This window comes from Myxococcus sp. CA051A, from assembly GCF_013336705.1.
In the GTDB taxonomy this organism is placed as follows: Bacteria; Myxococcota; Myxococcia; order Myxococcales; family Myxococcaceae; genus Myxococcus; species Myxococcus llanfairpwllgwyngyllgogerychwyrndrobwllllantysiliogogogochensis.
This window is the reverse complement of sequence record NZ_JABUMS010000023.1, coordinates 1-57,671: the sequence shown is the minus strand read 5'-3', so window position 1 is coordinate 57,671 and position 57,671 is coordinate 1. Positions and strand designations below refer to the sequence as shown.

The 57,671-nt window shown below is 68.1% G+C and carries 40 protein-coding genes, 1 tRNA gene and 1 pseudogene (1 of these 42 running past the window's edge); 18 read left to right on the top strand and 24 right to left on the bottom strand.

Features of this window, described 5'->3' with window-relative positions; translation table 11 throughout:
* On the bottom strand, nt 1-1,066 hold the 5' end (the start) of the coding sequence (locus tag HUA74_RS40110) for a LamG domain-containing protein (protein ID WP_174458815.1). It extends 1,526 nt beyond the left edge of the window; 1,066 of the gene's 2,592 nt are visible here — the first part of the coding sequence; its start codon is at nt 1,064-1,066; its stop codon lies beyond the left edge, outside the window.
* A gap of 388 nt (nt 1,067-1,454) precedes the next feature.
* On the opposite strand from HUA74_RS40110, the gene HUA74_RS40105 reads away from it, so the two are divergent.
* From HUA74_RS40105 to HUA74_RS40085, 5 genes are read left to right on the top strand one after another with little or no spacing between them, the layout of a single operon-like run.
* On the top strand, nt 1,455-2,786 hold the full coding sequence (locus HUA74_RS40105; protein WP_174458814.1) for an OprO/OprP family phosphate-selective porin: 1,332 nt from the start codon (nt 1,455-1,457) through the stop codon (nt 2,784-2,786).
* 11 nt (nt 2,787-2,797) lie between these two features.
* Nucleotides 2,798-3,826 (top strand): sulfate ABC transporter substrate-binding protein, encoded by a 1,029-nt coding sequence (locus HUA74_RS40100; RefSeq protein ID WP_174458813.1) that lies wholly within the window; start codon nt 2,798-2,800, stop codon nt 3,824-3,826.
* Between the two features lie 3 nt (nt 3,827-3,829).
* Complete coding sequence (gene cysT / locus HUA74_RS40095) at nt 3,830-4,672, top strand: sulfate ABC transporter permease subunit CysT (RefSeq protein ID WP_174458812.1); 843 nt, start codon at nt 3,830-3,832, stop codon at nt 4,670-4,672.
* A gap of 5 nt (nt 4,673-4,677) precedes the next feature.
* Nucleotides 4,678-5,529, top strand: coding sequence for a sulfate ABC transporter permease subunit CysW (gene cysW / locus HUA74_RS40090; RefSeq protein ID WP_174458811.1), 852 nt, complete (start codon nt 4,678-4,680; stop codon nt 5,527-5,529).
* Nucleotides 5,526-6,599 carry a sulfate/molybdate ABC transporter ATP-binding protein gene (locus HUA74_RS40085; RefSeq protein WP_174458810.1) on the top strand — a complete coding sequence of 358 codons (1,074 nt, stop codon included), beginning with the start codon at nt 5,526-5,528 and terminating at the stop codon, nt 6,597-6,599. The genes cysW and HUA74_RS40085 overlap by 4 nt, the downstream gene beginning before the upstream one ends.
* Nucleotides 6,600-6,610: 11 nt before the next feature.
* On the opposite strand, the gene HUA74_RS40080 is transcribed toward HUA74_RS40085, so the two are convergent.
* Nucleotides 6,611-7,399 carry a diguanylate cyclase gene (locus tag HUA74_RS40080; protein ID WP_174458809.1) on the bottom strand — a complete coding sequence of 263 codons (789 nt, stop codon included), beginning with the start codon at nt 7,397-7,399 and terminating at the stop codon, nt 6,611-6,613.
* A gap of 189 nt (nt 7,400-7,588) precedes the next feature.
* On the opposite strand from HUA74_RS40080, the gene HUA74_RS40075 reads away from it, so the two are divergent.
* The 9 genes from HUA74_RS40075 to HUA74_RS40035 all read left to right on the top strand — a co-directional run bounded on the left by HUA74_RS40075 (nt 7,589) and on the right by HUA74_RS40035 (nt 21,558).
* Entirely contained in the window at nt 7,589-8,935 is a 1,347-nt protein-coding gene (locus tag HUA74_RS40075) for a family 16 glycosylhydrolase (protein WP_174458808.1), read from the top strand.
* Nucleotides 8,936-9,260: 325 nt separating this feature from the next.
* Nucleotides 9,261-12,572: an RCC1 repeat-containing protein gene (locus tag HUA74_RS40070; protein WP_174458807.1), complete on the top strand. Its 3,312-nt coding sequence runs from the start codon at nt 9,261-9,263 to the stop codon at nt 12,570-12,572.
* Between the two features lie 185 nt (nt 12,573-12,757).
* A complete protein-coding gene (locus tag HUA74_RS40065) occupies nt 12,758-15,682 on the top strand; it encodes an alpha/beta fold hydrolase (protein ID WP_174458806.1) in 2,925 nt (974 codons plus the stop codon).
* A gap of 20 nt (nt 15,683-15,702) precedes the next feature.
* Nucleotides 15,703-17,241 (top strand): class I adenylate-forming enzyme family protein, encoded by a 1,539-nt coding sequence (locus HUA74_RS40060; RefSeq protein ID WP_174458805.1) that lies wholly within the window; start codon nt 15,703-15,705, stop codon nt 17,239-17,241.
* Entirely contained in the window at nt 17,238-18,524 is a 1,287-nt protein-coding gene (locus HUA74_RS40055) for a type III PLP-dependent enzyme (RefSeq protein WP_174458804.1), read from the top strand. Before HUA74_RS40060 ends, HUA74_RS40055 begins: the two co-directional genes overlap by 4 nt.
* A complete protein-coding gene (locus HUA74_RS40050) occupies nt 18,521-18,781 on the top strand; it encodes a phosphopantetheine-binding protein (protein ID WP_121763088.1) in 261 nt (86 codons plus the stop codon). Before HUA74_RS40055 ends, HUA74_RS40050 begins: the two co-directional genes overlap by 4 nt.
* Nucleotides 18,778-20,772, top strand: coding sequence for an AarF/ABC1/UbiB kinase family protein (locus HUA74_RS40045; protein WP_174458803.1), 1,995 nt, complete (start codon nt 18,778-18,780; stop codon nt 20,770-20,772). Before HUA74_RS40050 ends, HUA74_RS40045 begins: the two co-directional genes overlap by 4 nt.
* 53 nt (nt 20,773-20,825) lie before the next feature.
* Nucleotides 20,826-21,095 (top strand): hypothetical protein, encoded by a 270-nt coding sequence (locus HUA74_RS40040; RefSeq protein ID WP_141647916.1) that lies wholly within the window; start codon nt 20,826-20,828, stop codon nt 21,093-21,095.
* A 31-nt stretch (nt 21,096-21,126) separates the two neighbouring features.
* Nucleotides 21,127-21,558, top strand: coding sequence for a hypothetical protein (locus tag HUA74_RS40035; protein ID WP_141647915.1), 432 nt, complete (start codon nt 21,127-21,129; stop codon nt 21,556-21,558).
* 13 nt (nt 21,559-21,571) lie between these two features.
* Here HUA74_RS40035 and HUA74_RS40030 read toward each other — a convergent pair whose 3' ends face one another.
* The 19 genes from HUA74_RS40030 to HUA74_RS39940 form a co-directional block, all read right to left on the bottom strand.
* Nucleotides 21,572-22,555, bottom strand: a complete 984-nt coding sequence (locus HUA74_RS40030; protein ID WP_141647914.1) for an alpha/beta fold hydrolase — start codon at nt 22,553-22,555, stop codon at nt 21,572-21,574.
* 57 nt (nt 22,556-22,612) lie between these two features.
* Nucleotides 22,613-23,581, bottom strand: a complete 969-nt coding sequence (locus HUA74_RS40025) for a nitronate monooxygenase family protein (protein WP_217441895.1) — start codon at nt 23,579-23,581, stop codon at nt 22,613-22,615.
* A 137-nt stretch (nt 23,582-23,718) separates the two neighbouring features.
* The gene (locus HUA74_RS40020; protein ID WP_174458801.1) at nt 23,719-24,270 is read right to left on the bottom strand and encodes a TlpA disulfide reductase family protein; all 552 of its coding nucleotides are present in this window, start codon (nt 24,268-24,270) and stop codon (nt 23,719-23,721) included.
* A 116-nt stretch (nt 24,271-24,386) separates the two neighbouring features.
* Nucleotides 24,387-24,776, bottom strand: coding sequence for an HPF/RaiA family ribosome-associated protein (locus HUA74_RS40015; protein WP_254614770.1), 390 nt, complete (start codon nt 24,774-24,776; stop codon nt 24,387-24,389).
* 121 nt (nt 24,777-24,897) lie between these two features.
* The gene (locus HUA74_RS40010) at nt 24,898-25,971 is read right to left on the bottom strand and encodes a hypothetical protein (protein ID WP_174458800.1); all 1,074 of its coding nucleotides are present in this window, start codon (nt 25,969-25,971) and stop codon (nt 24,898-24,900) included.
* A gap of 6 nt (nt 25,972-25,977) precedes the next feature.
* The gene (gene tssH, locus HUA74_RS40005; protein ID WP_174458799.1) at nt 25,978-28,635 is read right to left on the bottom strand and encodes a type VI secretion system ATPase TssH; all 2,658 of its coding nucleotides are present in this window, start codon (nt 28,633-28,635) and stop codon (nt 25,978-25,980) included.
* Between the two features lie 85 nt (nt 28,636-28,720).
* The gene (gene tssG / locus HUA74_RS40000) at nt 28,721-29,764 is read right to left on the bottom strand and encodes a type VI secretion system baseplate subunit TssG (protein ID WP_174458798.1); all 1,044 of its coding nucleotides are present in this window, start codon (nt 29,762-29,764) and stop codon (nt 28,721-28,723) included.
* Nucleotides 29,728-31,482 (bottom strand): type VI secretion system baseplate subunit TssF, encoded by a 1,755-nt coding sequence (tssF, locus tag HUA74_RS39995; RefSeq protein WP_174458797.1) that lies wholly within the window; start codon nt 31,480-31,482, stop codon nt 29,728-29,730. Before tssF ends, tssG begins: the two co-directional genes overlap by 37 nt.
* Nucleotides 31,483-31,510: 28 nt before the next feature.
* On the bottom strand, nt 31,511-31,906 hold the full coding sequence (gene tssE / locus HUA74_RS39990) for a type VI secretion system baseplate subunit TssE (protein ID WP_174458796.1): 396 nt from the start codon (nt 31,904-31,906) through the stop codon (nt 31,511-31,513).
* Nucleotides 31,907-31,980: 74 nt separating this feature from the next.
* On the bottom strand, nt 31,981-32,472 hold the full coding sequence (gene tssD, locus HUA74_RS39985) for a type VI secretion system tube protein TssD (RefSeq protein WP_141647907.1): 492 nt from the start codon (nt 32,470-32,472) through the stop codon (nt 31,981-31,983).
* 117 nt (nt 32,473-32,589) lie between these two features.
* Nucleotides 32,590-34,074, bottom strand: coding sequence for a type VI secretion system contractile sheath large subunit (gene tssC, locus HUA74_RS39980; RefSeq protein ID WP_141647906.1), 1,485 nt, complete (start codon nt 34,072-34,074; stop codon nt 32,590-32,592).
* A gap of 24 nt (nt 34,075-34,098) precedes the next feature.
* Nucleotides 34,099-34,593: a type VI secretion system contractile sheath small subunit gene (gene tssB, locus HUA74_RS39975; RefSeq protein WP_141647905.1), complete on the bottom strand. Its 495-nt coding sequence runs from the start codon at nt 34,591-34,593 to the stop codon at nt 34,099-34,101.
* A gap of 82 nt (nt 34,594-34,675) precedes the next feature.
* Nucleotides 34,676-36,535 (bottom strand): TssA family type VI secretion system protein, encoded by a 1,860-nt coding sequence (locus tag HUA74_RS39970; protein ID WP_174458795.1) that lies wholly within the window; start codon nt 36,533-36,535, stop codon nt 34,676-34,678.
* Between the two features lie 21 nt (nt 36,536-36,556).
* Nucleotides 36,557-37,492, bottom strand: coding sequence for a type VI secretion system-associated protein TagF (tagF, locus tag HUA74_RS39965; RefSeq protein WP_174458794.1), 936 nt, complete (start codon nt 37,490-37,492; stop codon nt 36,557-36,559).
* A complete protein-coding gene (gene tssM / locus HUA74_RS39960; protein ID WP_174458793.1) occupies nt 37,492-41,205 on the bottom strand; it encodes a type VI secretion system membrane subunit TssM in 3,714 nt (1,237 codons plus the stop codon). The genes tagF and tssM overlap by 1 nt, the downstream gene beginning before the upstream one ends.
* Nucleotides 41,202-41,933, bottom strand: coding sequence for a DotU family type IV/VI secretion system protein (locus tag HUA74_RS39955; protein ID WP_141648214.1), 732 nt, complete (start codon nt 41,931-41,933; stop codon nt 41,202-41,204). The genes tssM and HUA74_RS39955 overlap by 4 nt, the downstream gene beginning before the upstream one ends.
* A gap of 15 nt (nt 41,934-41,948) precedes the next feature.
* Complete coding sequence (gene tssK / locus HUA74_RS39950; RefSeq protein WP_141648215.1) at nt 41,949-43,316, bottom strand: type VI secretion system baseplate subunit TssK; 1,368 nt, start codon at nt 43,314-43,316, stop codon at nt 41,949-41,951.
* On the bottom strand, nt 43,313-43,873 hold the full coding sequence (tssJ, locus tag HUA74_RS39945) for a type VI secretion system lipoprotein TssJ (RefSeq protein WP_141648216.1): 561 nt from the start codon (nt 43,871-43,873) through the stop codon (nt 43,313-43,315). The genes tssK and tssJ overlap by 4 nt, the downstream gene beginning before the upstream one ends.
* A 200-nt stretch (nt 43,874-44,073) precedes the next feature.
* The gene (locus HUA74_RS39940; protein ID WP_174458792.1) at nt 44,074-46,338 is read right to left on the bottom strand and encodes a type VI secretion system Vgr family protein; all 2,265 of its coding nucleotides are present in this window, start codon (nt 46,336-46,338) and stop codon (nt 44,074-44,076) included.
* Between the two features lie 257 nt (nt 46,339-46,595).
* Here HUA74_RS39940 and HUA74_RS39935 point away from each other — a divergent pair, with 257 nt between their 5' ends.
* The 3 genes from HUA74_RS39935 (at nt 46,596) to HUA74_RS39925 (ending at nt 53,848) form a co-directional block, all read left to right on the top strand.
* The gene (locus HUA74_RS39935; RefSeq protein WP_174458791.1) at nt 46,596-48,491 is read left to right on the top strand and encodes an OmpA family protein; all 1,896 of its coding nucleotides are present in this window, start codon (nt 46,596-46,598) and stop codon (nt 48,489-48,491) included.
* Nucleotides 48,488-53,656: an Ig-like domain-containing protein gene (locus HUA74_RS39930; RefSeq protein ID WP_174458790.1), complete on the top strand. Its 5,169-nt coding sequence runs from the start codon at nt 48,488-48,490 to the stop codon at nt 53,654-53,656. Before HUA74_RS39935 ends, HUA74_RS39930 begins: the two co-directional genes overlap by 4 nt.
* Nucleotides 53,657-53,774: 118 nt before the next feature.
* Nucleotides 53,775-53,848 (top strand) — tRNA-Arg (locus HUA74_RS39925).
* Nucleotides 53,849-54,375: 527 nt separating this feature from the next.
* Here the strand turns inward: HUA74_RS39925 and HUA74_RS46970 are convergent.
* The 3 genes and pseudogenes from HUA74_RS46970 to HUA74_RS39910 form a co-directional block, all read right to left on the bottom strand.
* Nucleotides 54,376-54,426, bottom strand: a pseudogene (locus HUA74_RS46970) (hypothetical protein); the annotation flags it as partial.
* Nucleotides 54,427-54,825: 399 nt separating this feature from the next.
* Nucleotides 54,826-55,365 (bottom strand): hypothetical protein, encoded by a 540-nt coding sequence (locus HUA74_RS39915; protein WP_174458789.1) that lies wholly within the window; start codon nt 55,363-55,365, stop codon nt 54,826-54,828.
* A 970-nt stretch (nt 55,366-56,335) separates the two neighbouring features.
* Nucleotides 56,336-57,121 (bottom strand): DUF4328 domain-containing protein, encoded by a 786-nt coding sequence (locus tag HUA74_RS39910; protein WP_174458788.1) that lies wholly within the window; start codon nt 57,119-57,121, stop codon nt 56,336-56,338.
* A 164-nt stretch (nt 57,122-57,285) separates the two neighbouring features.
* On the opposite strand from HUA74_RS39910, the gene HUA74_RS39905 reads away from it, so the two are divergent.
* Nucleotides 57,286-57,582, top strand: a complete 297-nt coding sequence (locus tag HUA74_RS39905; protein ID WP_174458787.1) for a hypothetical protein — start codon at nt 57,286-57,288, stop codon at nt 57,580-57,582.
* Nucleotides 57,583-57,671 lie beyond the last annotated feature (89 nt).

Here is a 57,671-nt window from a genome sequence, read left to right as displayed (position 1 = left end):
CGTTGCTCGAGCCCGGTGGGAAGTTCTGTTCTGGCGCGCGCTCCTGTTCCAGGTTCCACATGGGCCCGGAATAGAAGAGGTGCGCGATGTCGCTGCGGTCCGTGTTGATGGCACCGTCGATGTGGTACGCCGTCCAGCCCGTGTCCGCGCCAATGAGGCTCACGGCTTCGCGGCGCGCGCCATCCGTGTAGACGACGCCCGTGTACGTGACGTTGCGCCCCTCGTGGTCCACCCAGGCGTAGGCGGCCCGGATGAGCGGGCCAGAGGTCGTCTCACCAAAGAGCTCCCCGGTGGAGGCCTTCAGCTTCTGCCATGCCAGCGGGTAGCGCTTCACGCCCGCGGTGGGGTCGCTGTACATCATCGACAGCGGGCGCGGATTGCTCCAGCCCGTGGCCGCGCAGGGCGTGGGGTTGTACGCATACATCAGGTGGTCGATGCCACCGTCGTTGGCGGGTCCGCCCTGATAGATGAGCAGGCGTCCGTCGGAGGTCATCGTCGGTTCAATGCCTCGGATGCTCGCGCCGGTGACGGTGGTCAGATAGTCCAGGTTGCCGGTGGTGAACGAGGAGATGTCCGCCTGCGGCGTGAAGGGCTGGGACACCCGGAGGTCCACCGGACGGCGACGGAAGCGGTTGGGCCCGTTGAACATCTGCGAGTCGAACAGGAGCGGCTGGTACACCGCGAGCCCTCCCGACAGGACATAGGGCTGGGCCGGGTTGGTGAAGCAGAACGCCAGCGCGTTCTCTCCGTTCCTCACCTGCGTGCTGAGTCCTGGAGAGAAGGCCGTGGAGAAGCTCGGCTTGCCCTGGGCGTCGTACGTCACCGCTTCAGGCCGGAACACTCGCGCCAGCCACGTCGTCGTCGTCGTCGCGTGGTCCTCGCGGATGTTGCCCACGAAGATTCGCCCGTCGATGGTGGATGAATGTCCGTTCGCTCCGAACGGCGTCCCGATGCGTGTGTTCACCAGGGAGGGGCGCTCCGCGGCAAGGGCTCCTGGAGCGGCCATCAGCACCGCGAGCAGTGACGCGAGTCGTGGAACCCACAGCGGACAGCGACGAGTGCGCATGAATGCCTCCAGACTTGGAGTTCAGATTATGCTTGAATTGCGGGCTGAGATACTCATTGCGCCAGGTAGGCCGGATGCGTGGCGTTTCCGTGGACGGAGGACGTCGCTCACGACGCTGGAAAGGGAAGGAGTCGGTGGGTTCGTCATGAGGGGGGCGCGTTGACAAGCCCGGAGGTGCCGGGCATCGTGGTGGCACTTCATGACCCGCCTGACGACCCACGCTTGTTGCTGCTGTCACGCACCAGCGGTGGGCGCCTGTCGACCCGTGGCCTGAAAAGCCTGGGTTGAGCTGGTTCGAAGAGCCCACCATCCGCGAGGAGGTGGGCTTTCGGCTTTCTGGCTCCGGAGTCCACCGTCCATCGCGCTCCTCTCGCTTTCGAGGTCCCGCATGGCAGGTCCCACACCTCATCGGTTCTCCTTCCTCGCTGGTGCGTTGACGTGGCTGCTCACCCCGCTGGCGGCGGCGCAGACACCTGTGCCGGAAGCACCTCCCGCCGCGCCGTCGTCGCCCCCCGCAACGCCGTCACCGACGCCCGGTGGAGTCGCCGTCAAGGCGACGTCCGAGGGCATCTCCGTCTCGTCCCCCGACAAGGCGGTCATGTTGAAGCTGCGCGGCTACATCCAGCTCGATGGCCGCTTCTTCGAGAGCAAGGCGGACCGGCCGGGCTCCACCACGTTGCTCATCCGGCGAGCGCGACCGTTGCTGGAGGGGACGCTCTTCAATCTGTTCGACTTCCGGCTGCTGACGGACTTCGCGGCCAACGCGCCGCCACTCTGGGATGCCTATCTGGAGTACCGACCTCGCAAGGAGGTGCGCGTGCGGGTGGGCAAGTTCCGCCCCCCGGTGGGACTCGAGCGCAACCAGTCCGGCATCAACACCCTCTTCGTCGAGCGCGCGTTGCCCACGGACCTGGTGCCCAACCGGGACGTGGGGGTGATGGTGCACGGTGACTTGTATGACGGCACGCTGAACTACGCGGTGGGGGCCTTCAACGGCACGGCGGACGGCGCCAGCGCGGACACCAACCTGGACGACAGCTTCGACCTGGCGGCGCGCCTGTTCGCGCATCCGTTCCGGGCCACGAAGCTCAAGCAGCTCTCCGGTCTGGGGCTGGGCATCGCCGCGTCGCGCGGCCTGCAGTTCGGCTCCGCCTCCACCACGGGCGAGGCACCCCTGCGCACCATGGGGCAGCAGACGTTCTTCATCTTCCGGACGGGCACGGGTGCGGGCGAGACGGTGATTGCCCATGGCGAGCACCTGCGGCTGTCGCCCCAGGGCTACCTCTACGTGGGGCCCGTGGGCGCGCTGGCCGAATACGTGTCGTCCACGCAGGAGGTCAACCTGGGACAGCAGCACGCGCGCCTGCGCTTCGAGTCGTGGCAGGCCAGCGCGTCGTACGTCGTCTTCGGCGGCAGGGCGGCCTACGACGGCGTCAAGCCCACGGACCCGGTGGGCGCGGAGGCCGGCGGCTGGGGCGCGGTGGAGCTGGGCGCGCGCTACGCGGCGCTCGACGTGGACCCCGACGCCTTCCCCATCTACGCGGACCCCACGCGTTCGGCGCGCAAGGCGCGAGGGTGGGGCGCCGTCGCGAACTGGTACCTCAACGGCAACGTCCGCGTGGCCACCTCATATGACCACACGAGCTTCGAAGGGGGCTCCGTGGACGGCGACCGCATCCCCGAAGACGTCGTCATGTCCCGCTTCCAGGTGAGCTGGTGAAAGGTCCCTCCATGCGCTTCTCTCTCCGGCTGTCCCTGCTCGTCGTGCTCGCCCTCACCGGGTGCTCGAAGTCCGGGGGCGAGTCCTCCGCTCCGAGCTCCGTCACGCTGCTCAACGTCTCGTATGACCCCACGCGGGAGCTGTACGCGGACGTCAACGCCGCCTTCGCGAAGCATTGGGAGGCGACGCACGGGCAGAAGGTCTCCATCAAGCAATCGCATGGCGGCTCCGGCAAGCAGGCGCGGGCCGTCATCGATGGGCTCGACGCGGACGTCGTCACGCTGGCGCTCGCGTACGACGTGGACATGCTCCACGACAAGGCGTCGCTCATCCCTGACGGGTGGCAGGCGCGGCTCGCGCACAACAGCGCGCCGTACACGTCCACCATCGTCTTCGTGGTGCGCAAGGGCAACCCCAAGGGCATCCGCGACTGGGACGACCTGATTCGCGAGGGGGTCTCCGTCATCACCCCCAATCCGAAGACCTCCGGGGGCGCGCGGTGGAACTACCTGGCGGCCTGGGGCCATGCCCTGCGAAAGCCTGGAGGCACGGAGGAGTCCGCGCGCGCCTTCGTGGGCGCGCTGTTCCGCAACGTGCCGGTGCTGGACTCGGGAGCCCGGGGCGCCACCACGACGTTCGCCGAGCGAGGTCTGGGTGACGTGCTCATCGCCTGGGAGAACGAGGCCTTCCTCTTGACGGACGAAGTGGGCAAGGAGCGCTTCGAAATCATCGTCCCGTCGGTGAGCATCCTCGCCGAGCCTCCCGTCGCCCTGGTGGACCGCAACGTGGACAAGCGCGGCACCCGCGTGGTGGCGGAGGCGTATCTCCAGTTCCTGTATTCGGAGGAGGGACAGCGGCTGGCGGCGAAGCACCACTACCGTCCTCGCTCGGAGGCGGTGGCGCTGAAGCACGGCGCCCGGTTCCCCAAGGTGACGCTGTTCACCATCGACGAGGTGTTCGGGGGCTGGCGCAAGGCGCAGGCCGCGCACTTCGACGACGGTGGCGTCTTCGACCGCATCTATGTCCCCCAGGCGCGCTGAGCCATGGCACCGCGCTCTCGCCGCCATGTCCTGCCCGGCTTCAGGCTGTCGCTGGGGTTGACCTGGGCCTATGTCGGGTTGCTCGTCCTCATTCCGCTGTCCAGCCTCTTCCTCAAGACGTTCTCCCTGACGTGGCCGCAGTTCTGGGAGACGGTGACGGCGCCTCGGGCGCTGGCGGCGTACAAGCTCAGCTTCAGCGCGTCGCTGGCGGCGGCGCTGGCCAACGTCGTCTTCGGGCTCCTGGTGGCCTGGGTGCTCGTGCGCTATCGCTTCCCGGGCCGCTCGCTGGTGGAGTCGCTGGTGGACCTGCCCTTCGCGCTTCCCACGGCGGTGGCGGGCCTGACGCTCACCACGCTGTTCTCCTCGAAGGGCTGGTACGGGCAGTACCTGGAGGCGTGGGGCCTCAAGGTGGCCTACACCTCCGTGGGCGTGGCCGTGGCGCTGACCTTCATTGGCCTGCCCTTCGTGGTGCGCACGGTGCAGCCCGTGCTGGAGGACATCGACGTGGACGTGGAGGAGGCCGCGGCCACGCTGGGGGCCACGCCGTGGCAGACCTTCACGCGCGTGTTGTTCCCGGCCATCGTCCCCGCGCTGCTCAGCGGCTTCACCCTGGCCTTCGCGCGGGCGCTGGGGGAGTACGGCTCCGTCGTCTTCATCTCCGGCAACATGCCGCTGCGCACGGAGATTGTTCCGCTGCTCATCGTCACCAAGCTGGAGCAGTACGACTACGCGGGGGCCACGGCCATCGCCGTCGTCATGTTGCTGGCGTCGTTCCTCCTGCTGCTCGCCGTCAACCTGCTCCAGCGCTGGAGCCATCGCCGGCTGGAAGCCCGGTCCGGAGCGTGACGGACATGTTCGCTCCCTCGATACACCTGCCGCGTCGCAAGACGCGGACCCTGGAAGGGTCCCCATGGGTCCGGTGGACGCTCGTCACCGTGGCGCTGGGGTTCCTGGCCGTCTTCCTGGTCGTCCCGCTGGTCGCCGTCTTCTCGTTCGCGTTCCAGAAGGGCTGGGAGGCCTACCTCGCGGCAATCACGGAGCCGGAGGCGCGCTCCGCCATCCTCCTGACGCTGACGGCGGCGGTCATCGCGGTGCCGCTCAACCTCGTCTTCGGCCTGGCGGCGGCGTGGCTCCTGGCGCGCTTCCGCTTCCGGGGACGCGCGCTGCTGCTGACGCTCATCGACCTGCCCTTCAGCGTGTCGCCCGTCATCGCCGGACTCATCTTCGTACTGCTCTTCGGGCGGCAGGGCTGGCTGGGGCCGTTGCTGTTCGAGCACGACATCCACGTCATCTTCGCCGTGCCGGGAATCGTCCTCGCCACGGTGTTCATCACCTTGCCCTTCGTCGTGCGGGAGGTGCTGCCGGTGATGCAGACGCAGGGCAGTGACGAGGAGGAGGCGGCGCTGACGCTGGGCGCGAGCGGCTGGCGCACCTTCCTGCGCGTCACGCTGCCGAAGGTGAAGTGGGGCGTGCTCTACGGCGTCATCCTCTGCAACGCGCGGGCGATGGGCGAGTTCGGGGCCGTCTCGGTGGTGTCCGGGCACGTGCGCGGTGTCACCACGACGCTGCCGCTGCACGCGGAGATTCTCTACAACGAATACGATTTCGCGGGGGCCTTCGCCGTGGCGTCGTTGCTCACGCTGCTCGCGCTCGTGACGCTGGTGCTGAAGAAGTACGTGGAGTGGAGGAGTGAGGCGTCATGAGCATCATCGTCAAGCAGCTCACCCGGCGTTTCTCTCCGGGCGGAAGTCCCGCCGTCTCGGACGTCTCGTTCCAGGCGCCCGCGGGCGCCATCACCTCCCTGCTGGGGCCGTCCGGCGCGGGAAAGTCCACGCTCCTTCGCCTCATCTGTGGGCTGGAGGTCCCCGACGTCGGTCGCGTCCTCATCGACGGGCTGGACTGTACGGCGCTGCCCGTGCAGAAGCGCAACGTGGGCGTCGTCTTCCAGAGCTACGCCCTGTTCCGGCACATGACGGTGCGGGAGAACATCGCCTTCGGACTCAACGTGCGGCGGCTTCCCCGAGACGAGGTGGAGGCGCGCGTGGACGAGATGCTGCGCCTGGTCCAGCTCGAGGCGCTGGGCTCGCGCCATCCGGGGCAGCTCTCCGGGGGACAGCGCCAGCGAGTGGCCTTCGCTCGAGCGCTGGCCATCCGTCCCCGGGTGTTGCTGCTGGACGAGCCCTTCGGCGCGCTCGACACGCGCGTGCGCGAGGAGCTGCGCGAGTGGCTCCATGAGTTGCATGAGCGCACGGGGCTGACGACGCTGCTGGTGACGCATGACCAACAGGAGGCCCTGGAAATCTCGCAGCACGTGGTGGTGATGAGCGAGGGACGCGTGGCGCAGGCGGGCTCACCGGAGGACATCTATGACCGGCCCGCGTCGCCCTTCGTCGCGTCGTTCATCGGCGGGGCGAGTGTCCTTCGTGGCCACGTCCTGGAGGGCAGGGCGGCGCTGGGTTCGCTCGCGCTGTCCGTACCCGCCGCCGCGCGGGAGGGCGAGGCGGTGCACGCCTTCGTGCGGCCTCACGACATCAAGCTGGCCCGCTCGGTCTCCGTGGAGGGAGCGGGTGAGCGCACGCCCTTCATGGGCAGGGTGGAGCGCTTCAAGCCCGTGGGCGGCTTCGTCAAGGTGCTGTTGCGCATGCCCTCCGGGGACGAGGTCACCGTCCAGGTGCCTCGCTCGGAGTTCGAGGCGCTCGGCGTCGTCGAGGGGGACGCGGTGCGCGCCGATGTGCTCACCGCGTCCGTCTTCGTGGGGGACTACGCCATCTGACGGACGCGCCTTCAGTGCGCTTCGATGACGGACGGCGCATGAGGGCTGTGCGCCGCCAGCGCTTCGGGAATCACCACCGGCTCGTGGGGCGCGACCTTCCAGGGAGGCAGCGCCTCACCCAGGCGCTGGGCGCGGATGCAGCGCCACAGCTCGTTCGCGTACGGCAGCACGATGGTGGCGCCGATGCCGAGCAGGATGTTGCGCAGGTAGCCCGCGGGGAGCCGCTGCTTCTTCAGCGCGAAGCGCCACCGTCCCTTGCGACCGCCGATGCCCCAGATGGCCAGGAACTGGTCCCAGTGCAGGCAGACGATGGAGGACACGGCCATGAAGGGCAGCACCTCCAGGAAGCTGTGCGTGTGCTGCTCGCGCGGCTCCACGTCCCGCTGGTGGTTGATGGCATAGGCCACGTCCGCGAAGGCCGTCGCCTCGTGCGCCAGCGAGTGTCCCAGCATGACGGAGAGGGTGAGCGGGTTGATCTCCATCAACAACCCCATCATCACCGGCACGCCCACCTCGGTCATCATCAGGCAGTGGATGAGTGACTCGCCCGCGCCGCTGGTGTGTTCGATATCCGTGCGCTTGTGCCACACCCAGTCCACCACGCCCGGCACCAGCCACGCCGGCAGCATGAAGTAGAGCAGCACCCGCCGCGTCGCCGACTCCACGTCCGTGGCTCCGGAGGGGATGCGCAGCCGGGGCCTGTGGAGGTAGCCGCGCGCGGCGCGGGCCAGCTTGAACCGCCAGCTCCGATGCCCCCAGGGCGTGGTGACTTCACGGAACATTGCCGTCGCGCTGCTCATGACTTCCCCCACTCCCGCATCTCTCGGGTGCCACTGGATGGATGTGTCAGAAGCTAGGCATTGCCCCCACTCACACCACCGAGCGTCGGCCGGTCAGGAGGGCGCCAGCAGGCCACGACGAACCTGCAAGGAAGTTGGAAATGCTGTTATTTCTCGAAATGGAGGTCTCACTCATTCCGGGAGGTACGCATGGCAGGACGGACCGAGACGTGGCTGGTGGCGGCGGGGCTGGTGCTGGGCGGCTGTGGAAGTGAGGTGGCGGTGGAGCCCGAGCCGGTGCCGCTGGCGAGCCAGGCGCAGAAGGAGCAGGCGTACGACCCGGGGGCGGGTTGGAACCTGGTGTGGCAGGACGACTTCGGCGGCACGGGTTTGAACGCGGCGAACTGGAACGTGCTGACGAGCAACCACGACCCCGTCACCAACAACTGCAACTTCGGCACGGGGGAGCTGGAGTTCCCCCGCGCGCAGAACGTCACGGTGAGCGGGGGCAAGCTCATCCTCACCGCCGAGCGGACGACGGATGGGCCGTATGACTCGCGCTGCGCGGGGTATGGGCCGCGCTCGTTCTATTCGGGGCGCATCCACACCAAGGGCAAGGTGGAGCGGCGCTACGGCAAGCTCGTCGCCAGCATCAAGGTGCCGTCCGGGTACGGCATGTGGCCGGCGTTCTGGACGCTGGGGGCGAACATCTCCAACGTCGGCTGGCCGGCGAGCGGCGAAATCGACATCCTGGAGTGGCACTCCAACGAGCCGTCGTGGATGAAGGTCGCCACGCACTCGTCCAACGGTGTGCAGCACTGGGGCTCGGGAGCCAACCGGGGCTACAGCCTGGCGGATGCCTTCCACATCTACGAGGTGGAGTGGGCCGCGGACCGCATGGTGTTCAAGCTGGACAACCAGGTCCGGGCGAACGCGGACTTCTTCCACAATGACCCGGCGTTCCAGCAGAGCCACTACATCCTGCTGAACCTGGCCCTGGGTGGGAACTGGTACAACAACACCTCGCCCGCCGCCGTCGACCTGCCGCTGGGGCAGCGCAAGACGATGGAGGTGGAGTGGGTGCGCTGGTACCAGGCGGGCAGCTCCAGTGGCGTCTCGCTGGCCAATCCGGGCTTCGAGGCGGACATGAGTGGCTGGTCGACCTGGAGCCCCAACGGCACCGAGGCGGCGGACTTCAGCGAGACGTACAATGGCGGCCACTCGGGCAGTTACCACCTGTCGCACTGGACCAACGCGACGCCCTTCGAGGTGTGGACCTTTCAGGCCGTGTCGGGGCTGGCGTCGGGCAACTACAAGGTCCGTGCGTGGGTTCGCAAGGGGGGCTCGTTCGAGCTGGCGCGCATCCAGGCGAAGACGTGCGGCTCCTGCGCACCGGCCTTCACGGAGCTGGGGACGTATGGCGCGTGGACGCTGGTGGAGTCTCCCGCCATCTCCGTCACCGGCGGCTACCTGGAGCTGGGGTTCCACACCCGGGCGACCACGGGCAACGGCGCCAACTTCATCCACATGGATGACGTGGAGCTGGTGCGCCTGTAGCCAATGACTGAGGGGTGGAGCGCGAGTCCGGCTCCACCCCTAAGTGCTACTGTGTGACGAAAGTATCAGACAGGTGAAGAGGTCCCCGTTGGGCTGATGCGGGGCAGGGGTGCGGCGTCCTGGGCCAGCGAGAGGACGCGGTCCCATGCCGTACCGGGTTCCGGGCACCCTCATCCAAGTACCGGGCGATGTTCCGAAAGACCCGCCTCGGTTTCCGGGATGGGTTTCCTTTTCCAGACTTATTCATGCTTAGTTTGAATAATTTGACTTCCGTGCGAGGCGCTCGCCTCACTGGAGTGTTCGCACGGTGCTGGGGAGGGAACCGATGAGACGTGAAGAGAAGATGTCGCGTGGCCCGGCGGCCTGGGCGTGTCTGTTGTTGTTGTGCGGGCCGTGGGCCCTGGGCTGTACGGAGCCTGTTTCACGGGAGCCTTCCTCGCCCGAAGTAGGGACGGTGAAGGCCGCCGAGGGGCTTCCGAGAAATCAAACCGTCTCGGCGGGTCGGCTCCACTCGCTGGTGCTGCGGCCGGATGGAACGGCGTGGAGCTGGGGCGCGAATACGTTCGGACAACTGGGAGATGGCACCACGCGGACCCATGGAACGCCCGTGCGGGTCTGGGGGCTGTCGTCGGTGAGCATCGTCTCCGCGGGAGACCTGCACTCGCTGGCGCTGAAGGCGGACGGCACGGTGTGGGCCTGGGGGAACAACGAGCGGGGACAGCTGGGGCTTGGTGACACCGCGATGCGCCTGTCGCCTGTGCGCGTCCCCGGGCTCACGGACGTGGTGCGGATTGTCGCGGGCTTCTCGCACTCGCTGGCGCTGAAGGCGGACGGCACGGTGTGGGCCTGGGGCAACAATGCGACCGGCCAGCTCGGTGACGGCACCACCACGCAGCGGCTTCTTCCCGTAGCTGTTCCCGGCCTGCTGGGCGTGTCCGAAATTGGCGCGGGCAACTCACACTCGCTGGCGCTCAAGGCGGACGGCACGGCGTGGACGTGGGGTGCGAACGCGGATGGGCAACTCGGTGACGGTGGCGTCACGCAGCGAGTCGTCCCGGGCCAGGTGCCGGGCCTGACGACGGTGGTGGCCATCGTGGGCGGCGGCTCGCACTCGATGGCGTTGAAGGTCGATGGAACGGTGTGGGCTTGGGGGCAGAACGCCTTCGGCCAGCTCGGCGATGGGACGACGACGGGGCGCCCCGCTCCCGTGCAGGCGCTGGGGATGTCGAACGTGACGGCGGTGGCGGGTGGGGGACAGCACTCGCTGGTGCTGAAGTCGGACGGCACGGTGTGGGGCTGGGGCGGCAATGCACGCGGTCAGTTGGGCGATGGCACGACGACGCAGCGTCCCTCTCCCGTGCCCGTGCAAGTCACCACGGGCGTGCTGGGCGTCGCGGCGGGCGGAGGACAGCACTCGGTCGCGATGAGGGCCGGGGGCGAGGTCTGGTCCTGGGGAAACAACGCGGACGGGCAGGTGGGGGATGGCACCCGGCTGCTCAGGACGGAGCCCACGCGAGCGGCCGCCATGTCCGTGCGCGTGGAGACCGCGGCTGGAACGAATCACTCGTTGGCGATGAATCCAGACGGCTCGGTGTGGGCCTGGGGCTCCAACAACTTCGGACAACTGGGTGACGGTTCGACGACGCATCGGGCCGCTCCGGTGCAGGTGGTGGGACTTGGCGTGGACGTCCTGGCGCTCGCGGCGGGGCGCGGTTTCTCCCTGGCCTTGAAGACCGATGGCACCGTCTGGACGTGGGGCGAAAACGCCAGCGGTCAGCTTGGGAATGGGACGACCACCGCGCGAAGTGTCCCCGAGCAGGTCGCGGGGTTGAACGATGTCGTGAGCGTCTCGGCGGGCGACAACCATGCGCTCGTCGTGAAAGCGGATGGGACGGTGTGGTCCTGGGGCTCCAATCAATCAGGGCAGTTGGGAGACGGCGGCACCACTTCTCGTGGAGTGCCCGCCCAGGTCCCCGGACTCACCGCCATGGTGGAGGTGGTGGGCGGCAACTCCCACTCCCTGGCGCTGAAGCGGGACGGAACGGTGTGGGCATGGGGTAGCAACGGGTTTGGACAGTTGGGGGATGGCACGACGACCCAGCGGCTTCTTCCCGTGGCCGTACCGGGCTTGACGGGCGTGGTGTCCCTCTCCTCGAAGTACCTCCACTCCATGGCCTTGCGAATGGATGGCACCGTCTGGGCATGGGGCTACAACTACACGGGGCAGCTCGGAGACGGCTCCACCACGCAGCGACTGGTGGCCACGCGGGTCCTCGGCCTCACGGATGTCTCCGCCATCCGAGCGGGAAGCTCCTATTCCGCGGCGCTGAAGTCGGATGGCACCGTGTGGACCTGGGGTTTCAATTCTTCGGGGCAGTTGGGGGATGGCACCACGAACCAACGCCTGGCGGCGGGACGTGTCGTGGGTCTGGTGAATGTGATGTCGCTCGCCGCGGGGGATGCTCACCTCCTCGCGGCCCGGGACGACAACACCTTGTGGGCCTGGGGCTCGGGCACCTCGGGGCAGGTGGGTGACGGCGTCTCCGCCATGTCGCTGGCGCCGACGAAGACCTTGTTCTCCGGGGCGCGAGCCACCAGCGCGAGCTTGTCCTACTCGCTGGCGGTACGGGGAGACGGCACGGTGTGGAGCTGGGGGACCAATTCGTCGAACGGTGTGCTGGGGGATGGCAGCACGGTGGTGCGGCGAACCCCCGTCTCCGCCAGCGGCCTTTCGAATGTGCTGAGCCTGGATGCCGGTCCCAATCATGCATTGGCGCTCCGCGCGGGCGGCATCGTCTGGGCCTGGGGCTACAACACGTCGGGACAACTGGGGCAGGGGCAGAACAGCGCGCCGGTGTTCCTGTCGCCCGCATGGGTGCCGACGCTGACCAACGCGGTGGCCGTCGCCGCCGGTGATTGGCACTCGTTCGCGCTTCGGGCGGACGGCACCGTCTGGGCCTGGGGCGAGAACTGGCAGGGCCAGCTCGGTGACGGCACTGCCACGAACACGCGGTACTCACCAGTGATGGTGGCCAACCTCTCCGGCGTCGTGGCCATCTCCGCCCGGCGCAATCACGCCCTCGCGCTCAAGGCAGACGGAACCGTCTGGAGCTGGGGCTTCAACACCCAGGGGCAGCTCGGAGACGGGACCCTCACGAGCCGTCAAGCTCCCGTGCCTGTGGGTGGCCTGTCGAATGTGCTCGCCATCGACACCGGGGATTCCTTCTCCGTGGCGTTGAAGTCAGACGGGACGGTGTGGACGTGGGGGCAGAACAGCGCGGGGCAGTTGGGGGATGGCGGCAATCTCAACCGCCTGGTGCCCACGCAGGTGCTCGGGTTGACCCGAGTCGCCTCCGTGACGGCGGGAGCCCAACATGTACTGGCTTTGATGGCGGATGGCACGGTGCGCTCGTGGGGCGCCAACAGCGCGGGGCAGCTCGGCGATGGGAGCAATGCCGCGCGGAACCTGCCGGTGGTCGTGCCGGGCCTCACGGGCGTGCTGTCTGTCATGGCGGGCGACCAGCACTCGCTGGCCATTCGCGATGACCGGACGCTGTGGGGCTGGGGCCTCAACCTCCATGGCCAGCTGGGCAACGGCGTTCTGCCGCACCGCACCTTGCCTGTGAACGTCTGGTAACGCATACATGAGGCGTGGGTCCCGGGGGCGTCGTCCCCTCCCGGGACTCTGTCGAGAATCGTATGGTTCAATCGCCTTGCGATGCAATCAATGTCATACGAGACAATCCGTAATCGTGTTGACAGGTCGCGATATGCCCCGCATAAGGTTGGCTGCATTTGCAGCCCTACCCAGCGGAGCGGCCCATGGGTGCGACATATGCGAATCCCCTGGAGTATGACGGACGAGAGCTTCGTCCCACCCGGCTTCTCCTCACCGGGGGCACGGGGTTCCTGGGAAGCCACTTCCTCCTCTGGCGACTGAGGGCAGGGGGACGGCTCTTCGTCCTGGTTCGTGGCACGTCGCCGGAGCATGCGCGCGAGAGACTCCTGGAATCTCTCGCGGAGGCCGCGGCCTCGTATGACGTCCCCGTTCCATTGGAGGCCGTCGAAAAGAATGTCGTCTGCCTCGTCGGCGACATCACCCTCCCGCTCTGTGGCCTCTCACCCGAGGACCTGGGGCGACTGGAAGAGGCGCGGCTGGAGGAGGTGTGGCATTCCGCGGCCAGCCTCGCGTATGAGAATCGCCACCGGGACAAAATCCATGCACACAATTGCATCGGGACGAGAAACATCCTGGAGGTCGCGCGGAAGGTAGGGGCCGAGAGGTTTGTCTATGTCTCCACCGCCTACACGGCGGGCACCCGGCGCGGAGTGATTCCCGAAGCGCTGCATCCGGAACCCACGGGCGGTGCCGCGGACTTCAACAACTACTACGAGGAGAGCAAGGCGCAGGCGGAGCGCGAGGTCTCTCGTGCCTGTGAGGAGTCCGGTCGCGCCTACAGCATCGTCCGTCCCTCGGTCATCATCGGCCCCAGCGCGAGCCGACGCAGTGGGGGGACGCGGTTCGGAATCTATGGCTTCGTGCGGGAGCTGTACCGGCTGCGCCGGGAGCTGGCGCAAGTCACGGACCCGCTGCGGCTGCTGGGGCACGAGGGCGCGGGCGTCAACATGGTGCCCGTGGACCACGTGGTGCTGGACATGCTCCGGCTGAGCGCCACCCGGTTCGAGGGCGGGCCGGTGCATCACCTGGTGGGGCCCGTGGAGCTTCCGGCCACGGGGATGGTGGACCGGATGTCCCATGCGCTCCGGCTGCCCATCCTCAGCTTCACCACGCACCGTGAGACGGAAGCGTCCCCGATTGAACAGCTGTTCGATTTGCGCGGCGCCTTCTACGCAAGCTACGGCCTGAACCCGAAGCGGTTCGCCCGCGCGCTCCCTCCGCACCCGCCGCTCTCCCTCGCGGACCTGGATGTCTACCTTTCGAGCTATCTCGCGGAGCTGGCGCGCGAGCGCGAAGGGCTGGTGTTCACCCCCGTGCAGGTTCGCGCCCCGGATGGGGCGGAGGTGTGTGCCTTCACCCGGGGGGACCCCGCGCGCCCGGTGCTGGTCCTCTGCAACGCCTACGCGATGCCCGAGGAGTTCCTGGCGCCGCTCGCGCAGCGGCTGGCCCAGAACTGGCGGGTGGTGACGTGGAACACCCGCTGGCTGCCCACGCCGACGCCGGACTTCAATCCCTCTCAGTGTGACTCCAGCGTCCATGTGGCGGACCTGGTCGCCGTGCTCGACCGGCTGGGAATCTCCCGGGTGGAGACGGTGGTGGGCTGGAGCAGTGGCGCGCAGGTGGCGCTGCGCGCGCTGGCCGAGCACCCCGAGCGCTTCGCGAGCGGCGTGCTGCTCAACGGGACGGTATCGCTGGCGGCGACCGCGGACCACCCGATGACGTCCTTCGAGAAGAACCTCCGCCAGCTCTTCCCCCAGATTGCCGCCAACCCCCGGGTGGCGGAGCGCTACTGCAAGCTGATTTTCGGAGGCAGCCCCGGAGCCGAGGCGTCGAACAGCGAGGACCGGAAGGTGGTGGCCAGCGTCCTCACCTCCACGGACCCCCACCTGCTCTACATGACCAGCGTGCCGTTCCGCACGCCGTCCAGTCTCTTCCGATACGCGAACATGGTCTGCGCGCTCTTCCGCGAGCGGGAGGACGCCTGGACGTCCTCCGTGAAGCAGCCCGTGCTCGTCTTCGGAGGTGGAGCGGATGCCATCTCGCACCCGGACCAGGTGGCGCTCCTGGCCTCCCGGCTCGTCGGCGCGAAGACAGTGCTCCAGCCGACCGCGGACCACTTCTCCCATTTCTATGACGAAGGGATGGCCACCATGATTGAGGACTTCGCCCAGCACGCGCCCTCCGGGGCGCTTCCCGTGGAGCCTTCCGGGGATGGTTTCGCGCGCACCCTGGAGCGGCTGATTCACCTCTCCAACGCGGACACCTCCAATCCCTTTCGGGAGCTCGTCTGGGAGAAGTCCCTCCCCGAGGACCAGCCCTGGATGAGCCCGGAGCTGCTCTCCGTCCATGGCACGCCCTGGGCCCAGAAGCTGACGCAGGAGCAGCTCCTGCGGCTCAGCAAGTGGGAGTGCATCAACTTCTTCAGCCTGAACGTGACGGGCATCCGCGAGCTGCTCACGGAGATGATCAGTCGCATCCACACCCCCGGCTACGAGGTGTCCTCCGAATACCTCCACCACCTGGTGCTCGAGGAGAATGAGCACATGTGGTACTTCTCGCGGTTCTGCCTGACGTACGGCGGAAAGATATACAAGGACCGCCGCATCCGTTACGACACCTTCCCCGAGACGGACATCAAGGAGTTCCTGGCCTTCGCCACGGTGCTGGTGTTCGAGGAGATTGTCGACGGCTACAACAGCCACATGGCGAAGGACATGCGTCTGCCGCCCTTCGTGCGTGAAATCAACCGGCTGCACCACTCGGATGAGACACGCCACATCAGCTACGGGCGGTTGAACATCGAGCGGCTCCACCAGGGGCTGCGGGCGAAGCACGGCGTAGAGCGACTGCGGGACGTGGAGCGCGCGCTCAAGCGCTTCATGCTCACGTCGATGCAGAAGCTCTACAACCCGGACATCTACAAGGACGTGGGGCTGCCCGAGCCGCTGAAGCTTCGCAACGAGCTGCTGGCCCATCCCGAGCGCGTGGCCTTCAACGAGCGCATCCTCTCGAAGACAACGAGGTTCATGGTGAAGAAGGAAATCTTCACCGACGACCGGCTGTCCTGACCTGTCTGGGAGAGACACGCATGTCACCCCATCACCTCTGCGGTTTGCTGGAAGAAGCCGAGCGCCATCATGGGGACCGGCTGTTCTTGTCCGACGACCGGGCCTCGCTCACCTATGCCCAGCTCGCCACGGCCACCCGGCGTCTGGGGGGCTGGCTTTCACGCCAGGGTTTCCGGCGGGGAGACAGGGCCGTCATCCTCACCCGCAACCGCGCGGAGGCGGCCCTGGCCGCGTTCGCGACGGCGCGGCTGGGCGGCATCTTCGCGGTGCTGCATGGCGCGATTCGCGAGCCGGGCCTGCGGAGGATTCTGGAGCAGGTGACGCCCACCGTGGCCTTCCTGGACGAGTCCACCGCGCACCTCGCGCCTGCCTTCGCCGACGTGCCCATCGTCTGGGTGGGGGAGGGCGCGGAGCCGGCCTCGGGAATGCGGCTGTCGCGCATCCTGGACAGCGAGCCCGCGGAGTGTCCGCCCTTCTCGGGTGTGGACGTGGATCCGGTCTGTCTCATCTACACGTCCGGCTCCACGGGAGCGCCGCGCGGCGTGACGCTCAGCCACGACAACATCCTCTTCGTGGTGGCCGCCATCCAGGAGCGGCTCCAGTACCGCGCCGAGGACGTGGTGGGCGTTTTCCTGCCGCTCTCGTTCGACTACGGCCTGTATCAGGTGTTCCTCGCCGCGCAGGTGGGGGCGGGCGTGTTCGTCGGGAGCGCGGAGCTGGCCGGGCCGGCGCTGGTCACCACGCTGGAGCGACAGCGGGTCACCGTGCTTCCCGGCGTGCCCACGTTGTTCGCCGCGTTGCTCAAGCTGCTCGGCCGGAGTGGGGCGGGCGCGCTCCGCTTGAGGGCGCTCACCAACACGGGCGCGCATCTGCCGGCCAGCCACGTGGAGCATCTCCGGCGTCAACTGCCGGGAGTCTCGGTGTTCCCCATGTATGGACTGACCGAGTGCAAGCGCGTCTCCATCCTCCTGCCCGAGGAGTTGGAGGCACACCCGGGCTCGGTGGGGCGCGCGCTGCCCGGCACGGAGGCGATGATTCTGGACGAGCAGGGCCATGTGCTTCCGCCAGGCGAAGTGGGGGAGCTGGTCATCCAGGGGCGCCACGTCGCGCTCGGGTACTGGCGGGCGCCGGAGGAGACCGCGCTGCGCTATCGCGTGCACCCGCGCGGGCTGGGCCGCGTGCTGTTCTCCGGTGACCTGTTCCGGATGGACGCGGAGGGCTTCCTCCAGTTCGTCGGGCGCCGGGACTTCCTCCTCAAGCGCCGGGGCTTCCGGATGCACCCGCTCGAAATCGAAGAGGTGGCCTGCGGGCTGCCCGGTGTCGCGGAGGCGGGCGTGGTGCAAGAGGCGCAGGTCGACCGGTTGCACCTCTTCGTCACCTCCCTCCCAGGCGCGCCGCCGCCGCGCGAGGCCGGGCTGCTCGATGCGCTCGCCAGTCGCCTGGAGCCCTACAAGGTTCCGGACCAGGTGCACTGGGTGCCAGAGCTGCCGAGGACGGCCAACGGCAAGCTGGACCGGGCGGCCCTCGCGAGTCTGCTGACGGCGGGAGGACAGCCATGAGCGCGCCGATGAGTCCGCACCTGGCGGCTCGGGCCGCGGCATGGTTGGAGATGTACGGCTCGCCCCTCTACGTCTACGACCTGGGGGACGTGGAGCGGCGCACGCGCGAGCTCATGTCCGTCCTGCCAGAGGGCAGCCGGGTGTTGTTCTCGCTCAAGGCCAACCCGCTTCCGGCGATGGCGGAGGCGCTCTGCCGGCTCGGCTGCGATGCGGAGGTGTCGTCGCCTGGAGAGCTGGCGGTGGCGGTGGCCGCGGGCTTCGCTCCGGAGCGGGTGCTCTACTCCGGCCCGGGCAAGAGCGCCGACGAGGTGCGTGGGGCGCTCGGCGCTGGCGTGACGCGCTTCTCCGCCGAGTCGTGGACGGACCTGGAGCGCATCGACCGGGCCGCGCGAGCCGCTCGGCTTCGGGCGCGAGTCCTCCTGCGCGTCAACCCGGATGCGCCTCCCGTGGCCCGGCTGGCGATGAGTGGCGTGAGCAGCCAGTTCGGTCTCGACGAGGCGGAGTGGCGCGAGGGCCGCGCACGCGTGGCCGCGCTCGGTGCCGTCGAGCTGATGGGGTTGCACATCTACCAGGGCACCCAGCTCGCGGATATTCCCGCGCTGCTCTCCGCGCTGCGGGTGGCGCTGGAGGTGGGGGAGTCGCTCTCCAGTGCGTTCGAGCTCCCCTTCCAGGTGATGGACCTGGGGGGCGGATTCCCCTGGCCCTTCGCCACGCCCGGTGTCGGACCGGAGCTGGCATCCCTGCAGGGGCCGCTCGCGCAACTGGCCGCGGAGCGACGGAGGACCGCGTCCGCTTCGCTGTGGTTCGAGTCGGGGCGTCGCCTCTGCGGCTCCTCGGGCACGCTCTGGTCGACGGTGATGGACGTGAAGCGCTCGAAGGGCAAGCAGTACGTCGTCCTCGACAGTGGCATCCACCACCTGGGCGGCATGTCGGGGCTGGGGCGGGTGCCGCTGGTCGGCATCGGCGTCGCGCGGGCGGGCGGGGAGGTGGAGCCCGGAGTGCTGGAGGAGGTCAATGTGGTGGGGCCGCTGTGTACGCCGCTGGATTGCTTCGCGCGCAATCTCAAGCTGCCGCCGCTCCGGGTGGGAGACAGGGTGTTCATCCCCAACGTCGGAGCCTATGGGGCGACCGCGAGCCTCACGGGGTTCCTGAGCCGACCGCCGCCGTTGGAGCTGGTCCACCGGGACGGGGAGGTCATCGCGGTGCACCGGCTGCGCTGGGGACACGAGCCCCACACGCGCTTGCCCATCCAGGGGTCGCTTTCGTCGGAGGAGACACGATGAATACGGACGAGGTCAGGACCAGGCTCATCGAGGTGCTTCGCGAGTTCCTTCCCCGCGTGGCGCCCGACGAACCGGTGGAGATGGCGCGCCCCTGCAACGAGATGGGGCTGGACTCGATGAACGCCATCAACCTGATGCTCGCGCTCGAGGGAGCGTTCGAGATTTCCTTCCCGGACGCGCTCCTCACCGCGGAGACCTTCCACTCCCCGGCGAGCCTGGAGACCATCGTCCATCAACTGCGCGGCGCCGCCCAGTGAGCTCGCTCCGCGCCGTCCCAGAGAAGGTGGAGCTGGCGCGGCCGGTGAAGGAGGCGGCCCCCTCCTCACCGGCGCGCGTCCCCATGGCGCGCGAGCAGCGGGTGTCCTCGGCGGTCGACCGCTGGCGCAAGCACGAGGCGCAGGACTCGAGAATCGAGGCGGCCAAGGCGTTGGGGCAGCAGCTCCGGGCGCGGTCCTGGGAGGCCCCGCCCACGCCCCACCAGCGCGAGGCGGAGCAGTACCGCGCCAGCATTGGCAAGACGTTGCTCCAATTGGGCGTCTGGATTTTCGGGGCCCTGTGGTTGCTGGTGAGAATCGGCGCGGACGTGCTCCGGAGGCGAGACTCCATCCAGTCGCGAGGCCAGCACCTGCGGCGCCTGATTGAGCGAGCGGGGGGGACGTGGATCAAGCTGGGCCAGCAGATGGCCATCCGCGTGGACCTGCTCCCGTATCCGGTGGCGCAGGAGCTGGAGAAGATGCTCGACGCCGCGCCGCCCATTCCCTTCTCCCAGGTGCGCGAAATCGTCGAGCGGTCCCTCCAGCGGCCGATAGCAGAGGTGTTCTCCGAGTTGAGCGCGGCGCCCGTGGGCTCCGGCTCCGTCGCCTGTGTCTACCGCGCGGTGTTGCATGGCGGGGAGGAGGTGGCGGTGAAGGTCCGCCGGCCCGGAGTCGGCTCGCTCTTCGCCGCGGACATGCGCGCGCTGGGGTGGATTCTCGGGCTCGCGGAGCTGTGGTTCGTTCCTCCCGGTTACTCGCGTCAGTTGCTCCACGAGCTGAGCACCATGCTCTACGAGGAGCTCGATTTCGTCCGGGAGGCCCGCTACACGGAGCTCTTCCAGGACCGGATGGACAAGCTGGGCCAGCGCTTCGTGCGCTCGCCGCGCGTTTATGGCGAGCTGTCCAACCACGAGGTGCTGGTCACCGAGTTCGTCTCCGGCATCTGGCTCAAGGACCTCATCTCCGCGGCCGAGCGCAAGGATGAGCCGGGGCTGTCGTCGCTCGCCACGCTGGGCATCGTGCCCCGCAAGGTGGCCCGCAGGCTGCTCAAGATTGCCCGCCTCTGCGCCCAGGAGGGGCTCTTCTTCCACGCGGACCTGCACCCGGCGAACGTGATGGTGCAACCGGACAGCCGGCTGGTGCTCATCGACTTTGGGTCCTGCGGCGCCTTCACGGCGAGGGAGCGTCGGGTGTGGCGCGAAATCGCGGACGCGCAGGCGAACGAGGACGTGGGGCGGATGGTGTCCGCGGTGCTCGCGCTGCTCGAACCCCTGCCCGCGGTGGACGTGGAGGAGTTCTCCCGCAAGCTGGAGGGCATCTTCTGGCAGGACCTCTATGCGAACAAGAGTCGCACCTCGCGCTGGTGGGAGCGCACCTCCGCCAACCTCTGGATAGGGTTCTTCAAGCTGGCCCAGGAGTACAGGGTCCCGATGAACCTCAACACCTTGCGGATGATTCGCTCCACCATGCTCTCCGACAGCCTGGCGGCCCGGTTGGAACCCCGCATAGACCATTATCGGGAGTACCGCCGGTACGAGGTGCAGCTCGGCCGACGGATGCGAGAGCGATTGAACCGGAAACTGGACAGTCTGTCCGAGGACCGCTCGTTCATTCGCTACGAACAGTTCTACGAAGCGGCTGTGGCCGGCTTCTATCGAGTCCAGCGCTTCCTCGACTCCTCGACCTATCGGTTCGCGGTGACGGAGCGGACCGTCTCTTTCGCCCTGTCGCAGGCGCTGCGGGCGGGGAGCTGGCTGTTGCTGGGGGCGCTGACGGTTCGCGTGGGGGCGGCGGTGGTGGGAATCACCCGGCGAGGGCAGGGTGCGGGCGAGGCGTTCGCCACGGAGGTGTTGTCTGGCCAGGCCTGGAGCCAGACGCTGCTCAGTCCCCTGTTCCTGGGCGCGGTGCTACTTGCCTTGGCGGTGACGCTGCGAGGCATCAGCTTCAGGCTCTCGGATAAGGACCGAGAAGCGGGCTCACGCACCGCGCTCTGACTGGCCCGCACGTGGGCGGCAGGGCCCGGACAACATGAAGGGAGAATACTGATATGACAATTGAATCCCCGAACGGCATCAGCTCCATTCCCGTCGTCATCGACATGGGCAAGCAGCGGAACAAGAAGCTCAAGGCCCTCAAGCGAGGCCGGGGCGCGCTGATGCTCGAGGTGGGTGAGGCCCTGAACGAAGTCCGGGACAGGCTGGGCGAAGAGGCCTTTGGCAAGCAGCTGGTCCCCGTCGTCCTCATCTACCGGAAGCAGGCCAAGAAGAAGAAGCGGGGTGGGCTGTCGCTGCCGTTCGTGCCCCCCTTCATGCCCTGAACCCACGCAGTGGACTCGAGGAGCGAAAGTCATGAGCATTCCAGGCAAGGAAGTGACCACCGAGACGGCCGTCAGGGTGGATGGCAACGGTGGACAGATGGTCGCGACCGAGGTGGTGATTGAACGCACCCGTTCGCAGGGCAAGAAGAAGAAGCGCAAGACGAGCAAGGGGTTGAAGAACCTGGACAAGGCGCACGACAACGCGAGTCGTGCGATGGAGCACCTGTCCGCGTCCGTCTCCGACGGGCTGAAGACCTATCGTCGGGAGCAGAAGGCCTCGGCCGAGAAGAAGAAGGACGGCGCCCTGCGAGACTTGATGAAGAACTCCGGCAAGGCGGCGAGCGATTCCTTGAAGACCTTGAGCAAGGTGCCTCTCGACCTCACCCGGACCATCGACAACAAGCGCAACCGCAAGCAGGTGCGGGCCGTCGCGAGGTTCATCGCCGGCCCGCTGGGTCGCTAGTGCGCTTACGGCCCTAGCCCTGCTGTGCGGGCTGGAGCCGTGTCGCGGGCTCGTGGGCCAGCCGGGGCGACGTCTGCTGGAGGAAGTCCCGGACGACGGCCACCGTCTGGATGGGGTCTTCCTCCATGGGCACATGCCCCAGTCCTTCCATCATCACCAGACGGGACTGGGGGATGCGCGACTGGAACTGCCGCGCGTACTTGGGGAGGATCCACTCGTCGCGGCTGCCCCAGAGGATGAGCGTGGGGACCTTTATCTCCGACAGCCGCGCCTCGAGTGACGGGTCCCCGTCCTTCTGGGCGAAGCGCTGCCGGGTGGCCTCGCGATTGCCCTCGCGCAGGAGCATGTCCACGTAGAGGTCCACGGTCTCCGGTGTCACCCGCCGGGGGTCGCCATACGTGCCCTTCACGGTGCGCTTCACCATGAAGCGCGGGGTCGTCCAGCGGACCACGCGGCTGAGCACGGGCGTCTCGTAGAGCCGCAGGGAGAACGGTATCGGCTCGTCGCGCCGCAGGCCGAAGGCGTCCACCAGGATGAGCCGCTCCACCTTCTCCGGATGGACCACGGTGTAGCGCCAGGCGAGGCCGCCCCCCATGGAGTTTCCGCCCAGCGTGAAGCGCTTGAGCCCCAGGGCCGACACGAAGGCGTCCAGCCAGGCGACCTCCTCCAGCGGACTGTAGCGATTCTGGGGGTCCGGCCCGGTGAGGCCCTGCCCCGGCAGGTCCATGGTGATGACCCGGTACTCGCGCGTCAGCGCGTCCATCCAGCCTTCCCAGGTGTGCAGCGATGCGTTGGAACCGTGGAGCAGCACGAGGACCGGGCCGGTGCCCTGGTCCCGGTAGTGCGTCCGCAGGCCGTCGACGTCGATGAACTTCGACGGCTTGCGTGCGCGTCGTGCCTCGATTTCGCCCGCGGGGCGGTCCCGTCGAACCGCCAACGCGAGGGCCGCGCCCCCCGCAAGACCCAGACCGATCGCCCACTTCGCCGCGCGATTCATGAAGCCTCCGAGCGCGCCCGGTCCTCGTCACGAGTCCCGTTCATGCGCGCGCGGAAGCTAGGTCCGTAGACTCAGCCGCAGAAGTACGTCACCGGCCTGTCTGTCCATCTGCTCAAGTATCTGCGCCGCGGTGGGAATGTCTCGAATCAAGCCCGCGGCCTGTCCGACGGGGGTGTGTGCGATGCTGTAATCGCCCGCGGCCAGCGCGGCCTGGAACTTCGCGCGCTCCTCGTCAACGACGGCCAGCAGCTCCTCCTCGCGACCGGACCAGCGCTCCGTCATCGTGTTCTGGAGGGCGCGGAAAGTGTAATCCGGTGGCCAGTGCAACCCGCGTAGGATATCGAACACGATGGAGCGGTCCGTCTGGTCTCCTGTCAAACGAACGGCCATCTCCTTGGAGGCGCTGTTCCCCAGCGACTCGCGGCTGGCCCACAGCCGGGAGCCCACCAGCGCGCCGTCCGCGCCCAGCGCGAGCGCCGCCGCCAGCCCCCGCCCATCGGCGATGCCTCCGGCCGCGAGCAGGAGCGTGTCCGGTGAGCGCGCGGCGAGGATGTCGGCGACCTCGGGGACCAGGGTGATGGTGGCCCGGTTGGTCATGCCATGGCCGCCCGCCTCGCTGCTCTGCGCGACGATGATGTCCGCACCCGCCTCCAGGGCGAGGTCCAACTGGGCGAGTCGCTGAATCTGGCAAATCAGCGCCGCACCCGACGCCTTGATTTTCGCGGCGTAGGGACGGGGATCTCCAAAAGACAGCATGAAGGCGCGCGGCTTGTGGGAGAGCGCCGCATCGAGGACCTGGGGATTCTTGTCGAGCGACCAGGTGATGAGGCCGCCGCCCACGACAGCGTCACCGGCGAGGGCATGTTCCCTGGCAATCCAATCGGCGTCGCCGTAGCCCCCGCCAATCAGGCCCATCGCACCGGCACGACTGACGGCTCCCGCCAGGAGCCCGCCGGCCACCAGGGCCATGGGCGCGCAGACGATGGGATACTTCAGCTCGAAGCGTTCGGTGAAACGAGTCTTCATGACGAGGCACCGGGGGTCGGGGACACTGGCGCTCATAGGCCAATGTTGACGAGGCCGACAAAGGCCCCACGGTGCCGGTTGTTTATTGGCTGATACGTCGATGCCTCACGCGAAATGTCTCGCCGGGCTCGACAGGGCTACAGCATCCACCGCCAGGACAGCCCCGCCAGGGTGGTGTAGCCCACCACGGAGCGCTCGATGCGCCCTTCGGGCGAGAGGAAGAACACCGTGGGGAACATGTTCACCCGCCATGCCTGCTGAAGCGAGTCGTCGCCGAGCAGTACCGGGTAGTCCACCGCGTGCTCTCGGGTGAAGCGTCGCACGGCCTCTTCGTCTTCGTACGCCAGCGCCACGGACACCACGTGCGCCGAGTCTCCCGCGAGCCGCCGCAGTTGCGAGAGGTTGGAGGACTCCGCGCCGCACACGCCGCACCAGGGCGCCCAGAAGGCGAGCACCACGGGTTTGCCGCGCAGCGACTGAAGCGACACCGTCTCGCCTTCGAGCGTGCGCAGCGTGAAGTCCGGCGCTGGAGCGCCCGAGCCTGGAAGGTGTCGCGTCTGCCAGGCGGCCACCGCCACGAAGACGAGCGCGAGCAACACCAGGTCCACGCCCCACCGCACCCACCAGCGCTGACGCGCTCGCGCCCAGGCGGCACGCACGTTGGCCAGTGCTCCGGACCTGCTTTGCATCCAAGACCTCCACACACACCGTGCCGCGCGAGCGCCAGGGCTCACGCGGCACCGAATCATCCTGCCACCGTCAGGGCCCCTCCGGGTGGAAGGACCCTGACGCGGCTCAGCTCACGTCAGGAGGGACTTGGCAGCTCCTCGGGTTCCCAGGGCGCGGTCCTCACGCTCTCCCCATCGCTCCGGTGGGTGCGTCCCAGGGACTTGCCCACCGCGTGGCCCGCGCGCTCCAGGGCCCGGTCCACCGCCCCGGCGAAGCTCGCGTCCACGGCCTCCGCCGCGAGCTGCCCGCCCTGTTCGAGCTGGACCGTCACCTTGGCCACCTTGTCCACGCCGCCGCGTGGGCCGTTGATGTCCTCCAAGCGCACCATGACCTCACGGACCCTGTCGGACAGTCTCCCCATCGCGAAGCGCGCGCGGCGCTCCACGTGGTGACGCAGGGTGTCGGTGAGGGTGAAGTGTCGGGCTCGGATTTCGATTCGCATCCTCGGCTCCTTCTGGCCCACCATGGGCCTATCTCCTATCTGCAGGCCCGGGAGTTTCGGCGCCAATAGGAAAAGCCCCGGAGGACCCTCGAAAAAACGAAGGGTTCCGGGGCGGAATGAGGACGCGCGACGCGCTGTTCGCTCTTTACGGGCCGCCGCTCTTCGCCGCGGCCGGAGGCGTCTTCGCGGGCGGAGCCACGGGCTTGCTCGCGTCCCCGGGGGGCGTCGTCGCGGGCGCGGCTTCCGCCGTCGCCGGCTTGTTCTTCGGCGGCATGGGCACCAGCGGCTTCTCCGGCTCGATCTTCGCGCCGATGCGCACCTGCTGCTCCACCATGCGAGACCACAGCGACGCCTTGGTGCTCACCAGCGCGTTGTCCGCGAGCACCAGCGTCCGGGTGTCCTGGGCCCGGCGGTAGATGCGCGGCCCCACGTCCGGCTGCGCCGGGTCCGAGTCGCTCACCTGCACCTGCTCCTGCACGCCGATGCCCGCCTCGCTGAAGGACAGCGATGACGTCAGCTCGAACTTGCGGGTGAGGTTGTTGGGCAGCTTGAAGGTCAGCTCGCGCGACAGCGGGAACCACGCCGCGCCCAGACATGTGCGCTCCGGGTTGGACACCGACTCCGTGAAGAAGCGGTTGCGCCGCAGCGGCATGATGCGCGCGTGCCGGCGGCACACGTCCGTGCCGTCCGTGGTGCAGGCGTCGCCCTCCGCGACGAGGACATCCGTGCCACCCACGCGCTCCAGCCGCAGCTTCGCGTTCTTCGGCATGGAGCGCAGCGAGCCCAGCGCCTCCACGCGGAAGCCCAGCTCCGTCGTCTCCACCAGCGCCACCGGCCCCAGGGCCTCGCCGTTGGTGAAGCGCCGCGTAATCACCCACGCCAGCCGCTGGCCGGCCTGGAGTGTCTCCAGCACCAGGTCCTCTTCGGTGAGCTTCTGCGACGGCGGAAGGGGCAGGGCGTCGGGGCCGGCCTCCACGCACTCGTCGGCGGTCGGGTCCTGCCACCACACGGGCGCGCCCGCGCAGTCCACCGCGGGGTGCGGAGCCGTGCCGGCGTCCTTGTCATAGCCGTGCAGAAGCAGGGCGAACCAGGTGTCCGGCGTGGGGAACGAGCGTGCGTTGGGGCCCGCCTCGGCGAAGCACATCGCCGGCTTGGGCACGCTGGCGCAGCCGGCCAGAAGGGACAGCGCGACACCGCAGACCTGAAGCGTTCGTTTCATGGGTTCTCAGGCCTCGGCGAACCGGAGGTCCCAGTCGCCTTCCGCGGTGAGGGCCACGTGCAGCTTGGGGGGCACCGCGCCGCCCACCAGGTGCTGCAACAATTCGCGGGAGAGCACGGGCATCAGCGAGCCCTGGAGGATCTGCTCCATGTTGCGCGCTCCCATCTCCGACTCCGTGCACCGGCGCGCCAGCTCGTCCAGCAGCTCCGGCGCCAGCGTCGTCTCCACGTCGTGGGCCTCGCGCAGCCGGCCCACCAGCTTGTTCAGCTTCATCTCGGCGATCTGCCGCATGACGTCGCGCTGCACCGGACCGAAGGGCACCACCGTCATGCGCGCCAGCAGCGCGGGCTTGAAGTGCTGGCTCAGCGTGGGGCGGATGGCCGTGAGCACCTGCTCCGACGAGGGCTCCAGCCCGTCCTCGAACATCTTCATCACCCGGTCCGAGCCCAGGTTGCTGGTGAGGATGATGACGGTGTTCTTGAAGTCCACCGCGCGGCCCTCTCCGTCCGTCAGCATCCCCTTGTCGAACACCTGGTAGAAGAGGTTCATCACCTCCAGGTCGGCCTTCTCGCACTCGTCCAGCAGCACGACGGAGTAGGGCCGCTGCCGCACCGCTTCCGTGAGCAGGCCGCCCTCGCCGTAGCCCACGTAGCCCGGCGGCGAGCCGATGAGCCGGCTCACCGTGTGCTTCTCCTGGAACTCGCTCATGTTGAGCGTCGTCATGAAGCGCTCGCCGCCGTAGAGCGACTCGGCCAGCGCCAGCGCCGTCTCCGTCTTGCCCACGCCGCTGGGCCCCACGAAGAGCATCACGCCAATCGGCGCGTCCGGGTTGCGGATGCCCGCCTGGGAGATGCGGATGATTTCGCCCACCTTCTTGAGCGCCGCTTCTTGTCCACGCACGCGGGTGCGCAGCCGGTCCTCCAGGTTCAGCACGGCCTCCAACATGTCACCGCGCATCTTCCCCACCGGCACGCCCGTCCAACCCGCGACGACGCGCGCGACGATGTCCGCGTCCACGTCCGAGTGCACCAGCGGGAACTCGCCGCGCGCCGCCGCGAGCGACTTCGCCGCCGCGTCCACCGCTTCCTTGAGCGCCGCGGGCTCGGCACCCGGGGCAGGCTCTCGCAGCGCCTTGCGAGCGTTCATCAGCGCGACGACGGCCGCGCGCTCCGTCTCCCAACGCGCGTGCAGCGAGGCCCGCGAGTCCTGGGTGGCGCGCAGCTTCGCCTCCGCTTCGGCCAGTGCCTCCTGCGCGTCCTCCCCACCTTCACCGTCGGCCAAGTCCCGCTTGAGCGCGTCGCGCTCGCGCTCCAGGCCGGAGATCTCCTGCTCCAGCGCCACCAGCTCCTCGGGCCGCGTGGATAGCTCGATCTTCACGCGGGCAGCCGACGTGTCGAGCAGGTCCACCGCCTTGTCCGGGAGCTGCCGGCCGGAGATGTACCGGCTGGACAGTCGCACGGCCGCGGTGACGGCCTCGTCGCGGATGGTGACGCCGTGGGACGCCTCATACGTGGGGCGCAGGCCGCGCAGCATCAGCTCCGCGTCCGCCTCGCTGGGCTCGTCCACCTTCACCGGCTGGAAGCGCCGCTCCAGCGCCGCGTCCTTCTCGAAGTACTTCTTGTACTCGGCCCACGTCGTCGCGGCGATGGTGCGCAACTCGCCTCGCGCCAGCGCGGGCTTGAGCAGGTTGGCCGCGTCGCTGCCGCCCTGCGAGCCACCCGCGCCGATGATGGTGTGCGCCTCGTCGATGAAGAGGATGATGGGCGTGGGGGACGCCTTCACCTCGGCGATGACGGCCTTGAGCCGGTTCTCGAACTCGCCGCGCACACCCGCGCCAGCCTGGAGCAGGCCCAGGTCCAGGCCAAGCAGGTCCACGTTGCGCAGCGCCTCCGGCACCTCGCCCCGCACAATCGCCCAGGCCATGCCCTCCACGAGCGCCGTCTTGCCCACGCCCGGCTCGCCCACCAGGATGGGGTTGTTCTTCCGGCGGCGGGAGAGGATGTCGACCATCTGCCGGATTTCGCGGTGGCGGCCGAAGATGGGGTCGATCTTCCCCTCGCGCACCCGCCCGGTGAAGGACGTCGCGAAGCGCTTGAGCGCCTCGTCACCCCGGCCTCCTGGCGCACCCGCCGCGCCGCCACCCGAGCCGCTCGCCGCGCCGTCCTCCGTGGTGACCTCCACGTTCTCCGGCGAGGGCTGCAGCAGCACGTCCAGCGAGCCCAGCAGCTCGTCGCGGGAGATGGCGTCCAGCTCGGGGAAGATTTCCGCGGTGTAGCGCGAGCGGCGGGTGATGAACTGGACGAACAGGTGCCCCGAGCGCAGCCGCGTCGCGCCGTGCTCCACCGAGGCCAGGAGCCACGCCTCCTCGAACCACTGGAAGAGCGTCTCGGAGAAGACGGGCCGCCCCGCGTTGCCGGCGCGCAGGCCCTGCAGGGCGCGCTCCATGCTGGTGGCCAGGTGCCGCTTGTCCACCCCGAAGTGGTGGAGCAGGCGCGCCACGTCCGAGTCCTCGGGCTCCAGCATCTGCGCCAGCATGTGCTCGGGGACGATTTCGTAGAACCGTCCCGCGCTCGCGCGAGCAACCGCCGCTTCCAACAGGCGGGTGGAGGTGGGCGTCAGGCGACGGACAAGCGCTTTCGGATCGACGCGAATGGGAGCCCCCAAGCTGTGACAACGGTGGTCGACGGTATACCGGGCGGCTGTTACGCCGTAAATCCCCGCACCCCGGGGCCGCCCATCCCGGAGCGTCTCATCTCACGACGGGAACACTCAGGTGTGTCTGCTGGCTGGAGCCCAGCCAGGTGTCGCGGCCGAGCTGGCTCGGCTCCTTGCGAGACAGCCGGAACTGCTGACGCACCCCTTCGGTGAGACCCAGCTCCAGATCATACTCCAGCGGGTCCCGGACGAAGAGCGACACCACCTCCCGCACCAGCGGTAGCAGGTCTCCATCCGGCATCAGCCGCTTGTAGGCGCGCGGCGGCAGCGGGCTGATGTGCAGCTGAATCTTCCCCGTCCGGTCGAACGCCTTGCCCCCCAGCAGCATGTTGCGGCCGAGCTGATGGTTGGCCCGCCCCAACTGCACCCGCGCGTCGATGTCCACCCAGCGGCCCACGAACTGCCGCACCGACACCTTCGCGCCCTCCAGGTCCTCGTTCAGCACGTCCTGGAGCGCCACCTCCAACTGCTCCGCCGTGCGGGAGCGGCTGGCGAGCAGCGGGGCGATGCGCAGGAGGCGCCAGGTCGGCAGGCCTCCCTTGCGGGGCTGCTCGTACGTGTCGAAGCCGCCCAGGGCGAGCAGCCGCCGGGACCACTGGTCCGTGAAGGACGTGTCCGTCTCGCTGGTGATGCGGTACTTCGACTCGATTCGATACAGCAGGGACAGGAGCCGGTGGTGGAACAGGTCCAGGAACTCGCGTCGCACGGGCGCGTCCGGGTCCTCCTGCGCGACTTCCTCGGCGATGTAGTGGGGCAGGGGGCTCACCGCGCCCGTCAGTCCCAGAAAGCGCGTCACCACCTCGAACAAGGGGCGGCGTGAGGACGGGTCCTCCGGCCGCACCGGCACGTAGCGCAGCGTCACCTCGCTGACGTCGCCGGAAGGGAACCCGAGCGATGGGTCATGCCGGAAGCGGATCATCTCCTCGTTGACGGGCCCGGGCCCGCCCACGCGCACCGCGTCCTTGGTCAGCCGCTCCAGGTAGGCCACCAGCGGGAAGAAGCCCACCCGGGGCGCCGCCTCGGCCAGCTTCCGGGCCTCTTCTACAAGAGCGTCTGAGAGCCGTTCCTCGGAAGCCACATGTACTCCGTCTGCGAGGGGTGGAGGCGGATGCTCAGCTCGTTGAAGGAGTTGATGGTGACGTGGGACGCGAGCAGTTCCTCCAGCACGCAGCCGAAGAGGAACGAGTCCCCCACGCCCATGAAGTTCTCCTCGTCCAGGTCCACCCGGGTGCGGTGGCCTCGCAGCGGCGCGCCCTCCAGGAAGCGCGTGACGGGTTTGGTCTCCACCGCGCGGATGGCGTTGATGCGCAGGCGGCTGGCGCGCGCGGCCAGGTTGTCGGTGAGCGAGTGGAAGTTGTACAGGTCCATCAGCCGCCGCAGCGCCGCCGCGTCCGCGAGCGAGTGCTGGTTGATGGCCAGATGGGACAACAGCCGCCAGTGCAGCTCCGCGCCCAGCGGCGCGCGCGCGGGCCGGCTCACCGGGGAGATGTTCTTGAACTTCGCCTGGGTGGGGCTGGCGGACGTGGACTCCGTCAAGTCACCCACTTGGAGGCGCGACGGCAACGTGCGGTTGGTGCACGTCAGGTCGATGGAGAGCGCCTCCTCGGCCCCGAGCACCGGCGCCACGTCGCGCGGGGTCTCCAGGGTGATGTACATGTCGATGCCTTCATCCAACGGCGAGTGCATGCGCCGCAGCCGGTAGAAGGACTGCTCCGCGTCGCCGCCCGCCGTATGGCTGAACTCGAAGAAGGGCCGGTAGCCGCGCCGCTCGTTGCGGCCCGACTGGAGGCCCGTCACCGAATCCACGGAGTACACCTCCGCGTGGTTGGGTGGCAGGTCCGCGGCGCGCAGCAGGTGTTCGCGGTCCAGCGCGTGGTGGAGGACGGGGTTGGCCGGGGCGCTGAAGAGGTTGACCACCGGAGCGCAGTGCAGCCGGAACATCTCCCGGTGGATGCGCGCGTCCAGGGGCGGTGGCCGCTCCAGGTGGAAGGCGATTTCGAACCGGTCCTCACGGACGCTCATCGCCGCCGCGTCCAGGTTCTTCACGTCGAAGAACAGGAACTTCTCCGGCAGCGTCAGGTACTCCTGCAACAGCCGGTAGCCCTCGCTCGCGCGCGGCCACGGCAGCAGGCGGAAGTCGCGCTGGAAGCCCACCGCCTGGAGGGAGCCCGCGGGCAGCTTGATTCCGTCGCCCTGTGAGGACGCGCCGCGCACCCGCACCTGTCCGCAGTAGCGCAAGAGGCACAGCAGCACCACGGCGGAGGCGGACAGCTCTCCGTGGATGAACAGGCGCAGGCCCTGCTGGCGGAAGACCTCGGCGCGGCCCTGCTCCGTCGTCTGGAACGACAGCCGCAGCACGGGGGAGGTAATCGACGAGCGGTCCAGCATCGCGTCGGTGAGCTGCACCGGCAGCAGGTCCACGTCCGTCGTGGTGCGGAAGACGCAGCGGGTGCCGTCGATGGGCTGCGAGGCGACCTCCGCCCCGGCGGCCAGCTTCGAGCGGCCGCGCAGCGCGCGCAGGTGCGGGGAGAACTCGACGATGGACGCGGCGGGCAGGGGGCGCAGGTAGTGCGGCAGCAAGAGCTCCGTCAGCCCATGCACCAGCTCCGGCACGTCGTCGTCCACGCGCTCGCGGATGCGCGCCGTCAGGAAGGCGAAGCCCTCCAGCAGCCGCTCCACGTCCGGGTCCGCGCCGCGCTCCACCAGCAGGCCCGCCAGCGACGGGTTGGCCAGCCCGAAGGCCCGCCCCATCTCCCGCAGGTACGTCAGCTCGCTCAGGTAGTACTTGCTGAACATCCTCGCCCTCCGCCCAACACCCCGCGGTTCACCACAGGTCCACGCGCCCGCCCGGGTTCATCTGCGTGTGGAAGCGCACCGTGCCTTTTCGGTTGCGCGTCGCCAGCTGCGCGGTGATGTCGAACCGCAGCGCCGTCGGATCATCCGGGTCCGGCGAGTGGTTCACCACCACGCTCTTCAGTCTCGGCTCGAAGTCCTGGATGGCCGTGCGGATGGACTGCGCCATTCGCGGCACCGCCGATGGGTACGTGTGGACGATGTCGTTCAAGTCCAGGATGCCGAAGGCCGGTGAGGCCACGGACTCACCCTTGCGCGTGTTGAGCAACGCGCGAAGGTGCTCCGCGATGGACTCCACCACGTCGCCGGGTGGGGCGAGCGCGCCATTGCCTTCGGCGATACGTGACAACAAACCTCGGGAGCCCATGCGTGTCTTTTATTGAGGCCACCCCCGGCCGCCCGTGTCGACTGCGCCACGGACGACCGGTGGAGGAGCACGCATCAGCGCTGGGTGTCCCAGGTGTCCTCGTGCGTCTGGCCGCCGTTGCTGTACGTCCAGTTGATGGTGTGGAAGACGATGTTCAGCTCCTCGAGCGGAGGGCTGTTGGAGCTGGTCGGCACGAACGCATCCGGCACGAACTGCTTGATGCTGTTGATGCGCGCCTTCTTGATGGACGTCGTGTAGAACTGCTCGGTCGTCCCGTCGCCAGAGGGGTTCGGGCGGAAGAACTTGAACGTCGCCTCGATGACGGTGTTCTCGCACAGCGCCTTCATCAGCAGCGGCGAGGCCTTGTCGATGCGCTTGCGGATGGTGATGCCCTCGTACTGACGGCGACCCACGGCCAGGCCCGAGCCCGCCTCACGAGCGGTGAACACCTTCTGCTCGTAATAGATGGCCTCGATGGCGCCCTCGCGGCCGAGGCTCGTCTGGGTGCTCTCACCCGCGATATCCTGCCCGTTTGCCTTCAGGTACACGAAAACTGATTCAGCCATGGAACCAACCTCTTTGCTGTGCGCGCGAAGGCGCGCGGGTGGCCCAGGCTCATTTCGAGCCTGGGAGTGGAGCCCACAGAATAGCTGATCTCAACGACACACGGTGAAGCGGGTCCATCACTCCTTGTCCAACTTACCCACCAAGGACAGGGTGAACGACGCACCCATGTACTTGAAGTGGGGGCGCACCTGCAGGCTGCAGCGGTACCAGCCGGGCTGACCTTCCACGTCCTCGACGACGACGCGCGCGGCCTTCAGCGGGCGGCGCGAGCGCACGGCGGGCGCCGGGTCGTCCATGTCGGAGATGTACTGGCTGAGCCAGTGATTCAGCTCACGCTCCAGGTCGGCCTTCTCCTTCCAGCTGCCAATCTGTTCGCGCTGCAGCACTTTGATGTAGTGCGCGAGGCGCGTCATGATGAACATGTATGGCAGCTGCGTACCCAGACGGTAGTTCGTCTCCGCGGCCTTGCCCTCCGGGGTGTTGCCGAAGAACTTGGGCTTCTGGGTGGAGTTGGCGCTGAAGAACGCCGCGTTGTCGGAGTCCTTGCGGAACACCAGGCCGATGAAGCCTTCCTCGGACAGCTCGTACTCGCGCCGCTCGGTGAGCATGACCTCGGTGGGAATCTTGGTCTGGATTTCCCCCATGGCCTCGTACTGGTGCAGGGGCAGGTTCTCCACCGCGCCGCCGGACTGGGGACCGATGATGTTCGGGCTCCAGCGGAACTTGGCGAAGGAGTCCGCCACGCGCGACGTCAGCGCGACGGAGGCATGGCCCCACAGGTACTTCTCGTGGCTGCCGACGACGTCCTCGGTGAAGTTGAAAGCCTTCACCGGCACCGTCTTCTCGCCATAAGGCAGACGCAGCAGGAAGCGCGGCAGGGCCAGGCCCACATAGCGCGCGTCCTCGCTCTCGCGGAACGAGTGCCAGCGCGCGTACTGCGGACCCTCGAACAGGGACTTGAGGTCCTTGAGGTCCGGCAGCTTCAGGAAGGTAGGCTCACCGAAGGTCTCCGGCGCGGTGTTGGCGATGAACGGCGCGTGGGCCATGGCGGCCACCGACGCGCACTTGCGCAGAAGCTCCATGTCCTGCGGGCCCACGCCGAAGTCGTAGTTGGCGGAGATGATGCCGTAGGGCTTGCCACCGAAGACGCCGTACTCGTTGGAGTACACGAGCTTGTACAGACCGCTCTTCACGACCTCGGGCGCGTCCTCGAAGTCCTTCTGCAAGTCTTCCTTGGAGACGTTGAGCATCTCCACGCGGGTGTTCTCGCGGAAGTCCACGCGGTCCACCAGGAACTTCAGCGAACGCCAGGACGACTCCAGCTTCTGGAACTCGGAGGCGTGGAGGATTTCATTCACCTGCGACGACAGGCGCTTGTCGATTTCGGCGATCATCGCGTCGACGAGCGCCTTGTCCACACGCTCCTCGGAGCGGTTGGGCGCGAGCATCTCCGTGATGAAGGCTTGCACGCCGCGCTTGGCGACGTCGTAACCCTCGTCCTTGGGCTTGAGCTTCGCCTCGGAGAGGATTTCGTCGAGCAGGGACAGCGAGGCATCGGCGCCGGCAACCGGCGACTTCTGGGTCAGGGTCTCGGTAGGCATGGTGTCTCTGTTCCCCGTAAACGGTTACTTGGACTTTTCCTCGAGCCCCAGTTCCTTGATGAGCGCCTTGCGGCCCTCTTCGTCGGCCAGGAGTGCCTGAAGCTTCTTGCGGAACGCGGGAAGGTTGCCCAGGGGCCCCTTGAGCGCGTTGAGCGCGCTGCGCAGCTCCAGGAGCTTCTTGAGCTCGGGCACCTGATTGACGACGCTCTCGGGCGTGAAGTCCGACAGGTTCTTGAATTGGAGCGAGACATTCATGGTCGCGCCCGCGTCGCTGGACAGCTTGTCCGCGGCGGTGAGGGTGACCTTGAGGTTCTGCTGGGCCATCACCTCGTTGAAGTTGCCCTTGTCCACGTTGATGGGCGCGCGCTGCTCCAGAGGCCTGTCATCCGCCTGGCCCGTGAAGTCCCCCATCATCAGGACCTTCAGGGGCAGCTCCACCTGCTCCTGCGCATTGCCGGTGGCGGGCTTGTAGACGATGTTGACGCGCTCGGTAGGGGCGACGGAACTCTCTTTGCTCATCTGCGGCTCTCTCCTTGAGACCTACGTAGAAATGCGCGGGCGTCGCATGGGGGAGGCTTCGCCGCGGAACAACCTGGGAACGTCAGGGGCCGACGACGCGGAGCGCGGCGGAAGAATCCAGCCGTGCGAGACGACGATAGCGGTTTCGAACTTTTGCTGCCAACCGTCCCCCCTCCTTTTCCTCGACGGTGCGGGTGGCGAGCCATCCCTCGAGACAGGCCGCCGCCAGCGTGGGCTCCCACTGGTCCAACGCATGAGAGGAAACCTCCTCGTCGAGCGCGTCGAAAAGCGCGCGCGCCAGCGGAAGTTGTCCTGCCTGGGCACACAGGCGCGCCAGGGTCAGGCGGGCGACGAAGCGCGCGCGGCCCGTGCCCGCGGCGGCGACATCCGCCTGGAGCCCCGCGACGAGCTCCTGCACGCGGCCCTCGGCCAGCAGCGCCTGGGTTTCCTCCTCGCCCAGGGGCTGCGCGCCGGCGGACTCCGCGTCGAGTGACGGCGGCGGCAGGCGAATGGCTGTCGTCGGGGCGCGGACCGGGGACGACGCGGTCGTGCGGGGGGCCGCCTGGAGGACCTCGGCGCGCAGCCAGGCGCGCGTGGCCTCGTCGGTGAGGGGAGAGCCGTCGGCGGCGAGCAGGTCCTCCACGCCCGGCATGCGGCGCAGTTGCACACGCAACTCCCGCACCAGCGCGGCGTGGGCCGTGGTGTGTGTTTCACCCAGCCCCTTGAGCGCGGCCGCGCTGAAGCGGTGCGGGCTCAGGGCGAAGCGGTGTTGGGCGACGGCGGACTCGGCCTCGTCGAGCAGCTCGCTCCAGCGCTGGTTGGCTTCCAGGGTCTCCAGCTTGGAGCGCAGCGAGTCCGGTGGCGGCTGAAGCGTCGTGCGGCCGTTGGCACCGGTGCCAGGCGGCCGCGCCAGGTGCAGCCACACGCCGTTGCGCAGCAGACGGTAGGAGACGGGGTCCGCGCTGCTCGCGTGACGCAGCGCGCTCGCGGCGCCCAGGAGCGCGGCGCCGACGTTGCGCAGGAAGTCGGTGACGGCCTCGGTGCTGGAGAGGTCCGGCTGCGCGGGCAGCGTGGGGAGCGGAGGCACGACGACGGTGCTGGGCGCGGCGACTTTCGGGGGCGCGGGGCGCGGGGGCGCGGAAGGCTGGGCGCCGACCTGAGGGGGCGCGGGGCGCGACGGTGCCGACGGCTGCGCGGCCTTCGGGGACGCGGGCGGCTCGGTCCTCGGGGCCGTGTGAGTGTTCACGGCCGACGCGGCGTCGGCGTGCGCGGGGCTCGAGGACGACTCCGGGCCCGTCACGGGAGCTGCTGTCGGCGCGCTGTCCACGGGCTCGGCCAAAGCGGCGTCCTGCTGTTGGGGCGCCTCGGGCAGGGGCTCGGGCAGGCCGGCGCGCAGCCGGGCGATGGCGTCCTGAATCGGACCGAAGGCGGGGGTCTGGTCGGCGAAGCGCTCACGCGACAGGGTGGACAGTCGCTTGATGGCGAAGGCCAGCGCATCGAGGGACTCGGCGCTCACGCTGGCCTGGTCGATGGTGGGCAGCAGCCTGCCCAGGCGTTCCACGAACCAGCCCACGGCGTTGGCGCGCGCGCGCAGCCGCTTCACCTCCGGAAAGAGGTCGGGCCAGAAGCGCTCCGTCACCTCCGCGAGCAGGGCCGCGCCGGTGGCGGCGCCGTCCATGCCCCGGGTGACGTAGAGGCCGTAGGCCAGATACGAGGCGAGCCAGAGGTCCTTGGTGGTGCCCTTGAGCAGCTCGTCGGCGCCGCGAACGACTTCGTCCCAGCGCACGGCGTTGCTGGCGGGGGACTCCAGCTTCGCCACCTCGGCGGTGATGGCCTCGTAGGCGGGGTCGTGCTTCGCCTGCGTTCCGGCGGGCGCGGTGCCGGGCACGGGCTCGACCCAGGGACGGGCGCGCTCACGGAGCTCTTCGAGGGTGGGAGGCATGGTGTGAGGCTTCGTGTGCCCTCAGCGCGACAAGGCGCGCAGGAGCTGGTCGAGGGTGGTGGTGGGGGAGTCGATGACCTGGCGCGCGGAGGCCGTCAGGCCCTTGCGCGCGTTGTCGATGGCGGCGGGACGTTCGGTGCGCAGCGGCCACACCTGGGCGCCGGGGCGGCCGGGCTGGGCGAGCGCGAGGAAGACGGAGGGCGACGCGGAGCCCAGGCTCAAGAGCAGCCGGGGCTTGTCTCCCTCGGACCAGAAGAAGGACGGCGGCTGGTGGGGCCAGCGCAACAGGCGCGAGGACAGCTCCAACCACGCCACCGGGCCCACGCGCGCCGTCAAAGGGCAGTCCAGCACCACGCCCGCGGCGGACTGCTCGCGTCCGCGCTCACCGATGCACGCGGTGAGGAAGGTGTGCAGCGCGTAGTACTGCCCTCCGGCGGGCGAGCCCTCTGTCACGGGTCCCAGCAGGTCGGCGAGGTGGTGCTCCGAAAGGACGCTGTCGCGCAGGCGCTCCGCCACGCTGAAGTCACCCGGGCCCGGCACGGGCAGCGCAGTGGCGCGCTCGGTGAGTCGCGGCACGTCCAGCTCCGCCGCCGCGTGGGCCAGGGCCCCGGCCGCGCGAAGGAAGGGCTGGTAGGCCTCTGGTGTCAGCGCGAAGCGGAGCGCGGTGCTGGCCGAGGGCACCTCGGTGAACACGGCCAGCGGAAAGGCGCGGCCCACGCTGTCCACGCTGGGCGCCATCAGCCCCACCAGCGCCTGCTTCTGGCCTGGGGCGGTGAAGACGAAGTGCGCGGGCTCCGAGGGCAGGTCCATCCGCGCCTTGCGCGCACGCTCCACGCCCGCCTCCATCCACCCGTAGAGGTGGAGGGCCAGCGGCGTGGAGGCGTTGAACCGGATGAACTCCGCCTGGCGTGGCGTCTTTCCCAGCAGGCCGATGCGAGGAGGTTGCTGCACCGCCATCAGGGGGCTCCGCCCGCGGCCACGGCCTCCGGCTCGCAGCCCTTGCCGTTGAGCGCGATGCCCATCGGGACCTTCATGCCGGAGTCCCGGAAGATGCCCATCAGCTTGGACGTGTTGCCCGCCAGCCCGAAGAAGGGGTTGGTCGTGCGCTCCGGCCGGAAGTCGATGGAGACCTGCGCGCCATTCATCTCCTCGATCTCCCACGTCGCGGTGAAGTAGCGCCCGTCCGGGCTGGGTTCGATCTTCTTCACGCGCTCGAGCAGGCGGAACAGGCCCCAGTCGCCCTCGGCCTCCAGCGTGGACTCCGTGGCGCCATCCACGCTCTGCACGAGGATGCGCGCGCCGAGCTTGCCGGCCTGGCCGGGCCAGATCATCGGCTTCCACAGGGTATCGGGACCGTTGCGGTACACCTCGTCCGTGCCGTCGAGCGTGAAGACGATGGACGAAATCTGCGACGCGGCGCCATCCATGGAGACGCCGGGACGGATGCGCACCTGGAAGCGCACCAGCGGGTCCACCATGCCCACCGACTCGCCGCCCGGGAACAGGGTCGCCGCCAGGGCCTGCGTCTTCTCCAGGAAGGTGAGCAGCTCCGGCCGGTAGTTCCCGCTGGCGGACGAGGTGAAGTCCCACTTGCGGCCCGTGGGGACGAGCTGCTCGCTGAGCTGCTCCTTGATGAACTTGCGCAGCTGTCCGTTGTCGGGCCGCAGGAACTCCGCGACTTCGGGCAGCGGTGCATCCTTCTGCGAGCTGGCCGTGAACGGATACATGTCCTTGAAGGCCCGGTTGAACGGCACGGCCACCTGTTCGCACCACAGCTTGCTCTTCTGCTGGGCCTGGCCCTGGGTGAGGACCTGGAGGGTGTCCTTGAAGGGCGGCATCAGCAGTTGATGGAAGATGGCGATGTTGTCCGTCTGCTTGCGGATGAGCATCTCCACGTAGCTGCGCGCGGCGTTGCTCTTCTTGGCCAGCTCCGCGCCTTCTCCTGGCTTGTCCTTCGCCGCCAGCATCGCCGAGTGGACGGTGACGAGCTGCTCCTCGTACTCGACGAGCGCCGTCAGCGTCTCCTCGCCGTCGTCCGTCTTGTAGCGCTCCGTGGCGAACCGGATGATGGAGGCAAACTCGCGCGCCACGTCCCGGGGAAGAATCTCCTCTTCGCCGGAGGGCGCGAGCGGGTTGAGCTTCTCCCGGTTCTTCTCGGTGACGGCGTCGTCACCGGAGCCGAAGATCTTCTGCACGGACGCCGTCAGTTTGTTCGTGCTCGTGGCTTCGACCTTGGGGGGGCGTCGCTCAAGCTGGACGTTGTTGACGATGGAGTTGAACAGCCGGCTGTACGGCTTGGGGGTGCCGCGCGTCAGGTTGGTGAGCAGGTCATCCAACTGGACGTCGTCCTTGGGCTCGACCACCTTGATGGCGTTCAGGAAGTCCTTCCACTCCTGGATGTAGGCGGAGAGGTAGTTTGAGTGCAGTACGCGCCGTAACCCCTCCACGTCGCTGCCGACGTCCCGGTCCAGCACCCACGCATCCTGGTCCGAGAACGACTGTTCGAGCTGCTGCTTCACCTCGTTCTCGTAGGCGTTGCGGGTGAAGGCGCCGCGCACCACCATGTTGGCGCTGAACTGCGGCACCGAGCCCATCAATTGCTCCAGCGTGACGTCTCCGTACTGCGCACGCGTGGTCTCCACGATGCGCGCCAGCTCCAACTTCTCCAGGGGCACCCGGATGAGCGCGCGTCGGGCGCCCACGATGAGGGCGTGCTCCCGGGGGAAGGCGATGCGCTCTTCGCGCGCGGGCTTCTGCTCGTCGGGGAGGGCCTGCTCGGCGCCCAGCATCTTGATGAAGGTGGTGGCGTGGGTGGCGACCGTTCCCTCATCCAGCGCGCTGCCGCGCACGCGCCCCCAGTGCTCGACGATTTGTTGCACGAGCCACCGGCGCTGCGTCTCGTCCAGCTCCGGTTCCTTGGGGTCCCGGGGCGTCGTCACCAACAGGTACATCTTCAGGTCGTCGACGTACTGCTTGAACTCGGACGAGCGCCGCGCGTGCTCCTTGGGGTCCCGGAGCGTGAGCATGTCCGGGCTGCGGGCGAAGCCCTCCAGGCGCTGCTGGATGAGCTCGAACTGCTTGCCCAGCAGCACCCGCCGCAAGGCGGTGTTGTAGAACTCGCGCGCCTGCGGCAGCAGCTTGTGGCCCTGATAGAGGCCGAAGCGCATCCACACCGGAGCGCCTTCTTCCTCGTGCCGTGTCAGCTCCTCCAGGCGCTTGCTGAGCGGTAGCAGGTCCTCGACCCGGCGCACGTCGTCGCGCGGGTCCAGGTTCACGTCGGTGATGGCCTTGGTCACCGCCTCCGCCAGGAAGCGGTTCTGGAAATAGGAGAGGGTGGGCATGGACAACAGCAGCGCCGTGGCCGCCATCGCCGCTCCCGCCAGCACCATGCTCTGCCGGCGCACCCTCGCTTCCTCCAGCGAGCTGCGCACCGCCACCTGCTGGTCCTGGAACATCACCTTCGTGAAGACGTCCCAGAGGAAGTAGCTGCGGCCCTCGGCGGACGCGCCCTCCGTCTGCGGCCGTCCGTTGGTGGTGCCGAACATCTCACCCGCGGACGGGGACACCTTGTCCACCGCGCGCACGTCCTGCGTGCCGCTGTTGAAGTACAGGCCGCGGAAGACGGGCGTGTCCTGGAACACGTTCTCCAGGAAGAGCGGCTGGAGGAACTCGGCCAGATTCTTCCGGAGCGCATCGAAGCGCTGCGGGAACCCGTAGATGTTCTCGCGCGTCTCCAGCCGGCGCTCCTGGCCCAGCCGCCTGAGCGAGCGCTGCTCCAGCACGGAGAGCATCTCGTCGAAGCGCTCGCGGAACAGGTCCGTGCTGGCGTCCTTCTGGTGCTCCAGCGGCACGGTGAAGCCCCAGACCTGTCCGCGCTCCACGCGGGACAAGTCGGAGAACATCTCCACGAAGCCCGGCAGCAAATCGCACTTGGTGACCATCACGTAGACGGGCACCAGCATCTTCAGCCGGCCGGTGATTTCGTCCAGGCGCTCGCGGATGGTCTGCCCCATCTCGCCCACGGCCTGCGGGTCCGCCGTCATCAGCTCGCTGACGCTGATGGCGACGATGAGGCCGTTGATGGGGCGGCTGGGGCGGTGCTTCACCACCGTGTCCAGGAAGGCCATCCACTCCGGACGGTCCTCCTCGGCGCTGGTGTAGCGGCCCGCCGTGTCGAGGATGACGGCCTCGTTGGTGAGCCACCAGTCGCAGTTTCGAGTGCCACCCACGCCGCGCACGCCACCGCGCGCGGACAGGTAGGGGAACTTCAGGCCGGAGTTGCGCAGCGCGGTGCTCTTGCCCGCGCCCGGAGGGCCGACGATGAGGTACCAGGGCAGCACCGCCAGCGCGTCCTTGCCGCCGCGCGCCAGCTTGGACGCCTTGAGCGCGCCCACCGCCTTGGTGAACTCGTCCTGCATCGCCTTGATTTCGGGCTGCAGGTCCGGCCGCACCGTGGCGGCCTGCTCCTCACCTTGGGCCGCGAGCGCGCCCTCCAGCTTCTTGGCGGCGCGGCGCGCGCGGATGCGTTTGACCACCCACACCACGCCCATGGCCAAGAGGCCCGCGAGCGCGGCGACGATGGCGGCCTGGGGCGGGCTGAGCTCCAGGTAGGTCATCAGCGCGAACATGGGCGCGCCGATACCCAGCAGCGGTAGCAGGTAGGCCATCATTGCGTGCCTCCCGGGTTGGCGCCCGCTTGCGGCGGAGCCAGGGTGCCGGCGACGTTCTTGGCGGCGTGCAGCTCGATGCGGCCCTTGAGCTCGTCCACCTTGTCCTTCAGGAAGAACTGCAGCACGCCGTAGAAGAGCACCGCCACCGCCAGCGAGCCCGCGGACAGGGCCAGCATGGGGGTCTTGCGACGCTTGGAGAGCAGCGAGTCGGTGGGACGGTCACCGTGGGGTGACAGCACGTCGAAGTCGAACGGACGCGCGCGCTCCAGGTCCTTCTTCACCGTGTCGATGAGCGTCATCAGCTCCAGCTCGCCGCCGCGGATGCGGTAGCGCCCCTGGAAGCCGAAGAGCATGCACAGGTAGTAGACCTGGAGGACCTCGGCGCGGTGCGGATCCTTTCGCACCAGGTCCAGCCTGGCGAAGAAGCCGTCGCCCGCGATGTTCTCGTTGAAGTAGTGCAGCTGCAGCGGGTTGGTCATCCAGAACTGCCGGTACTCCTCCGGCCGGCTGAGGACGACCTCGTCGATGAGCGCCACCATGGCGTAGGCCATGTCCTGGGCGTCCTGGTGGCTGAAGCCGAGCACGGCGGCGCGCCGCAAGAGCTCGTCCACCACTCCGCGCAGGCGGTGATAGAGCGTCTCGGGCGGAGGAATGGCCGCCGCCTCCGAGCCGCGCAGGTGGATGGCGGCGTCGAAACAGTCCTTCGTGGCTTCCGTCACTCGGTCCATGGGAATCCCTGCGCGTCAGCGATTGGCGGTGGGGACCGCGAGCAGCTCCACGGTCGTTCGGGCCGCGTCGAACGGCTGTGGCAGATAGAGCGCGAGGTTGTGGTCCCTCATCACGTTCTTCCAGTAGCCGTCATTCATCGAGAGGCTGAAGTACACGGTGCCCGGCTGCACCGGGACTTCCGGCGGCGGGCGGTACGTGACGGCCAGCGGCACCCCGGGCGCGGCGGCGCGGACGAGGCCCGGGATGTCATCCCAGCAGGCCACCTTGGTGAGCTTGGGGAACTGCTCGGCGACGACGCGCTCGGGCAAATCGCTCCTCACCGCCAGCAGGAAGGCGCCGCAGCGCTCCAGCCGTTCGTCCTCCAGCTTCCCCCGGAACATGCCGTCCGAGCCCGCGGAGAGGTCCACCGTCAGGCACTGCTCCAGCGCCACCGAGCGCATCAGCTCCGACAGGCGGCGGAACAGCTCCTCGAACGTCGCCCTCAGGTTCGTGAACTGGAAGGACGGCAGCGTCGTGGGGTCCGCGCTGGAGGAGAAGGTGCACAGCTGGCCGGCGCACTGCACCAGCGTGAGGTACAAATCCCGGGGCCGCAGGTTGCCCGCGTCCAGCGCGTGCTGGAGGAAGGGGATGGTGCCGTTGAGGGCGTTGAGCTCCAGGAAGAGCGTCACGTCGCCCGCGGTGAACTCCAGCGCGGACGCATCCCGGTGCCGGCGGCGCGAGGCGAGCTGGCGCTGCTTGGAGACCATCAGCCGCAAGAGCGTGCGCAGCTCGCCCATGACGTAGGGCGCCGCGTCGATGCGAAGGCAGGGCGGGACGTAGGCGTCCACCACGGCCAGGCTGCCGGACTTGTCCCGCGTCAGCTCGAACAGCTTGATGGCCTCGAAGTCGTCGCGCGGCTCGGTGCCGAACAAGAGCCGCACGTTGCGCTGGCCGAAGCCCACCTGGGAGATGGACGTGGACGCCGTCAGGTCGCTGATGGGCCGCGTGACGGGCGTGTAACGCGGGCTGCCACCGATGCGCTCCCCGCTGCCGTAGCTCTCCACGCCGCTGCGCTCGCGCGGCACGCCCAGGTACACGTCCAGGGTGCGCTGCGCGGGAGGGAAGTAGCCCTCGGCGGGGCGCGCGGAGGGGGCCTCGGCGTCTCCGGACTCGAAGGACACCGTCAACCCGTCTGGCAGCACGCCGACGAAGTTCGACAACTGCACCTGGCCGGCGCGAAGCGCCTCCTGGTCCAGCTCCATGGCCACCACGCCCCACGGATAGGGTTCCAGGGCCCCCAGCCGGTTCTCCAAGAGCTGCTCGTGATAGAGGTCTTGTTGCTGGAGGTGGTGGGGGCTCATGAACATGCCCTCGGACCACACGACGCGCTGCGCGGACTTCATGCGCCTCTCCGGGGCGACTCTTGGTCGCCGGATTCGGGGTTGTTGTGTCGCTCCGGCGCCACGCTGAGGGGCCGGAACATCAAGTCGATCTGATAGCCCTGGAGCCGGTAGCGGAAGACCTCGTCGTCCTCCTGCGGCGGCCCCTGGTCTCCGGCGGGACGCTCCACGCAGCGCGACTCCTGCACCACGGGCAAGGTCGCCACCGCGCGCCAGGAGTAACCCAGTGGCTGCCGGAACAGGCCCATGGCGAGCACGAAGCGCGCCTTCGGGTCCCGCTGTATCCAGCGCTTCTCCTGCGTACCGGGCGCCACCACCACCTCGGCCACCTGCAGCAGGTCATCCTTCAGCAGCACCTCGGGCTTGCCCCACAAGTCTCGGAAGCCCGCGCGCTCCAGCTTCACGCTGTCCTTGAGCTGGACGATCTGCACCACGGTGGGCAACGAGCGGCCCTTGGAGTCCGGGTTGAGCTGCTCGGCCGCGTCCACCACCACCTGGAACGGTGGCGGCGTCTCACAGGAGAAGGGCACGCGCTTCGCGCAGCCCGCTCCCACGCTCATGCCCAGCGCCTGCGCGGCGACCACACCCCACCGAAGGCACCGGCCGGCCACCCCCGCCGCACCGGCGCCAGTGTGTCCTAGCGCCAAATTCACATTCCTTTTTGAGGGCCCGGCCCCGTCGTCGGTTCCGCGCGAAGCGTAAAGTGCCAGACACAGTGGACCTGTTTCAAGCCACCCCCCCGGGGTCTGCCTGGACCGGCCTAGTTTTCGGAGATCTTGGAGCCCTTGATGATGACGTCGCCGCTGCCGGTGACTTCAATCTTCGCGCCCTTGATGACGACGTCCCCGTTCTTCTTCACCTGCAACGTGGCGGAGCCGACCTTGAGGGTGAACTGCTCCTCGGCGACCAGGGCGATTTCCTTGGCCTGCAGAACGTAGGCGTCCTTGGTGACGTGATTGGATTTGCCACCGACGCTGACCATGAGGTCCTTGTCCACCTTCAGCGTTCGGGACTTGCCAATCTCTTCCGACAGGTCCCCGCCCACCTGCGTGGAGCGGGCGCCCTTGACGGACTCGGACTTCTTCGCGCCAACGACTTCCACCTTGGCGCCGCCCACCTGCTCGGATTTGACGCCGCCCACCAGCTCGTTGAACGCGGCGCCCACGCTGATGGCGAGCGCTCCGCCCACGGTGAGCATCTTCCCCAGGCCCACCGTCTCCGCCGACGCCAGGCTGACCGACAGGCTCTGGCTGCTGCTGACGCCAATGGACTGGTCACCCTTGACGGACTCGGTGTGATTGCCTGCCACCGTGGTGGAGCGGTTTCCGGTGACGGCCAGGGACTGGTTGCCGCTGATGGTGCTGTCATCGTCCTTCTTCACCTCGAGGGACTGGTTGCCCTCGATGACGCGGGCGCGGTCCTTCTTCACCAGCAACGTCTCGTTGCCGCGGACCTCCTGCGTCTTGTCGTTCTCCACGACGACGTTGAAGTCCTTCTGCGCGTGCAGATACACGAGCTCCGAGCCCGCCGCGTCCTCGAAGCGCAGCTCGTTGGAGCCGTCACCGCCAGGGCTGGAGCTGGAGCGCAGGGTGCTCTGCGTCTTGCTGCCGGGCAGGTCGATGGGCGGCGGATTCTGCCCGTTGTAGACGCTGCCGGTGACGAGCGGGCGGTCCGGGTCTCCTTCCAGGAACTCCACCACCACTTCGTGGCCGATGCGCGGCAGGTACAGCGCGCCCCAGCCCGGACCCGCCCAGGCCTGGCTGACGCGAATCCAGCAGGAGCTCTTGTCGTTGGCCTTGCCCTCGCGGTCCCAGTGGAACTGGACCTTGATGCGGCCATGCTCGTCGGTGTGGATCTCCTCGCCCGCGGGGCCCACGACGCGCGCGGTCTGCGCGCCGGGGATGACGGGGCGGGGCGTCACGCGAGACGGCCGGAAGGGCACGTCCGCGGGCTGGCAGAGGAACTCGTTGCGGTAGCCCTCGCGCGAGCGCAGCGTGGACTGGTCGATGCTCACCGCCTCCGACTGGTGGCCGGTGTGTCGCACGGAGATGGGCAGGTACTTGCGGTTGACGGCGGTGTCGGGGTGCTCGGCCAACTCGAAGACGTGGCCGGGACAGATTCGGCGGCTGTAGCTGGCGCCCGTCACCGTCTGGGTGCGCGCGCGCAATTCCTCCAGGCGCACCTGGGCCAGGTTGCGGCCGGGGCCCGGCTCCTCGTAGCGGCCGGGATAGTCGTAGATCTCCAGCGCCGTCTCGCCGTCGTCCGCCTCCGCCTCCGCGCCCAGCATCTGGGCCGGCCGCAGGAAGTTGTAGTCGCGCAGCGCGACGACGCCGGGCTGGACCTCGGTGCGCGCCACCAGCTCGTGCACGTACTCCTGCGAGGCGATCATGTGCGAGCGCTCGCGGAAGACGAGCTTGGACTCACCCTGCATGGAGGGATTGGCCGACGAGCCGTCTCCCAGGACCATCATGTGTGAGCTCTCGGCGTGCTCGAAGAAGTAGAAGATGCCTTCCTCCTCGAGGAGCCGCGAGACGAAGTCCAGGTCCGACTCGCGGTACTGCACGCAATAGTCGCGCACCGGGTAGGTTCCAGTGAGGGCCAGGCGGTGTTCGACCTTGGCCTCGTCCAGGACCTTGTGGACGATCTGCGGAACGGTCAGCTCCTGGAAGATGCGGCTCTTGCGGCGGTGGCGCAGCGTCCACAGGCGCGGCACGACGGTGACGCGGTAGCGACGGCGCTCGGGGCCGCTGCCTTCGTCCCAGCGGGTCATCCGCGCGACGACGCCCTGGAAGAAGCGGGCGGTGCCGTCTCCGAGCATCACCGTCAGCCGCGCGTCCTTGCCCAGCAGCAGCTTCTCCTCCACCTCGAGGTCGGGCCGGACGGCGAGGGCGACTTCGACGGTGTAGGGCTGGGAGAGCGTCTCCTCGGCCTCGAAGCCGAGCACCGCCAGCTCCGCGGCCGTGAACGAACCTGCCTCGAATTCGAACTCGGCCTGGTTCGCGAGCAACGCGGCGTTCGCGATCATCAGAGTGCCCCCGGCGCCAGACCCCGCGCGAGCCGCGGGGAGGTGAGTGATGCGCCAGCATGCCACGAATTGACCGGGCGGGAATCCCTGGTCTGAGATTTCAGTGACAGCGTTGTCTCGGCCCTCGCGCGCCGGGCGACCCGATGGGTGCGGGCTGGCCAGAGGAGGGGGGCATCTGGTGTAGAGTGAACGCGGGGGGCCGGCTTGAAACGTGGGACGGCTCCGGGTTACCCACACGCCATTCATCCGGGAGAATCATGAGACGAAGCAGGCTGCTGCGAGGCGTGCTCGCGTTTGCGTTCGCGCTGGCGTCCGCGAGCGCCGGGGCCCAGGACGACGTGCCCCCCGTCCCCAATGCGTCGCCCCTGAGGGGGTTCGACCTGGAGCGGCTGGAGCTGAATCCTGGCGCGGAAGGCGCGCTGCTCGTGGGCCTGGGTGAGCTGCTTCCAGCGGGTGACTTCCGAGCCACGGTCGCGATGCAGTACGCCCACGAGCCGCTGGTGTACATGAACACCGGGAAGAAGCTCGCCGTCGTGGGCAGCCGCGCGACGGCGCACCTGGCCGCGGCCTATGCGCCCTTGAGTTGGTTGCAGGTGGGGTTGCAGGTGCCGCTGGTGGCGTTTCAGGGTGGCAACAGCACCGGGTTGGCGGGTGCGGGCATCCCGGAGCCGCGTGCGCAGACGCTCTCCACGCCGTCACTGAGCGGTCGGGTGGGACTCCTGACGCAGGAGTCGTCGGGCGTGCTGGACCTCGCGGCGGAGCTGGGGGTGGGTGTTCCCCTGGGCAGCGCGGAGGGGTTTTCGCGGGATGATGGCTCGGTGCGGCTGTCGCCCCGGCTGATGCTGGGGCGGCACTTCGGGCGCATCCGCGCGGGCTTGGAGGTCGGCTACGTCCAGCGGGAGAAGATGCTGCTGACCGAGCGCGTGGGCGACCTGGAGGACGAGGTGGGGCACGAGGTGCGCGTGGGCGCGGCGCTCTCCACGACGGGCAAGCGGCTGCGCTGGGAGCTGAACGTGCGCGCGATGCTGCCCCTGACGGACCAGCCCGGCGCGGTGGAGCTCCTGCCGGGGGCGCGCTACCTGGCGAGTCCGTCGCTGGAGCTCTTCGCCCTGGCGGGCATGGGTGTGGGCTCGGCCCCGGGGACGCCGCTGTTCCGGCTGATGGTGGGCGGTGCGTTCGGCAAGGTGGTGCCGACGCGCGGGCCCGGTGAGTCATCGGTGCGCTGCGAGCCGGGGTTGGTGAAGACGCTGACGGACCCCATCCAGGAGTGCCCCGGCTCCGACGAGGACGGGGACGGCATCATCAACAGCGTGGACCGCTGTCCGCTGGTGGCCGGAGACGCGGCGCGCGGAGGCTGCTCGGCGAAGGACTCGGATGGAGACGGCATCGAGGACACGCTCGACGAGTGCCCGGACCTGAACGGCCCTCCCGCGCGCAATGGCTGCCCCATGGATGACAAGGACAAGGACGAGGTCGAGGACAGCAAGGACCGATGCCCGGAGCACGCGGGGCCGGCGGACAACGAGGGCTGCCCGGTGGTCGACTTCGACAAGGACGGCATCGTGAACGACAACGACGAGTGTCCCAACGAGCCGGGGCCGCCGGAGCGCAAGGGCTGCCCGGAGATGGACTCGGACAAGGACGGCGTGCCCAACAGGTTGGACAGCTGCGTGAAGGACGTGGGCGCGGCGAACAACCTGGGCTGCCCCGCGAACGTGCCGCCGCTGGTGGAGATCAAACCGGGCCACCTGGAGCTGTTCGAGCGGATCTACTTCGAGGCCTCGGGCGTGGTCATCCAGAGTCGCTCGCTCGAGCAGCTCAACTGGGTGGCGCGCATCGTGAGGGAGCACCCGGAGCTGCCCATGGTGGTGGTGGGTGGGCACACGGACCTGCGCTCGCCCCTGGATGCCAGCCGGCGACTGTCGCAGGCCCGCGCGGATGCGGTGCGCCAGTACCTCATCAGCAAAGGGGCTCCGGCGGACCGGTTGATGGCCGTGGGCTTCGGGAAGACCAAGCCGAAGGTGTTCCCCGAAAACACGTATCAGGACCGCGAAGAGAACCGTCGCATCGAGTTCAAGTTCATCGACCCACAGGAGTCGCGAGGAGCGCTCCCCGCCGATGGGGCCGCGAAGCCAGGAGACGTGCGCCAATGAGGACGCTGCTGATGCGAGCGCTGTTGTGGGGCGTGCTGTTGCTGTGCGGCACCGCGAGCGCGGAACGGGACCGGTTCGGGCTGGGCGGTGGAGGCACGGCGAGGGTCTTCTCCACGGCGGGCTCTTCGCACAAGATCAACAGTCATACGAAGCTCAACGCCAATGCCAACGCGGGGACGGACACGCTGGTGCTGCTCGGGGCGCTCCCGGAGCTCGCCAACACCAACCTGGTGATGGTCATCCAGACCACCGGGTTGAGCCCCGCGCCCGCGCCGGGCACGAGCACGCCAGTGGACTTGGCGGTCGGTACGACGCCCACGGTGGGACATTGGGAGTTCGCGCAGGTCAAGACAGGGGGCCCCACGTCGACCTCGCTGACGCTCACCGCGCCCCTGCTGCACAGCTACAAGAGCGCGGGCGCGCAGGTGGTCACCGTGCCTCGCTACGGAGCGGTCACCGTCAACGCGAACGTCACCGTCACTGCGGACAAGTGGAACGGGAGCTCGGGCGGCGTGCTGGCGTTCCTGGCCAATGGACCGCTCATCAACAACGGAACGATTCAAGCAACAGGGCTCGGCCTTCAGGGCGCCACCTTCGCCGGTGATGCGAATGGCGGTTGCGCGGGCTCGGACCCGGGCAATACGGGACGCCGGGGCGAGGACGTGGTTCCCGCACCGGGGGACTCGCGCGACAACTCCACGAATGGTGGAGGCGGGGGCTCCTGTCGCGGAGGCGGAGGCGGAGGCGGAGGCGGAGGCGGGCCCGGCGGCGTGGGGGGACGGAACGAGGGCGACAATCCGGGGGGAGCTGGTGGCGCGGCGCTCAGTGGTTCGTCCTTGAGCTTCCTCACGTTTGGTGGCGGCGGAGGCAGTGGGCATGCCCAGAGCGCCCTGATGACGGGGGCAGGTGGGCAAGGCGGTGGCATCATCTTCATCCGAGCCACTTCGCTCTCGGGGACTGGAAGCATCCTGGCCTCTGGGGAGAGTGCCGTGGCGACCACGGGACTGGATGTCGGCCATGGCGGCGGAGCCGGTGGCACCCTGCACCTGCGCTTCGCGGGCAGCGCGGCGTGTAACCCGAACACGGTGCGTGCCGCGGGTGGCAATGGCGCTGTCGGCGTGGCCGGGCCCGGAGGTGGAGGTGGCGGAGGGCGTGTGTTCTTCCAGGCTTCAGGAGGGCCTTCCTGTCTCCCCACCACTCCCTCGGGCATGGCGGGAACCCAGGGCACGGCCCCTGGGGCCACCACCGACGGCGCGATGCCCAATGACGCGACCACCGCTCTGAATCATGGAGGCACCGTCACCCTCGTGGACACGGCCTTCACCACGCCCGCCGCTCCGGGGCTCACCCCGCTGCCGCCGCCTGCTCGGACGAACAATCCCTTGCTGAGGGGAACGACGGAGCAGGGCCTGTCGGAGGTCATCCTCTACGAAGTCACCAACACGACCCCGAACCTCACGTACACGTATTGGGGGAGGACGGCATCGGACAGCCTCAAGGACTTCGTCTACTCGTTCGTGCCCCCGAGCAGCACCCCTGGCACGGCCTATCGCGTCGCGGCGCAAGCCGGGTTCCTCGGTGCCTACAGCGCCATCGGCACGGAGTTCAACTTCACCTTCGACAACGTCCCTCCGACGACGACGCTCACGCCCAATGGGGTTCCTCCGATCTCCAGCGCCACGGTCGCGAACTTCACCTTCACCTCGACGGAGACGTCCGACTATCGCTGTGCGCTGGACAGTACGCCGCCGCTGGGGGATGCGGCCTTCGGTCCATGCCCGGCCTCGTATTCGTCCGGCGCGCTCGGCAACGGGGACCACCGGCTGACGGTCTACGCCATCGATGAAGCGGGCAATCAGGACCCGAACCCGAAGAGCTACACCTGGAAGGTGGACACCTCCGTCCCCAACACCGCCATCACGGGGGGGCCCGTTGCCAGTCCCCCAGGCGCGCCGACGAGCTCGAAGACCGCGGTCTTCACCTTCACGGGTGGGGTCACGTATCAGTGCTCGCTGGACGTTGGCCCGGCCACGGCCTGCGGTCCGACCCAGACCTATACGAACCTGGACGAAGGTGCCCACACGCTGGAGGTGACGGCCTACAGCGCGGCGGGGACGCCGGACCCGAGCCCCGCGTCGCGCGCGTGGCGCGTGGACACCCTCGCTCCCGACACATCCTTCACCGCGGTGCCCGCGGCCGACAGCAACTCGTCGAGCGCGCTCTTCGACTATCAGAGCCCGGATGACTCCACGGCGACGTTCCAGTGCTCCGTCGACGGCCTCAACTTCACCTCAACGCCATGTCCTGGGACGGGAACAGGCAGTCGCACGTTCACCGGGCTGACGTCCGGCCCCCAGCAGTTCCACGTGCGCGCGATCGATGCCGCGGGCAACGTGGACCCGTGGCCCATCAGTCACGCATGGCGGGTGGACCTCGCGGCTCCCTCGTCCATCCAGGTGACGTCCCCGAGCGCGGGCGCGGTGCGCGAGCTCACGCCGACAATCGCCGGGACGACGGAGGCGGGAGCACGCGTGGTGGTCACCGTGCGGTTGACGAGTTCGGGCACCACACTGCAGACCTTGAGCACGGTGGCCAGCAGCCCCTCGGGAAATTGGAGTGTCGTGCCCGCCGCGCTGGACCAGGAGCGCTACATCCTTCGCGCTCGGGCGACCGATGCGGCGGGGAACTTCGTGGAGTCCTCGGACGTGGGCATCACCGTGGACACGGTGGCGCCCGCGCGCCCCGTGCTCAATCCAGACATCCTGGGCGAGTACTACACCTCCGTTCCCATCACTCTGGACGGTGTGCTCGAGTCCACGGTGGGGCTCAACCCCAACACCGAAGTGACGGTGTATGTGGATGACTCGGTGGTGTTGCCGCCGGCCACGGTGAATGCGTCAGGGGCCTGGTCGGTGACGTATTCACCGTCGCCCGCGGATGATGGCTTCCACTGGGTTCGCGCCATGTCGAAGGACCCGGCGGGCAACGTCAGCGCGTTCTCCGGCACGCTCACGTTCCATGTGGACCGGAAGGACCCGGCGAAGCCCATCGTGGCGCCGCTCGGCACGTATGTGAACACCCAGTATCCCGTGTTGACTGGTACCGCGGAGTTGGGAACCTCGGTGCAGGTCTATTTCGGACCGCTGCCGGAGCCCGTCACGGTGAGCGTGGGACCTGGCGGCCAGTGGACCTACCTGCGCACCACGCCGCTGAATGAGGGGCCCAACACGGTGTTCGTCCGCTCGACGGATGGTGCGGGGCGCTTCATGGACTCGGACCCGGTGTCGTTCATCGTGGACGTGACGAAGCCGGAGACGACCATCCTCGAAGCTCCGGACCTTCGTGTCGGTGACACCACGGCCGAGTTCCGACTCGCGTGGCCTGAAGCGCTGACCTATGAGTGCCGGCACATCTACAAAACGGAAGAAGAGGAACCGGGGCAGCCGGAGGACGATGAGCAGGTATTCACCCCGTGCGAGCGGCCTCCTCCGGGGCCGGAGGTGGATGAGAGCTTCATCCAGAAGTCCAACCTGCGTGACGGTTCTCAGACGCTGCTGATTCGCGCCGTGGATGCGGCGGGCAACCGGGACGACTCGCCGGCGTCCCACACGTGGAGCATCAGCACCGGCGCGGTGGATACCGAGATCCTCGAGGGCCCCGTTGCTGACGGAGGACTCACCAACAAGGCGGAGGCCATCTTCTCGCTGTGGTCGAACAAGGGCGTGGTGGACTTCGAGTGCAAGCTCGAGAAGTCCATCAACCCGGACAACCCTCCCCCGGACTTCGCTCCGTGTCCCAAGGGGCCTGGTGACGACTACGATGTCGCCCGTTACGAAGGCCTGCCGGACAATATCTACACGCTCTCGGTTCGCGCTGTCTTCGCGGGGGAGCGGGATGGCATTCCAGCCTCACTCAGCTGGAAAGTGGATCGCACGGCTCCGACGGCTCCCTCGGTGACGGCTCCCCGGGCCAACCACCCGACCAACCAGGAGAAGCCTGGCATCCAGGGCGAGACCCCGGAGGAGGGGACCATCACGCTCTACAAGGATGGGGTGTTCTGGGGGACTGCTAGAGCCACGGGCGCGACATGGAGCTTCACGCCCCCGTTCGACTTGCTCAGCGGTCAGTACATCATCACCGCCACGCTCACCGACCTGGCGACGAATCTGGGACCGGTCTCCGCGCCCTACACCCTGATCGTGGATGTCGATGAACCCGTGGTGTCGATTCTCTCGGGACCTCCCACGTTGACGAACGTGCCGGGCTACACCTTCCAGTTCGAGACGTCGGAGGTGCTGGAGACGTATGAATGCGCGCTCGACACGCCGCTCTTCACGCCCTGTTCGAGCCCGCTGACCCGGCCCAATATCGGCGATGGGGCCCACACCCTGACGATCAGGGGAAAGGACATCGCGGGGAACCTCACGCTCGAGAGTTTGTATGTGACGCATTCGTGGACCAGCGATACGAAAACGCCGGACACCAGCATCGAGACGAAGCCGAAGGAGCTCTCCAACTCAGTGGAAGCGGTCTTCTCGTTTGGGTCGTTCCAGGACAGAGACGAGCTGGAGATGCAGTACTTCTGCAGCCTGGATGGGGCGGACTTCGTGAGCTGCAACCCCTCGGAGTACCGGCTGACGGGACTGGGCCGGGAGGATGCGGAAGAGACTGAGTATGTCCTGCGGGTGAAGACGCGGGATCCGGCGAGCAACGAGGACCCCACTCCCGCCGAGTTCCGCTGGAAGGTGGACCTGAAGGCCCCTGGGGCGCCCTCGCTGTCCGTTCCCCGGGTGAACGACATCCTGTCGGTGCGGACGCCCACGTTCCAGGGCGACGCGGATGCCGGGACGATGGTCTCCGTCCTGGTGGATGGCGTGAAGACCGGTGAGGTCCGGGCGGACGCGAGCGGTGATTGGCGCTTCGTTCCTCGCAACGAGCTGGACTACGGCAGCCATACGGTGACGCTGGTGGCGACGGATGACGCGGGGAACGTTTCGGTGCAGTCCTCCGTGGTCAACTTCGTGCTGGATCCGTCGCTGGAGATTGATGCCCGAGGCGGTGGCTTGAGCTGTGCCTCGGCGGGCGAGGGAGGGGGCTCATCGCTCGTCCTCCTGGGCCTGGGGGCGCTGGTCCTGCTGGTGGGCCGGCGTCGCAGGGCGAGCTGAGGCGCCTGGGCGGGCGGGGGACCCCTGCAGTGGGGTGTCCTCCCGTCAGCCCTGGGCGGAATGCGGGCTTGCGTCGGCCGGGGAGTTCGGCTACTTGTGCCCTCGCTGTAGCGGTTCTGCGCGATTAGCTCAGCTGGATAGAGCGTTGGCCTCCGGAGCCAAAGGCCACAGGTTCGAATCCTGTATCGCGCGCAGAAGGAAGCGCCCGGGATTCTTGGGGATTTTTCCCGAGGATCCCGGGCTCTAACCTCCGCTCCGGTACCCCGCCCACGTGTTGCCAACTTGAGCCGCTCTCTGACCGCCAATCTGGTCAAGGGGAGAGCGGTGACGCATGTTCCATGTGCGGTGGAGGGTGTGCGATGAGCCGCCCTTCTTCCGGGCCTGGCTCGGCTAACGCGCATCCTGAGCGCCAAGACTCCTCTGCTGGCGGCGTTCTCCGGCTGGCTGAGGGGCCTGCTGACGTCGCCGGTGGCGCGGCGCTTCGTGCTCGAGCAGCGTCTCTCCGCCATTTCGTCGGTTGCCGTCGCCCACTTCGATTCCGTGGGCCGCCTGCGGGTCGTTCCTGGGGCTGCGCACCAGGTCTTCGCGCAGCAGGTCGAAGCGCTCGCGATCGACGCCCTCTCCTTGTCCACGCCGACGGACCCGGAGCCCGAGGAATTCTCCGCATCGGGCTTGCCCTGGCCCTTGTCTGCACGGGCCTGGTCCACCCACATCCTCAACGCCGACAGCTTCAAGTCCCTCGCCACTTGGGACGTTGTCTTTCCCTCCACCAACACCAGCCCCACTGCCCCGGCCTTGAACTCCTCCGTGTAGCTAAGCCGGGGCGTCGTGGCTTCCCTACTTCCCTCATGTGGGACACCGCGCCTGCCTCTTCTTTGGTGTCGACTGAAGCGGATCACGCCCAGGGGTCCAGAACGGCTCGGTGAAGTCCGAGGTGCTGTCGCCCGGGGAGGGCCGAGTCCGAGAAGTTGGCACGTGGCCTGGGCGCTGTCGTCCTCAAGGTGATGGGCGAGCAGCTCCAGCCAGATGGGCTGCGCTACAACGGCATCAGGCGGCAGCGGTGAGTGGGGGCACGGGGACAGAGTGGATACCGGCATAGGTGCTCTCCTCAGCACCCCATCGTGCCTGGACGAGCCTCACACGGCGCAGCAACCGTGGCCTCGACTGGATCAAATACCGACGATGTTCAGACGGCCAACTCCACAGTCACCCTCGTAGCCATCGATGATGATCAAGAGCTTTCTGCCCTTAGGCAGATCCCGAAGAACGACGTGCGACGTGTATCCTCCGCTCGAGCGATCATCGTTGCAGGCATAGACAACGCCCGTATCCCCGGCGTGGCGAATTTCCAGCACCGTGTCGTACGGCGAACCTCCAGTTGAGAAGGCATAGCTTCCCGTGACGGGGACCGTCCAGGTATACGCCATATCCGGCGACGCCCCGGAGCCACAGGTTGTGCGCCACTCGTTGTTGGCGGTGCAGCTGTTGAAAGTCATTACTGGGGAGCCCAGTGCGCTTCCGAGGTGCCCTCCGAACGTTGCCTGGGACACCGCGTTGTCCTCTTCGGCCACCGTGTCTCCACGAGATGGCGATTCGGCGGTTGGAGGCTCGATGTACTCGCTGGCCTCGTCGTCGAGCGCCGGACCACATGCGCCCAACAGCAATGCCCAGCCCGCCGCGTACAGAACCGCATTTCTCTGGTTTGCCATGACTGCACCTCGGGTAGGGGTGTCCTTGGCGGAGAGTCTCGGCCAAGAGCGGTCAGGCACAGGATGTGGTGCTTGACTGCTCTATGATTGTGTTGAGGTGGGGCGAGCACCACTGTCTGGGATGCCAGGGTCAACCTCGCGTAACGGACACTCTTGTTCTTGGCAGACGAGAATGCCCGGCTCCGCTCTCATGACGGATGCGCAGAGGCTGGAGACGAGGAGAACGATGGTCGCAGATGCGTCCGTGCACTTTCTGTGCTCCAGGCCGCTGCTATCGGCGCTGGGTCTGGTTGTAGTGCTCCTGGAGATAGCTGGACTTCAGCGCCAGGTCGCGTGCGAGGTCACCTGGACATGATCCGCAGATGAGCACCCTGTGCTCCATGACCTTCCCTGTTCGCGGGTCAGTGACAACGCCTTCAGTCTGGGTGGCGGCGTTGCGGATAGGGTTTGCAGGCGACACAACATGCCGCACCGGAATTAGCTCCCCCTTGCACCGCGGGCACAGCGTCGAGTCGACCTCGCTCATTCAGGACTCCCCTTGTCGGTGAAATTCTGCCACAGGCCCTGCTGCGCAGGGCTCAGGCTCCACGCGCGGCGTCGCGGTGCGTCCGCTCCAACTCGCCCGCCTCTGTGAAGATGGCGGAGAGTCGGCACGCGGGACATGTCACTTGGATGGTGGGAGGAGGCGTCGCGGTGCGGCCCATACCCGGGCGCAGGGTCTACGAGGAAGACTTCCTCCGGAACCGAATCTGGCAGGCTGAGGTGCTGGTCCGGAACGCGACGAAGGCCGGGCCCACGAAGTCCCGGGCGGGCCTGGTGACGCCGGCCTACAGGAAGGGACGTGTGCCGTGACGTGCCTGGAGGAGCCCGGGACTCGAGTGCGCGTGGACGAGCACCGCGCCATTGGCCAACGACAACCCGAGGACCTCCTGCGGGCCGAAGCATGCCCCGGGGCGCGAGGGGGCCGTTCTCACGGGGCGCGAAGGACCTCCGCCTTCAGTTGGACGAGCCGCCGCTGGATGCGCACCACAACGCCGACGCACAGCACGGTCGCTAGCAGGAACATGGCGCTCTGCGCGATTTGGGTGCGGCGCAGCGCATCGAAGCTGATACCCACGATTTCGCCGAGGAGGACCATCGACTGGTTCCACACGCCCAGCGTCAAGGTGAGCAGCCCTATGCACCACCATGCGCGTATCAGGGTCGTTCGGCTGGCTGCGCCCCCCAGGTCGAGCCAGAGGTCGCGGAGAATCTGATAGGGTTTGAAGAGGTTCATGCCCGGGACGAACCAGGACAGGATGGCCCAGCGAGGAGAGGCCTGGCTGACATCAATCAGTCCCGCGATTCGGACCGCCCGGTACTGCCACGTCAGGAAGTAGACCGCGCTGAGCAGCCATATCACGGCTTTGGCGATGCTCACGGCCGTGATGCTCATTGCATAGATGGAGATGGCCTCGGTCCGCGTGTAGCCGATTGCTTGGACGAAACTGAAGACCCAGATTCTCACGGCGATGTGGGCGAGCTCGGCGACCGCTTGGAGGCCGATGCCGCAGGTCGCGACGATTGCCCAGGGGGTAGAGGAGGGCAGGGGGCGTTGCCTCAGGCTCGCACGGCAGAAGGAGCACGCTCGCGCGTCGCGCTCCTGGCACTTCTCGCAGACGAAGCTTCCGCAGCGGATGCAGGTTCCCGCGGCAAGCTGGTCGGGATGCTGGGCACATGCGGCATCGACAGGAGGGCTGTCTGATTTTGTCAGCATGGGGCGGGTCGCGGCGAGGTGTGGGAGTAGTGGCTCGCCGACGCGAACATTTATCATGCATATAGGGCGACGGAGGTTGTAAGTGAGTGGTGTGTGGAAGGAGCCGCTCGGTGGTTCCTGTTGGGTTTGGAACACAATAATGCGCCGTGCATTGATGGGCATCCATGAGCACACGCAAGGCGCTGTACCTCCATCCAGGCGTGAAGGGTTGGTCCTGTCAATGGGGCGATGGCGTCTTCACCAACGAGATCATGAAGGCTGGCGGCATCGTTGAGGAGTGCCGCCACCCAAGGTACTTCCGACACACACGCGGCATCCGTCCGTGCGCCGCCGTGCAGTTCGTGGTTCCTGACGGGCAAATGACCGAAACGGTCGCTCAGGGGGCGGTGCATACCGAGGGTTCCCGCGAAGACAGGGTGGAGTTGACATGCCCTGCGGTTTTCGGACCACCTGAAGCTTGAGAGGATGCCGTCTCCGGACACCACGGAGGCAGGCAGTGAAGAAGAGTCGGTTCAGCGAAGAGCAGATGGTCGCCATTCTGCGAGAGGCG

Excerpts from the sequence above, each read along its gene's own strand:
- tssK (WP_141648215.1), bottom strand. The coding sequence starts at position 43,316 with ATGAAGTCCGCGCAGCGCGTCGTGTGGTCCGAGGGCATGTTCATGAGC.
- HUA74_RS40010 (WP_174458800.1), bottom strand. The coding sequence starts at position 25,971 with ATGAAACGAACGCTTCAGGTCTGCGGTGTCGCGCTGTCCCTTCTGGCC.
- HUA74_RS40065 (WP_174458806.1), top strand. The coding sequence starts at position 12,758 with ATGGGTGCGACATATGCGAATCCCCTGGAGTATGACGGACGAGAGCTT.
- HUA74_RS40080 (WP_174458809.1), bottom strand. The coding sequence starts at position 7,399 with ATGAGCAGCGCGACGGCAATGTTCCGTGAAGTCACCACGCCCTGGGGG.
- HUA74_RS39970 (WP_174458795.1), bottom strand. The coding sequence starts at position 36,535 with ATGCCTCCCACCCTCGAAGAGCTCCGTGAGCGCGCCCGTCCCTGGGTC.
- tssE (WP_174458796.1), bottom strand. The coding sequence starts at position 31,906 with ATGGGCTCCCGAGGTTTGTTGTCACGTATCGCCGAAGGCAATGGCGCG.
- HUA74_RS40055 (WP_174458804.1), top strand. The coding sequence starts at position 17,238 with ATGAGCGCGCCGATGAGTCCGCACCTGGCGGCTCGGGCCGCGGCATGG.
- tssD (WP_141647907.1), bottom strand. The coding sequence starts at position 32,472 with ATGGCTGAATCAGTTTTCGTGTACCTGAAGGCAAACGGGCAGGATATC.
- HUA74_RS40060 (WP_174458805.1), top strand. The coding sequence starts at position 15,703 with ATGTCACCCCATCACCTCTGCGGTTTGCTGGAAGAAGCCGAGCGCCAT.
- HUA74_RS39910 (WP_174458788.1), bottom strand. The coding sequence starts at position 57,121 with ATGCTGACAAAATCAGACAGCCCTCCTGTCGATGCCGCATGTGCCCAG.
- HUA74_RS39930 (WP_174458790.1), top strand. The coding sequence starts at position 48,488 with ATGAGGACGCTGCTGATGCGAGCGCTGTTGTGGGGCGTGCTGTTGCTG.
- HUA74_RS40025 (WP_217441895.1), bottom strand. The coding sequence starts at position 23,581 with ATGAAGACTCGTTTCACCGAACGCTTCGAGCTGAAGTATCCCATCGTC.
- HUA74_RS39915 (WP_174458789.1), bottom strand. The coding sequence starts at position 55,365 with ATGGCAAACCAGAGAAATGCGGTTCTGTACGCGGCGGGCTGGGCATTG.
- HUA74_RS39935 (WP_174458791.1), top strand. The coding sequence starts at position 46,596 with ATGAGACGAAGCAGGCTGCTGCGAGGCGTGCTCGCGTTTGCGTTCGCG.
- HUA74_RS40075 (WP_174458808.1), top strand. The coding sequence starts at position 7,589 with ATGGCAGGACGGACCGAGACGTGGCTGGTGGCGGCGGGGCTGGTGCTG.
- cysT (WP_174458812.1), top strand. The coding sequence starts at position 3,830 with ATGGCACCGCGCTCTCGCCGCCATGTCCTGCCCGGCTTCAGGCTGTCG.
- tssJ (WP_141648216.1), bottom strand. The coding sequence starts at position 43,873 with ATGAGCGTGGGAGCGGGCTGCGCGAAGCGCGTGCCCTTCTCCTGTGAG.
- HUA74_RS40040 (WP_141647916.1), top strand. The coding sequence starts at position 20,826 with ATGACAATTGAATCCCCGAACGGCATCAGCTCCATTCCCGTCGTCATC.
- cysW (WP_174458811.1), top strand. The coding sequence starts at position 4,678 with ATGTTCGCTCCCTCGATACACCTGCCGCGTCGCAAGACGCGGACCCTG.
- HUA74_RS40015 (WP_254614770.1), bottom strand. The coding sequence starts at position 24,776 with ATGGTGGGCCAGAAGGAGCCGAGGATGCGAATCGAAATCCGAGCCCGA.
- HUA74_RS40105 (WP_174458814.1), top strand. The coding sequence starts at position 1,455 with ATGGCAGGTCCCACACCTCATCGGTTCTCCTTCCTCGCTGGTGCGTTG.
- HUA74_RS40070 (WP_174458807.1), top strand. The coding sequence starts at position 9,261 with ATGAGACGTGAAGAGAAGATGTCGCGTGGCCCGGCGGCCTGGGCGTGT.
- HUA74_RS39940 (WP_174458792.1), bottom strand. The coding sequence starts at position 46,338 with ATGATCGCGAACGCCGCGTTGCTCGCGAACCAGGCCGAGTTCGAATTC.
- HUA74_RS40030 (WP_141647914.1), bottom strand. The coding sequence starts at position 22,555 with ATGAATCGCGCGGCGAAGTGGGCGATCGGTCTGGGTCTTGCGGGGGGC.
- HUA74_RS39905 (WP_174458787.1), top strand. The coding sequence starts at position 57,286 with ATGAGCACACGCAAGGCGCTGTACCTCCATCCAGGCGTGAAGGGTTGG.
- tagF (WP_174458794.1), bottom strand. The coding sequence starts at position 37,492 with ATGGCGGTGCAGCAACCTCCTCGCATCGGCCTGCTGGGAAAGACGCCA.
- HUA74_RS40035 (WP_141647915.1), top strand. The coding sequence starts at position 21,127 with ATGAGCATTCCAGGCAAGGAAGTGACCACCGAGACGGCCGTCAGGGTG.
- tssM (WP_174458793.1), bottom strand. The coding sequence starts at position 41,205 with ATGATGGCCTACCTGCTACCGCTGCTGGGTATCGGCGCGCCCATGTTC.
- tssC (WP_141647906.1), bottom strand. The coding sequence starts at position 34,074 with ATGCCTACCGAGACCCTGACCCAGAAGTCGCCGGTTGCCGGCGCCGAT.
- HUA74_RS40085 (WP_174458810.1), top strand. The coding sequence starts at position 5,526 with ATGAGCATCATCGTCAAGCAGCTCACCCGGCGTTTCTCTCCGGGCGGA.
- HUA74_RS39955 (WP_141648214.1), bottom strand. The coding sequence starts at position 41,933 with ATGGACCGAGTGACGGAAGCCACGAAGGACTGTTTCGACGCCGCCATC.
- tssB (WP_141647905.1), bottom strand. The coding sequence starts at position 34,593 with ATGAGCAAAGAGAGTTCCGTCGCCCCTACCGAGCGCGTCAACATCGTC.
- tssF (WP_174458797.1), bottom strand. The coding sequence starts at position 31,482 with ATGTTCAGCAAGTACTACCTGAGCGAGCTGACGTACCTGCGGGAGATG.
- HUA74_RS40100 (WP_174458813.1), top strand. The coding sequence starts at position 2,798 with ATGCGCTTCTCTCTCCGGCTGTCCCTGCTCGTCGTGCTCGCCCTCACC.
- HUA74_RS40050 (WP_121763088.1), top strand. The coding sequence starts at position 18,521 with ATGAATACGGACGAGGTCAGGACCAGGCTCATCGAGGTGCTTCGCGAG.
- HUA74_RS40020 (WP_174458801.1), bottom strand. The coding sequence starts at position 24,270 with ATGCAAAGCAGGTCCGGAGCACTGGCCAACGTGCGTGCCGCCTGGGCG.